The sequence below is a fragment of the Pseudarthrobacter sp. YAF2 genome (genome assembly GCF_052113345.1).
Classification (GTDB): domain Bacteria; phylum Actinomycetota; class Actinomycetes; order Actinomycetales; family Micrococcaceae; genus Arthrobacter.
Genome location: NZ_JBFRDA010000002.1, coordinates 57,672 through 115,342 on the forward strand (window position 1 = coordinate 57,672; position 57,671 = coordinate 115,342).

The 57,671-nt window shown below is 66.7% G+C and carries 48 protein-coding genes and 2 tRNA genes (2 of these 50 cut by a window edge); 17 read left to right on the top strand and 33 right to left on the bottom strand.

What is annotated here, in order from left to right; all coding sequences use genetic code 11:
• The 3 genes in view from AB4Y79_RS02205 to AB4Y79_RS02215 are tightly spaced (at most 41 nt apart) and all read left to right on the top strand, a layout consistent with a single transcriptional unit that may run on beyond the window.
• Positions 1-79 carry the final stretch of an AAA family ATPase gene (locus AB4Y79_RS02205; RefSeq protein ID WP_441858388.1) on the top strand. The gene continues 935 nt to the left of window position 1, outside the view, so only the last 79 of its 1,014 coding nucleotides appear in the window; its start codon lies beyond the left edge, outside the window; it ends in the stop codon at positions 77-79.
• Positions 79-1,371: a DUF58 domain-containing protein gene (locus tag AB4Y79_RS02210; protein ID WP_441858390.1), complete on the top strand. Its 1,293-nt coding sequence runs from the start codon at positions 79-81 to the stop codon at positions 1,369-1,371. The genes AB4Y79_RS02205 and AB4Y79_RS02210 overlap by 1 nt, the downstream gene beginning before the upstream one ends.
• A 41-nt stretch (positions 1,372-1,412) precedes the next feature.
• Complete coding sequence (locus tag AB4Y79_RS02215; RefSeq protein ID WP_441858392.1) at positions 1,413-2,126, top strand: DUF4166 domain-containing protein; 714 nt, start codon at positions 1,413-1,415, stop codon at positions 2,124-2,126.
• A gap of 3 nt (positions 2,127-2,129) precedes the next feature.
• Here the strand turns inward: AB4Y79_RS02215 and AB4Y79_RS02220 are convergent, their stop codons facing one another.
• The 9 genes from AB4Y79_RS02220 to AB4Y79_RS02260 all read right to left on the bottom strand — a co-directional run bounded on the left by AB4Y79_RS02220 (position 2,130) and on the right by AB4Y79_RS02260 (position 12,794).
• Positions 2,130-3,197 (bottom strand): hypothetical protein, encoded by a 1,068-nt coding sequence (locus AB4Y79_RS02220; protein WP_441858394.1) that lies wholly within the window; start codon positions 3,195-3,197, stop codon positions 2,130-2,132.
• Positions 3,194-3,601 carry a chorismate mutase gene (locus tag AB4Y79_RS02225; RefSeq protein ID WP_308930477.1) on the bottom strand — a complete coding sequence of 136 codons (408 nt, stop codon included), beginning with the start codon at positions 3,599-3,601 and terminating at the stop codon, positions 3,194-3,196. The genes AB4Y79_RS02220 and AB4Y79_RS02225 overlap by 4 nt, the downstream gene beginning before the upstream one ends.
• Before the next feature lie 109 nt (positions 3,602-3,710).
• Positions 3,711-5,426, bottom strand: coding sequence for an ABC transporter ATP-binding protein (locus tag AB4Y79_RS02230; protein WP_441858396.1), 1,716 nt, complete (start codon positions 5,424-5,426; stop codon positions 3,711-3,713).
• Positions 5,423-6,436, bottom strand: a complete 1,014-nt coding sequence (locus AB4Y79_RS02235) for an ABC transporter permease (protein WP_441858398.1) — start codon at positions 6,434-6,436, stop codon at positions 5,423-5,425. The genes AB4Y79_RS02230 and AB4Y79_RS02235 overlap by 4 nt, the downstream gene beginning before the upstream one ends.
• 1 nt (position 6,437) lies before the next feature.
• Positions 6,438-7,529 carry an ABC transporter permease gene (locus AB4Y79_RS02240; RefSeq protein ID WP_441858399.1) on the bottom strand — a complete coding sequence of 364 codons (1,092 nt, stop codon included), beginning with the start codon at positions 7,527-7,529 and terminating at the stop codon, positions 6,438-6,440.
• Positions 7,530-7,656: 127 nt separating this feature from the next.
• Entirely contained in the window at positions 7,657-9,291 is a 1,635-nt protein-coding gene (locus tag AB4Y79_RS02245) for an ABC transporter substrate-binding protein (RefSeq protein ID WP_441858401.1), read from the bottom strand.
• Positions 9,292-9,543: 252 nt separating this feature from the next.
• A complete protein-coding gene (gene mnmA / locus AB4Y79_RS02250; RefSeq protein WP_441858403.1) occupies positions 9,544-10,677 on the bottom strand; it encodes a tRNA 2-thiouridine(34) synthase MnmA in 1,134 nt (377 codons plus the stop codon).
• A 158-nt stretch (positions 10,678-10,835) separates the two neighbouring features.
• Positions 10,836-12,065, bottom strand: coding sequence for a cysteine desulfurase family protein (locus AB4Y79_RS02255; RefSeq protein ID WP_441858405.1), 1,230 nt, complete (start codon positions 12,063-12,065; stop codon positions 10,836-10,838).
• Positions 12,066-12,128: 63 nt separating this feature from the next.
• A complete protein-coding gene (locus tag AB4Y79_RS02260; RefSeq protein ID WP_441858407.1) occupies positions 12,129-12,794 on the bottom strand; it encodes a helix-turn-helix transcriptional regulator in 666 nt (221 codons plus the stop codon).
• Between the two features lie 87 nt (positions 12,795-12,881).
• On the opposite strand from AB4Y79_RS02260, the gene AB4Y79_RS02265 reads away from it, so the two are divergent.
• A complete protein-coding gene (locus AB4Y79_RS02265; protein WP_441858408.1) occupies positions 12,882-13,340 on the top strand; it encodes a hypothetical protein in 459 nt (152 codons plus the stop codon).
• Here AB4Y79_RS02265 and AB4Y79_RS02270 read toward each other — a convergent pair.
• A complete protein-coding gene (locus AB4Y79_RS02270; protein WP_441858410.1) occupies positions 13,310-14,005 on the bottom strand; it encodes a hypothetical protein in 696 nt (231 codons plus the stop codon). The two genes, AB4Y79_RS02265 and AB4Y79_RS02270, sit on opposite strands and share 31 nt — an antisense overlap.
• Before the next feature lie 180 nt (positions 14,006-14,185).
• Here AB4Y79_RS02270 and AB4Y79_RS02275 point away from each other — a divergent pair, with 180 nt between their 5' ends.
• From AB4Y79_RS02275 to AB4Y79_RS02290, 4 genes are all read left to right on the top strand, one after another.
• Positions 14,186-15,130, top strand: coding sequence for a J domain-containing protein (locus tag AB4Y79_RS02275; RefSeq protein WP_441858412.1), 945 nt, complete (start codon positions 14,186-14,188; stop codon positions 15,128-15,130).
• Between the two features lie 23 nt (positions 15,131-15,153).
• Entirely contained in the window at positions 15,154-15,621 is a 468-nt protein-coding gene (locus AB4Y79_RS02280) for a tRNA (cytidine(34)-2'-O)-methyltransferase (RefSeq protein WP_308930466.1), read from the top strand.
• Positions 15,622-15,830: 209 nt separating this feature from the next.
• On the top strand, positions 15,831-16,439 hold the full coding sequence (locus AB4Y79_RS02285; protein ID WP_441858413.1) for a sigma-70 family RNA polymerase sigma factor: 609 nt from the start codon (positions 15,831-15,833) through the stop codon (positions 16,437-16,439).
• Between the two features lie 10 nt (positions 16,440-16,449).
• A complete protein-coding gene (locus tag AB4Y79_RS02290) occupies positions 16,450-17,289 on the top strand; it encodes an anti-sigma factor (protein WP_441858887.1) in 840 nt (279 codons plus the stop codon).
• A 78-nt stretch (positions 17,290-17,367) separates the two neighbouring features.
• Here AB4Y79_RS02290 and AB4Y79_RS02295 read toward each other — a convergent pair whose 3' ends face one another.
• The 4 genes from AB4Y79_RS02295 to AB4Y79_RS02310 all read right to left on the bottom strand — a co-directional run bounded on the left by AB4Y79_RS02295 (position 17,368) and on the right by AB4Y79_RS02310 (position 21,753).
• The gene (locus AB4Y79_RS02295; RefSeq protein WP_441858414.1) at positions 17,368-18,147 is read right to left on the bottom strand and encodes a PIG-L deacetylase family protein; all 780 of its coding nucleotides are present in this window, start codon (positions 18,145-18,147) and stop codon (positions 17,368-17,370) included.
• Positions 18,148-18,151: 4 nt separating this feature from the next.
• Positions 18,152-19,099 carry an electron transfer flavoprotein subunit alpha/FixB family protein gene (locus AB4Y79_RS02300; protein WP_441858416.1) on the bottom strand — a complete coding sequence of 316 codons (948 nt, stop codon included), beginning with the start codon at positions 19,097-19,099 and terminating at the stop codon, positions 18,152-18,154.
• A 14-nt stretch (positions 19,100-19,113) separates the two neighbouring features.
• Positions 19,114-19,905: an electron transfer flavoprotein subunit beta/FixA family protein gene (locus AB4Y79_RS02305; RefSeq protein WP_441858418.1), complete on the bottom strand. Its 792-nt coding sequence runs from the start codon at positions 19,903-19,905 to the stop codon at positions 19,114-19,116.
• A 228-nt stretch (positions 19,906-20,133) separates the two neighbouring features.
• A complete protein-coding gene (locus tag AB4Y79_RS02310) occupies positions 20,134-21,753 on the bottom strand; it encodes a S1C family serine protease (protein WP_441858420.1) in 1,620 nt (539 codons plus the stop codon).
• A 280-nt stretch (positions 21,754-22,033) separates the two neighbouring features.
• On the opposite strand from AB4Y79_RS02310, the gene AB4Y79_RS02315 reads away from it, so the two are divergent.
• From AB4Y79_RS02315 to AB4Y79_RS02325, 3 genes are all read left to right on the top strand, one after another.
• The gene (locus tag AB4Y79_RS02315; protein WP_441858422.1) at positions 22,034-24,085 is read left to right on the top strand and encodes a TPM domain-containing protein; all 2,052 of its coding nucleotides are present in this window, start codon (positions 22,034-22,036) and stop codon (positions 24,083-24,085) included.
• Positions 24,086-24,193: 108 nt separating this feature from the next.
• Positions 24,194-24,979, top strand: a complete 786-nt coding sequence (locus AB4Y79_RS02320) for a PspA/IM30 family protein (protein WP_441858424.1) — start codon at positions 24,194-24,196, stop codon at positions 24,977-24,979.
• 88 nt (positions 24,980-25,067) lie between these two features.
• Positions 25,068-26,507, top strand: a complete 1,440-nt coding sequence (locus AB4Y79_RS02325) for a cryptochrome/photolyase family protein (protein WP_441858426.1) — start codon at positions 25,068-25,070, stop codon at positions 26,505-26,507.
• On the opposite strand, the gene AB4Y79_RS02330 is transcribed toward AB4Y79_RS02325, so the two are convergent.
• The 5 genes from AB4Y79_RS02330 to AB4Y79_RS02350 form a co-directional block, all read right to left on the bottom strand.
• Positions 26,497-27,429 (bottom strand): cytochrome b/b6 domain-containing protein, encoded by a 933-nt coding sequence (locus AB4Y79_RS02330; protein ID WP_441858427.1) that lies wholly within the window; start codon positions 27,427-27,429, stop codon positions 26,497-26,499. The two genes, AB4Y79_RS02325 and AB4Y79_RS02330, sit on opposite strands and share 11 nt — an antisense overlap.
• 138 nt (positions 27,430-27,567) lie before the next feature.
• Positions 27,568-27,641: transfer RNA gene (locus tag AB4Y79_RS02335), tRNA-Met, on the bottom strand.
• Positions 27,642-27,786: 145 nt separating this feature from the next.
• Positions 27,787-27,860 (bottom strand) — tRNA-Met (locus tag AB4Y79_RS02340).
• A 120-nt stretch (positions 27,861-27,980) separates the two neighbouring features.
• Entirely contained in the window at positions 27,981-30,959 is a 2,979-nt protein-coding gene (locus AB4Y79_RS02345) for a UPF0182 family membrane protein (RefSeq protein ID WP_441858429.1), read from the bottom strand.
• 163 nt (positions 30,960-31,122) lie between these two features.
• The gene (locus tag AB4Y79_RS02350; protein WP_441858431.1) at positions 31,123-32,334 is read right to left on the bottom strand and encodes a YlbL family protein; all 1,212 of its coding nucleotides are present in this window, start codon (positions 32,332-32,334) and stop codon (positions 31,123-31,125) included.
• A 136-nt stretch (positions 32,335-32,470) separates the two neighbouring features.
• Between AB4Y79_RS02350 and AB4Y79_RS02355 the strand changes: the two genes are divergently transcribed.
• Complete coding sequence (locus AB4Y79_RS02355) at positions 32,471-33,925, top strand: zinc-dependent metalloprotease (protein ID WP_441858433.1); 1,455 nt, start codon at positions 32,471-32,473, stop codon at positions 33,923-33,925.
• Between the two features lie 73 nt (positions 33,926-33,998).
• Here the strand turns inward: AB4Y79_RS02355 and AB4Y79_RS02360 are convergent, their stop codons facing one another.
• Genes AB4Y79_RS02360 through nudC form a run of 3 tightly spaced genes read right to left on the bottom strand, consistent with a single transcriptional unit; the run spans position 33,999 to position 37,864 of the window.
• Positions 33,999-34,655 (bottom strand): YgjP-like metallopeptidase domain-containing protein, encoded by a 657-nt coding sequence (locus AB4Y79_RS02360; RefSeq protein ID WP_441858435.1) that lies wholly within the window; start codon positions 34,653-34,655, stop codon positions 33,999-34,001.
• Complete coding sequence (locus AB4Y79_RS02365) at positions 34,652-36,787, bottom strand: UvrD-helicase domain-containing protein (protein WP_441858437.1); 2,136 nt, start codon at positions 36,785-36,787, stop codon at positions 34,652-34,654. The genes AB4Y79_RS02360 and AB4Y79_RS02365 overlap by 4 nt, the downstream gene beginning before the upstream one ends.
• A gap of 54 nt (positions 36,788-36,841) precedes the next feature.
• On the bottom strand, positions 36,842-37,864 hold the full coding sequence (gene nudC / locus AB4Y79_RS02370) for an NAD(+) diphosphatase (protein ID WP_441858439.1): 1,023 nt from the start codon (positions 37,862-37,864) through the stop codon (positions 36,842-36,844).
• Positions 37,865-38,007: 143 nt separating this feature from the next.
• Between nudC and AB4Y79_RS02375 the strand changes: the two genes are divergently transcribed.
• Positions 38,008-39,243, top strand: a complete 1,236-nt coding sequence (locus AB4Y79_RS02375; RefSeq protein WP_441858441.1) for a phosphotransferase — start codon at positions 38,008-38,010, stop codon at positions 39,241-39,243.
• A gap of 38 nt (positions 39,244-39,281) precedes the next feature.
• Here the strand turns inward: AB4Y79_RS02375 and AB4Y79_RS02380 are convergent, their stop codons facing one another.
• The 3 genes from AB4Y79_RS02380 to AB4Y79_RS02390 are packed head-to-tail and all read right to left on the bottom strand — an operon-like array spanning position 39,282 to position 46,521.
• Positions 39,282-42,794: a UvrD-helicase domain-containing protein gene (locus AB4Y79_RS02380; RefSeq protein ID WP_441858443.1), complete on the bottom strand. Its 3,513-nt coding sequence runs from the start codon at positions 42,792-42,794 to the stop codon at positions 39,282-39,284.
• The gene (locus tag AB4Y79_RS02385) at positions 42,791-46,078 is read right to left on the bottom strand and encodes an ATP-dependent helicase (protein WP_441858445.1); all 3,288 of its coding nucleotides are present in this window, start codon (positions 46,076-46,078) and stop codon (positions 42,791-42,793) included. The genes AB4Y79_RS02380 and AB4Y79_RS02385 overlap by 4 nt, the downstream gene beginning before the upstream one ends.
• Positions 46,079-46,104: 26 nt before the next feature.
• Positions 46,105-46,521, bottom strand: a complete 417-nt coding sequence (locus tag AB4Y79_RS02390) for an MGMT family protein (protein WP_441858447.1) — start codon at positions 46,519-46,521, stop codon at positions 46,105-46,107.
• Positions 46,522-46,584: 63 nt separating this feature from the next.
• Between AB4Y79_RS02390 and AB4Y79_RS02395 the strand changes: the two genes are divergently transcribed.
• From AB4Y79_RS02395 to AB4Y79_RS02410, 4 genes are all read left to right on the top strand, one after another.
• On the top strand, positions 46,585-47,295 hold the full coding sequence (locus AB4Y79_RS02395) for a 3'-5' exonuclease (protein WP_441858449.1): 711 nt from the start codon (positions 46,585-46,587) through the stop codon (positions 47,293-47,295).
• A 332-nt stretch (positions 47,296-47,627) separates the two neighbouring features.
• Positions 47,628-48,578, top strand: a complete 951-nt coding sequence (locus AB4Y79_RS02400) for an ABC transporter substrate-binding protein (protein WP_441858451.1) — start codon at positions 47,628-47,630, stop codon at positions 48,576-48,578.
• A 12-nt stretch (positions 48,579-48,590) separates the two neighbouring features.
• Positions 48,591-49,355: an amino acid ABC transporter permease gene (locus tag AB4Y79_RS02405; RefSeq protein WP_308930445.1), complete on the top strand. Its 765-nt coding sequence runs from the start codon at positions 48,591-48,593 to the stop codon at positions 49,353-49,355.
• A complete protein-coding gene (locus tag AB4Y79_RS02410; RefSeq protein ID WP_441858453.1) occupies positions 49,352-50,089 on the top strand; it encodes an amino acid ABC transporter ATP-binding protein in 738 nt (245 codons plus the stop codon). The genes AB4Y79_RS02405 and AB4Y79_RS02410 overlap by 4 nt, the downstream gene beginning before the upstream one ends.
• Before the next feature lie 109 nt (positions 50,090-50,198).
• Here the strand turns inward: AB4Y79_RS02410 and hemL are convergent, their stop codons facing one another.
• The 8 genes from hemL to AB4Y79_RS02450 all read right to left on the bottom strand — a co-directional run.
• Complete coding sequence (hemL, locus tag AB4Y79_RS02415; RefSeq protein WP_441858455.1) at positions 50,199-51,530, bottom strand: glutamate-1-semialdehyde 2,1-aminomutase; 1,332 nt, start codon at positions 51,528-51,530, stop codon at positions 50,199-50,201.
• Between the two features lie 17 nt (positions 51,531-51,547).
• The gene (locus tag AB4Y79_RS02420) at positions 51,548-52,624 is read right to left on the bottom strand and encodes an LLM class flavin-dependent oxidoreductase (protein WP_441858457.1); all 1,077 of its coding nucleotides are present in this window, start codon (positions 52,622-52,624) and stop codon (positions 51,548-51,550) included.
• A complete protein-coding gene (gene hemB, locus AB4Y79_RS02425; protein ID WP_441858459.1) occupies positions 52,621-53,604 on the bottom strand; it encodes a porphobilinogen synthase in 984 nt (327 codons plus the stop codon). Before hemB ends, AB4Y79_RS02420 begins: the two co-directional genes overlap by 4 nt.
• 60 nt (positions 53,605-53,664) lie before the next feature.
• Positions 53,665-54,561: a uroporphyrinogen-III synthase gene (locus AB4Y79_RS02430; protein WP_441858461.1), complete on the bottom strand. Its 897-nt coding sequence runs from the start codon at positions 54,559-54,561 to the stop codon at positions 53,665-53,667.
• A gap of 7 nt (positions 54,562-54,568) precedes the next feature.
• Positions 54,569-55,567 carry a hydroxymethylbilane synthase gene (gene hemC / locus AB4Y79_RS02435; RefSeq protein WP_441858463.1) on the bottom strand — a complete coding sequence of 333 codons (999 nt, stop codon included), beginning with the start codon at positions 55,565-55,567 and terminating at the stop codon, positions 54,569-54,571.
• Positions 55,564-56,805 carry a ferrochelatase gene (locus AB4Y79_RS02440; RefSeq protein ID WP_441858465.1) on the bottom strand — a complete coding sequence of 414 codons (1,242 nt, stop codon included), beginning with the start codon at positions 56,803-56,805 and terminating at the stop codon, positions 55,564-55,566. The genes hemC and AB4Y79_RS02440 overlap by 4 nt, the downstream gene beginning before the upstream one ends.
• Entirely contained in the window at positions 56,802-57,503 is a 702-nt protein-coding gene (hemQ, locus tag AB4Y79_RS02445) for a hydrogen peroxide-dependent heme synthase (protein WP_441858467.1), read from the bottom strand. Before hemQ ends, AB4Y79_RS02440 begins: the two co-directional genes overlap by 4 nt.
• A gap of 111 nt (positions 57,504-57,614) precedes the next feature.
• On the bottom strand, positions 57,615-57,671 hold the end of the coding sequence (locus AB4Y79_RS02450; RefSeq protein ID WP_441858469.1) for a hypothetical protein. It continues 723 nt past the right edge of the window; the window shows 57 of its 780 coding nt (coding positions 724-780); the start codon falls outside the window, past its right edge; the stop codon is at positions 57,615-57,617.

A 57,671-nucleotide genomic window follows, 5' to 3' on the forward strand; every position in this document is an offset into this window, starting at 1 on the left:
ACCTGAGGCGCAGATGGACGGGGTCCGGGTGGATGATGTCCTGGGCAGCATCCTGGCGTCGGTTCCCGTTCCCCGCTGATGGCCATCTCGGGGCGCTTCGTAGCGGTGGTGCTGCTTGGCCTTGTCCCGGTCCTGCTGGTTCCGGGCTGGTTGACCGTCCTGGCCACCCTCGCCGTGCTGGCGGCACTGCTATGTACCGACCTGTTGTTCGCCGGGTCGTTGCGGCGGGTCAGTCTGGTGCGCCCGGCGCCTGGGAACGTGACGCTCAACAACCAGGTGGAGGCGGTGTTCACGGTAAGCAATGACGGCAGCCGGCCGCTGCGGGGATCGGCCAGGGACGGTTGGCAACCGTCCGCCGGCGCCCGGAACCCGGTCCAGGAGATCGACGTGCCTGCAGGCGAAAGCCGGCGGTACACGTTCCGGCTTCGACCCGTCCGGCGCGGGGACCTCACAACGCGGCACGTAACCATCCGTTCCTTTGGCCCGCTCCGCCTCGCAGCCCGCCAGCGCACCATCGAGTGCCCCGGCTCGCTGCGGGTCCTGCCGCCCTTCCATTCCCGGCGGCACTTGCCCTCGAAACTGAGGAAGCTGCGCGAACTCGACGGCAAGGCCGCCGTCCAGATCCGCGGCGCCGGCACCGAGTTCGACTCCCTGCGCGATTACGTCCGGGGCGACGACGTCCGCTCGATCGACTGGCGCGCCACCGCCCGCCGCTCCGCGGTGGTGGTCCGCACCTGGCGCCCAGAACGGGACAGACGGGTGGTCATGGTCCTTGATACCTCCCGGACGTCCGCCGCGAGGATCGGCGATGAAACCCGCCTGGACACCGGAATGGAGGCTGGGCTGCTGTTGGGCGTCCTGGCCGAACGGGGCGGCGACCGGGTGGACTTTGTCGCGTTCGACCGGCGGACCAGGGCACGCGCCGCGTCCGCCGGGCAGGGAAACATCCTGGGCAGGCTGGTGCAGGCCATGGCCCCGCTGGAAGCCGAGCTGATCGAGATGGACTGGCCGGCGGTCCCGGCGCAGGTCCGGGCCCTCTCGGCGCATCGGTCCCTCGTGGTCCTGCTGACTTCACTGGACGGCGGTGCGCCGGAGGAGGGCCTGCTCCCGGCCGCCGAACGGCTGGCAAGCCAGCACGTCGTGGTGGTGGCCGCCGTCCGCGACCCGCAGCTGGGCACAATGCTCCGCGAGCGCAACGATGCCACCGGCGTGTTCCGGGCGGCTGCCGCGGAGCGCGCCCTCCTGCAGCGCGCAGCCCTGACCGCCGAGCTGCGGCGTTACGGAGTGGAAGTGGTGGACGCTGAACCCCATGAACTGCCGCCCCGGCTCGCGGACATGTACATCCGGCTCAAAGCTGCCGGTAGATTGTGAAACCGGCGGCAGCCGTCCGCCATATGCAACAGGAGGTCACCATGAGCGTCCCGATCTACCAGCAGGCCCTGGGCGCAGAGTTCTCCCGCCTGCAGCCCGAACTGCAGGAGTATTTCTCGCTGGCCCCGGGATCAGGCCAGTACGGCGTGGGCGAAGGAACGTTCGACGTCGTGGGCTGCCGCCAGCGGTGGCTGCGCCCTTTGCTGCGGCTCACCAGCGGGGAAGAGGCTTTCTTTCCCGAATACGGTGAAAACGTACCGTTCCGGATCGAGAACCATGCGCACCAGGATCCGTTTGGCCGTTCCAGCCTGACTGCACGCCGCGAAATCCGCTTCCCGCGGAGTACCCGGCTCTTCCAGGACACCACGAGCGTCACCACACGCGGCGGCGGCGCCCAGCTGGTGGATTACGTTGGCCGGTACCGGCGGCTCGTGACGGACCTGAACTTGAGCGTCACCCCGGAAGGAAGGTTGCGCGGCGTATCGGAGGCTTCGCGGCTCTTCCTCGGGCCGCTCCGGGTGCCCCTCCCCCGGGCCCTGGACGCGAAAGCCTACGCGGAACAATGGTGGGACCCGGCCGAAGGCCCCGATGGGAGGCACCGGATCCAGGTGAAAGTGATCCAGCCGCAGATCGGTCTGGTCCTGGTGTATGCGGGGGCTTTCGACTACCGGCTCCGTCCCTACTCCGGCGGCAGCTCCGCCCAGAGCTTCCTCCCCCGCTACGCCCAGCCGGACCGCTGGGAGAACAGGGTCTGAAATTTACCCCAGCACCCGCTGGTTGAGCCCGTCCGCCACCTGGGTTAGCCTGCCCAGGACTGCAGTTGCCTGCGCCGGGGTGTGTCCTGCCAGTCCCGCGGAGGGCGTGACCCGGACAGTGCTGAGCAGCTGGGCCGGGAGGCCCAGCTGGCGCCAGGGACGCCATATCGATTCCACGCAATCTTCCACCCGCGGGAGCGTGCCGCCGGATACCTCCAGTGCGCCGGCCCAGAATTGCTTACCGGCTTCAACGGCCCCGGCGAGCTGTTCCCATTGCCTGTTGGTCAGGGCCTTCAAAGGCAAGGCAATCCCGTCGGCCCCCGCGGAGAGGGCCAGCTCGATCGGTGCTTCGATTTCGGGTACGGACACCACGACGTCGGCGGCTCCGGCTGCGCGGAGGGCGTCCAGGACCAGGCGCCAGGCCTCGCGTGCTTCGGAGGCGGCGACGGCCCGGAGGGTCCGGTACCCGCTGGCGGTGGGAATTGTCCCGGCCAGCACGGCCGCAATCGCCGGCTCATCGACCTGGACCACCAGGCGGGCCCCCGGTACTGCAGCGGCAACCCGGCCAAGGTAGCCGCCCACCCCGGCGGCCAAGGAGGCAGCGACGTCCCGGCGGGCACCATGGTCCAGCAAGGCGCGTTCCCCGTTGTGCAGGTATAAACCGGCGGCGAGGGTGAGCGGCCCCACCAGCTGGATCTTCAGTTCCCGGGCCGATACGTCTTCGGCCCCGGCCACGTCGGCCAGGACGTTCAGGTCGGTGGACAGTGCCGAGGCTGCCCGCCGCATGTCCTTGCCGGGACGGTCAACCAGCCGCCATCCGTGAGGCTGGACGTCCACCGCCAGTTCCTCGAGGAGCGATGCAGTGCGGCCCAGGGCGTCGGATCCAACGCCGCGGTCCGGCAGTTCGGCCAGGAAAGGCAGGTGGGGGCTGCCAAGCTCGCCCCGGATGATCCGGGCGGCTTCGACCGGATCATCGCCGGGCCACGGCCCCAGGCCGGTGGCCGTGACTTCCTGCGGCGGAGCAACGGCCGCCTGCGGGCCCGGTCCTGGTTGGTGCTGCTCCCGGCTCACGCCAGTGCTGAGGTGTGGGGGTTGGCCTCCGCCGAAGCCTGGTGGTCCTCGGCGATGGCCTCGTGGTGGCGGATGACCTCGCCGATGATGAAGTTAAGGAACTTTTCCGCGAAGGCCGGATCGAGGTGGGCGTCCTCGGCGAGGCGCCGCAGCCGTGCGATCTGGGCGGCTTCACGTCCGGGGTCGCCTGCGGGCAACCGGTGTGCGGCCTTCAGGAAGCCCACCTTTTGCGTGGCTTTGAAACGTTCGGCCAGCAGGTACACCAAGGTGGCATCGATGTTGTCGATGCTGGAACGGATGGACAGCAGTTCAGCCATCACCGAATTATCCACGTGGCCTGCCAGCGAACTGGCGGATGGATCAAAATCGTCGGAGCCGGGAGAGCTGGGGTTGTGCTGCGTCATGGTCCCAGTCTAGGGGAGCCGATGGAATCGACGCGGGTGTGAAGCGCCGGTGCCGGCTGACTGCCGGCACCGGCGCCTCCAGTTCCGCCCGTAACTGCGCGGGGCAGGTTCAGATGCCCAGCAGTGCCCGGTGTTCCTCCCGGCGCTTGGCCTGTTCCGCCGGGTCCGGCACCGGCAGGGAGGCAATCAAGCGGCGTGTGTAGTCATGTTGGGGGTTGCCCATGACCTGGCTGCCGATCCCCTGCTCCACCAGCTTGCCCTTGTACAGCACGCCCACCCAGGAGGACAGGATGTCCACCACGGCAAGGTCGTGGCTGATGAACAGGCAGCCGAAGCCAAACTCCTCCTGGATATCCTTGAACAGTTCCAGGACCTTCGCCTGTACTGAAACGTCCAGGGCCGACGTCGGCTCATCCGCAATCAGCAGCCGCGGGTTCAGGCTCAGGGCCCGGGCCAGTGACGCCCGCTGCCGCTGACCGCCGGAGAGTTCGTGCGGGTACCTGCCCGCGTACGACGCCGGCAGCTGCACCGATTCCAGCAGCTCGCTGACGCGCTTGCGGGCCTGGGCCTCGCTTGGCCGGGTGTGGATCAGCATGGGCTCCGCGATGCACTCACCGATGGTCAGTTGCGGGTTGAAGGAAGCGGCCGGATCCTGGAAGACGAACCCGATGTCCTTGCGGAGCGGTTTGAACGTGCGTTCGCGAAGGTTCAGCATTTCGTAGCCCAGAACCTTCAGGCTGCCGCCGGTGGTTCGGTTCAGCCCGGCGATGGCGCGCCCGATGGTTGTCTTGCCGGATCCTGATTCTCCTACGAGGCCGAACACCTCGCCCCTGGACAGGGTGAAGCTGACGCCGTCCACCGCCTTGAAGGCGGGGGTTCCCAGCCGTCCCGGGTACTCGATCACCAGGTTGTCGGCGGACACCAGCACTTCCCCGTCCTGGTGCGGACGTATGGTGAGGCCGGCCGACGCCGAGTTGCGGCCCAGGTGCGGCACGGCAGCGAGGAGGTTGCGGGTGTAGTCCTGGCGGGGTTCAGCGAACAACGTCTTTGCCGTGGCTTCTTCAACGATGTCGCCCCGGTACATCACCACCACCCTGTCGGCGAGATCGGCAACCACGCCCATGTTGTGGGTGATCAGGACAATCGAGGTGCCGTACTTGTCCCGCAGGTCCCGGAGCAGTTCGAGGATTTCCGCCTGGACTGTTACATCCAGGGCCGTGGTGGGTTCGTCAGCAACGATGAGGCCGGGATTCAGCGCCAGGGCTGCTGCGATCACCACACGCTGCTTTTGCCCGCCGGAGAATTGGTGCGGGTAGTAGTTGACGCGGCGTTCCGGGTCCGGGATCCCCACCTTGCGCAGGGCTTCGATGGCCCGTTCCTTGGCTTCCTTCTTTGACACGCGCCCGCTGCCGTCTGCCCCGGCGTGGGCCCGGATGCCTTCGGCGATCTGCCATCCCACGGTGAACACAGGGTTCAAGGCGGTGGAGGGTTCCTGGAAGACCATGGCCACATCGCGGCCGCGGATCTGGCGGAGCCGCCCGGGGCTGAGGCTGATGACATTGGTGCCGTTGATCAGCACCGCGCCGGAACTCACAGCCGTTTCCGGAAGCAGGCCCAGGATGGTTTTGGCGGTGACAGTCTTGCCGGAGCCGGATTCACCCACGATGGCCAGTACCTCGCCGGCCCGGACTTCCAGGTTCACATCCTTGACGGCATGGACGTCGCCGCCGTCCGTCGCGAAGGTGACCTGCAGGTGGTCGATCTCCAGGACCGTTTTGCGGCCCTGTTCCGTGTGGTCCGAAACGGACCCTATGTTTTCGGTCACGGGTTGCTCAATTCTGTTTCGGTGCCGGGTCCAACTGAAGCCGCCGCTGCTTTCCGGTTGATCCGCTTCCGCCCGCGGAGGCGCGGATCGTTGAGGTCGTTGATGCTTTCGCCCACGAGCGTCAGCCCCAGCACGGTCCAGACGATGGCCAGGCCTGGGAACAGACCCGTCCACCAGATGCCGGACGTGGTGTCGGCGAGCGCCTTGTTCAGGTCAAAGCCCCATTCCGCCGCTGAGCTCGGCTCGATGCCGAAACCCAGGAAGCCCAGCCCGGCAAGCGTCAGGATGGATTCGGACGCGTTGAGCGTGAAGATCAGCGGCAGCGTGCGGGTGGCGTTGCGGTAGATGTGCCGGGTCATGATCCGGATGTTGGAGGCGCCCACCACCTTGGCCGATTCGACGAAGGGTTCTGCCTTCAGCCGGATGGTTTCGGCCCGGATCACCCTGAAGTACTGCGGGATGAACACGACGGTGATGGAGATGGCGGCAGCCAGGATCCCGCCCAGCAGGCTGGACTGGCCGCCGCTGATGACGATGGCCATGACGATTGCGACCAGCAGGGACGGAAAGGCGTAAATCGCATCGGCGACCACCACCAGGATGCGGTCCAGCCAGCCGCCGATGTAGCCGCTCACCAGGCCAAGGATGACGCCGGCGAAGATGGAGAGGATCACGGCAACGATGATGACCAGCAGCGCCGTCTGGGTGCCCCAGATGACCCGCGAGAGGACGTCATAACCGCCGACGGTGGTGCCCAAAAGGTGCTTGCCGCCGGGGGCCTGCTGGGTGGGGAAGCTGCCGTCGGCATCCGAGAGCTGGGCGAAGCCGTACGGGGCCAGCAGCGGAGCGGTCAGCGCGGTCAGCAGGAAGACGCCGGTGAGGACCATGCCTACGACCAGCATGAAGCGCTGCAGTCCGACGCTCTTGTTGAAATGGGAAACAACCGGCAGCCGCCGGAAGAAGGGTGCCCGCGGGTTGGCCACGGGTTCCAGGGTGGTCTCGGCAGTCATGTCAGTACCTCACGCGTGGGTCGATCAACGCGGCGACGATGTCCACGATGAAGTTGGTGACGGCGACGATGACGGCCAGCAGCACCACGATGCCCTGGACGGCGACGAAGTCGCGCGCCGTGAGGTAGTTGGCCAGCTGGAATCCGAGGCCTTTCCACTCAAAGGTTGTTTCGGTGAGCACGGCGCCGCCGAGCATCACGGCGATCTGCAGTCCCATGACCGTGATGATCGGGATCAGGGCAGGCTTGTACGCATGCTTGGTGACCAGCCGGAACTCACTGACGCCGCGTGAACGGCCGGCCTCGACGTAGTCCTTCCCGAGGGTGCCGATCACGTTGGTGCGGACCAGCCGCAGGAAGATTCCTGCTGTCAGGAGGCCCAAGGCCAGCGCCGGGAGGACCGCATGGGACATCACGTCGCTGAAGGCTGCCGAGTTTCCACTGCGCAGGGCGTCGAGCCAGTAGATGCCGGTGGGCGCTCCCAGGGCAGTGAGCGACAGTTCCGTCCGCGTCCCGGCGCGGCCGGCGACCGGGAGCCAGTGCAGCCAGACCGAAAACACCAGCTTGAGCAGCATGCCTGCAAAGAACACCGGGGTGGCGTAGAAGAGGATCGCCAGGATCCGCAGCACGGCGTCCGGCAGATGGTCGCGCCGGTGGGCCGCAATCATGCCCAGCGGGATACCCACCAGCAGCGCGACGATGATGGCGTTGATGGCAAGTTCCAGGGTGGCGGAGCCGTAGGTGGTCAGCATCTCGCTGACCTTGCGGTTGTCCGAGAGCGTGGTGCCGAAGTTACCCGTGACGAGCTGCCCCAGGTACTCGAAATACTGCACGAACAGCGGCCGGTCGTAGCCGGCGGCGTGGATGCGTTCCTGCAACTGTTCCGGAGGCAGGCGGCCGCCCATGGCGGCGGTGATGGGGTCGCCGGTGATCCGCATGAGGAAAAACACCAAGGTGACGAGGATGAGGATGGTAGGGAAGATCAGCAGGAAGCGGACCAGGATGTACTGGCCCAGCCCTCCCCCTGCAGATTTTTTCGTGGACGGAAGGAGCGCGTCGGCATCACTGGGCGGCGCGTCAATCAAAGTTGTCATCGGTACCTGGATTCGTGGTGACCGGGAGCCAGCATTCCCCTCGTTGCTGACTGATGACCGGCAAAAGGCGGGACACCATTGCGGCGTCCCGCCTCCGGCCCGTCAGAGCCCGATGGGGGTGGACTGCTTACTTGGACAGCACGCCAAGGCGTGTCTTGAAGGAGGGGTCAAGGGTCTTCTCAACACCCTTAACGTCAGCCCCCGCCACCAGGAGCTGCGAACCCTGCAGGAGCGGCAGGGTGGAGAGATCCTTCGCCACTGCCGTCTGGGCATCGCCGATCAGCTTCTGGCGTTCGGTCTTGTCCGGTGTGGTCAGCTGCTTCTGGATCAGGTCCGTGACAGTCGGGTTCTCATAGTGGTTCTTGAGGAAGTTGCCGGGAATGAAGAATGGCGTGAGGTAGTTGTCCGCATCCGAGTAGTCCGGGAACCAGCCGAGCTGGTAAACGGGGTACGCGTCAGAGGTGCGCGCCTTGGAGTACGTCACCCATTCGGTGGACTGCAGGTCCACGGTGAACAGGCCGGACTTCTCCAGCTGTTCCTTGACCATGGCGTATTCGTCGCCCGAGGACTTGCCGTAGTGGTCCGGGTTGTACTGCAGCTTCACGGTGACCGGACCGGTGATCCCGGCGTCGCTGAGGACCTTCTTTGCCTTATCCAGGCTCGGCTTGCCGCTGCCGTCCCCGTACAGGTCCTTCATGGGCTGGATTGCGCCGGGCAGTCCGTCCGCCACCACCGAGTAGGCGGGAACATAGGTTCCCTTGTACACCTGGTCCGAGATGGCCTGCCGGTCAACTATGTCCGCCATGGCCTGGCGAACGGCCAGGGCCTTGGCGGGATTGGCTTCGGGAGTCTTGGCGCCGAACGGCATGGTGTCGAAGTTGAAGACGATGTAGCGCAGCTCGCCACCCGGGCCCTTGTAGACCTTGACCTTGGAGTCCTTTCCAAGGTCTGCGGCGTCCGTGGCGGTGAGGCTGCGGCCGGCAACGTCGATGTTGCCGCCCTGGACGTCCAACTTCAGGTTGTTGGAGTCCGCGTAGTACTTGATCACGGCGTTGTCGTTGGAAGGCTTGCCCAGCAGCCCGCTGTAGTCAGGATTGCTCTTGAGGCTGACGAGTTCATTCTTTTTGTAGGAATCGATGGTGTAGGGACCAGCGAAGGGCTTGGCCGCAACGATGTCCTCATCGCTCATCACCTTGTCGGCCGGGAACACTTCCTCATCCACGATCGGACCGGTGTTGGTGCCCAGGACGCTGGGGAAGACCTGGTCGTTGCCGGCCTTGAGGGTGAACACCACGGTGGTGTCGTCCTTCGCTTCAACCGACTTGAGGTTGGACAGCAGCGATGCGGGACCGTTGGGGTCATTGATCTTGATGACGCGGTCGTAGGAGAACTTCACGTCCGAGGCAGTCAGCGCGTGGCCGTTGGCGAACTTCAGGTTGGGCTTGAGCTTCACAGTGAACTCGGTGGGCGAGGTGAAGGACGCGGACTCAGCGATGTCCGGGCTGACCTCGGCCGAACCGGGCTTGGAGTTCATCAGGAAGGGGTAGACCTGGTTCATCACCAGGAAGGAGCCTGCGTCGTAGGACCCGGCGGGGTCGAGGGTTACGACCTTGTCCGTGGTTCCGAAGGTAATGGCACCGCCGCCGGCACTGCCGGTGGACGTTCCCCCGCCGCCGGAGGGCCCTGTGCAGGCTGTCAGGGCCAGGGCGGAGATGCCTGCCAGCGCGATGGCGCGGTGCAGGGCCGTTGTGCTCTTGATCATCTGTGAACTTCTTTCCGATGAGTACGCGCACGCCCGCGGTCACAGGTTGATAGCCCCAAACGCCGGCGTGCAGTGCTGATCCCTAGATTCAATCAGAGAGTCAGCCCTCAAGACGGCCTTTTCTGTGAGTTGCAACACAATATTTTCCCAATAGTTACCGGGCGGTGCGCAGCGGAAACGTGTACGGCAGGCACCCCGGGTACAGCAAAGTACCGCCACGGCGAAACCGTGGCGGTACTGGGAACGGCTTGGTTAGAGCGCGGCCCGCTGGAGGGACCGTGCGGCGTCGATGGTGGCCTGGCCCAGCACGCGGCTGCCCTGGTACAGCACCACGGTCTGGCCCGGGGCCACACCGCGCAGCGGAGCCTCCAGCCGAACCACCAGCTGGCTGCCGGCAGCCCCGTCCAAGGCCGGCTCCGTCCATGCCTTGGCGGGCACGGGATCCCCGTGCGCGCGGACCTGGGCGTGGCAGTTGAACTCCGCGCCCGTTTCCACCTCGGAAATGGGAAGGCCTGCCCAGGAGACCTTGATGCCGCGGATCTCGTCGATGGCGAGCAGTGCTTCAGGACCCACCACGACCTTGTTTTCCTTGGGCCGGATTTCCAGGACGAAGCGGGGCTTGCCGTCGGCCGCCGGGGTGCCCAGCTTGAGTCCGCGCCGCTGGCCCACCGTGAAGGCATTGGCTCCCGGGTGCTCCCCCACCTTGGCGCCGGACTCGTCCACGATGTCACCGGTGGTCATCTCGATTTTTTCGGCGAGCCAGCCGGCGGTGTCACCGTCGGGAATGAAACAGATATCGTGGCTGTCCGGCTTGTTGGCGACGGAGAGGCCACGGCGCTCCGCTTCGGCACGGACCTCGGCCTTGGACGGGGTGTCGGCCAGGGGGAACATGGAGTGCTTGAGTTGTTCGTGCGTCAGGACACCAAGGACATAGCTCTGGTCCTTCGCCCAGTCGGCTGCCCGGTGGAGTTCCCTGTTGCCGTCGGCGTCCTCGATCACCTTGGCGTAATGGCCGGTGCAGACGGCGTCGAAGCCCAGGGCAATGGCCTTCTCCAGCAGGGCGGCGAACTTGATGCGTTCGTTGCAGCGCATGCAGGGGTTGGGAGTCCGGCCGGCAGCGTATTCGTCGATGAAGTCCTGGACGACGTCTTCCTTGAAGCGCTCGGAGAAATCCCAGACGTAGTACGGGATGCCGAGTACATCGCAGGCACGCCATGCGTCCCGGGAGTCTTCGATGGTGCAACAGCCGCGGCTGCCGGTGCGCAGGGTTCCCGGCATGCGGGACAGGGCAAGGTGGACGCCGACGACGTCGTGCCCGGCCTCGACCGCGCGGGCGGCGGCAACGGCGGAGTCAACTCCGCCGCTCATGGCTGCTAGTACTCGCATGCTGGCTTTCTGTTGGGGACGCTGGCTTACCGGGGGCCGGCCGGCAATGCCGGGCGGCGGAAACGATCTTCGCCTATCCATTCTACGGCCCCGCGCAAATCGCACCGGGGCGCCGGGATCTTCGCCGGCAAGCTCGTCCAGGCCACCGGGGTGCCGGGTCAGGTGCCGTGCAGCGCCTGCCGTGCCACGGTTCCTGCGGTTTGAATGCTGGACTCATGCCCGGCCATCCCCGCCTGGCGCGCCCTCGAATACGCCTCGGGCAGCGCTGCAAGCAAGGCATCGACGTCGGCCTTGGTGGACGTGTGTCCCAGGCTGAACCGCTGGGCACCCCGCGCGGCTTCCTCGTCCAGGCCCATGGCCAGCAGCACGTGGGAGGGTCGCGGTACGCCGGCCGTGCAGGCAGAACCGGTGGACGATTCGACGCCGGCCAGGTCCAGGAGGAACAGCAGCGAGTCCCCTTCGCAGCCAGGAAATGTGAAATGGGCGTTGCCGGGCAGCCGGCCGTCGCCTGGCGCCCCACGGAGTACGGCCTCGGGAACGCGTTCGCGGACGCCGTCCACCAGGACGTTGCGCAGCGAGGAAATTCGTGCCGCTTCCTCGGGGCGCGCGGCGATGGCGGCTTCCGCGGCGGCGGCGAAGGCCGCTATGGATGCCGTGTCCAGCGTTCCGGAACGGACGTCGCGTTCCTGCCCGCCGCCGTGCTGCACGGGTGTCAGTTTGACCGAGCGGCCCAGCAGGAGCGCGCCAACCCCGACAGGGCCACCGATCTTGTGCCCGGAAATGGACATCGCATCGAGGCCGGATTCCTTGAAGTCCACGGGCAGGGAGCCGAATGCCTGGACGGCGTCGGAGTGGACCGGAACGCCGGCCGCGTGGGCCAGCTCCACGATGCGGCGGACCGGCTGGATGGTACCTACCTCGTTGTTGGCCCACATCACGGTCACCAGCGCCACACTGCCGGGGTCCCGAGCGAGCTCCGCCGCCAGGACGCCGGGATCCACCGCGCCCTCGCTGTCCACGGGCAGCCAGGTAACGGCCGCGCCCTCATGGCGCTCAAGCCATTCAACGGTGTCCAGCACGGCGTGATGTTCGACGGCGGAGCAGAGGATGCGGCGACGCCTTGGGTCCTCCGCCACACGGGACCAGTACAAGCCCTTCACGGCGAGGTTGTCCGACTCGGTGCCGCCGGAGGTGAAGATCACTTCTGAAGGGTGCGCTCCTGCCGCCGCGGCAATGGTTTCGCGCGCGTCTTCCACGGCGCGGCGGGCGCGGCGGCCGGACCCGTGGAGTGACGAAGGGTTTCCGGTGCGTGCCAGTTCACGCGTCAGGGCGGTGAGGGCCGCGCCGGTCAGCGGCGTGGTGGCTGCGTGGTCGAGGTAGGCGGGCACCGTTCAATTCTAGCGCTGACTGCCGCGGCAGCCCGGGCCCAGGAAAGCAGCCGGGGCCGCCACTCATGAGGCGCCCGTGATCCTCGCGCAGCAATGACCGGGAAGGTCGACCGGAGCTACCCGGTCCTCGGGATCGCCGCACCCGGCCACCGCTCCCCGCAGGAATGCGCCGTTCATGTCGCACACTACTGACGCGTGCTGGCTGGAAAGCCTGTGAAAGGGGCAGTTGGGCAGCAGGTAGCCGCCGTCGCCGTCGTCCTGGGGCCGGTAGCCCGCCTGGGCCAGGAACTCCCCCATGCTCCCGGCCGCTGCCGCCAGCTCGCGGCCCTTCCGGAAGGCGGCTGCGCGAAGCGCCTCGCCGACCGGCCCGCTCCCGGCCTGGGACGCCTCGATGGCGGCCGCCATCAGCTCGCCGGCCAGGTCATAGTTGCGGTCCGGTACAGACGCCCCCACTTCGCCTCCCGCCCGCCGGTACATTTTGGCAGGCCGTCCGGAACCCGGGCCAGCCTTTCCGGGAGGCTTGTGGAACTCCACGGCCAGCAGCCCGTCCTGGACCAGCCTGTCCAGATGGAACGAGGCCGTGCTCCGCGCCATGCCTGCGGACTCGGCCACCTCGTCCCGGCCCACCGGCCGCGGTGCCGCTGCAACCAGTTCGAAAAGCTGCAGCCGTTTAGCGTCGGTGAGGGAGGCGACGGCTGCAATCCTGTCCGCCCAGGGAAGTCGATACACGGGTCCGCCAATCCATAGTCAAGATCTCTTGATTATAGAACACGAAATTTCTAAAATTGGCATACCTACTTTTAGAAGGAGCGCATCATGAAATCGGCATCGGCACTGAACACCCTCCATGCACCGGCCACGGAGTCGGCCACCCGGCAGGCCTTCCTGCTGCTGCGGACTGTCTTTACGGTCGCCCCGATCCTGTTTGGCCTGGACAAGTTCACGAACATCCTTACCGACTGGACCGTTTACCTGGCGCCCCAGGCCACCGCGCTGGTACCACTGGCCCCGAAGACTTTCATGTACGTGGTGGGCGTCGTGGAGATCATCGCCGGCATCGCCGTGGCGGTCCGCCCCCGCTTCGGCTCACTCCTTGTGGCCGCCTGGCTGGCCGGGATCATCGTCAACCTGCTGGTCCTGGGAAGCTTCTACGATGTAGCCCTGCGTGACTTCGGCCTGCTGGTGGGCGCATTGGCCCTCAACCGGCTGTCGGCAGGCAACCGGGCCGCGCCGGATGGCCTGGCTCAGGCCGACGGCGGCACCAACGGCAAGTAGCGCGCCACATCATTGCGCGCAGCGGCAAGCGAGCCCGGATCCGGGCAGGACACGGAAATGTAGGCCGACGAACCCGCGGTGCCGAAGACCCTCGCCAGGACCGCGGTCGATTTTCCGCCGTGTGCTGCCGGCTCCAGCGCGAGCACCTCGACACTCTTGCCGGGCTCGTCCGGGCTGCCGCCCCACTGCAACGTTTCCGTTTTCAAGTACGAGGGCTGGATGGTGGCGTCCAGGTACTGGAACAGGGCCACTGTGGACTCCCGGTCGTCCCCGCGGACCAGCGACCCCTGTCCCGTACTGACCCGGGCCTCTACAACGCAGCCGTCCGCCTTGGCGTATTGGCTTGCGCCGGACACGTCCTCCTTGACCGGCTTCCACCCGGGGGCACGCTTCAGCTCATCGGAGATACCTACCGGGACGCCCGGGGCCAAGGTGCCCCCGGCCCCGAAAGGCAGGTCCCGGGCTGCCACTGCCGCCGCGTCGTGGCCTGGGGTGATCGTCGGGGTGGACAGGGCCGGCGTACTTGGCGGCGCTTGGGTGTCTGCAGGGTCACGGACATCCACGCTGCAGCCGGCCAGCAGTACAGCCCCCAGCCCGGCTATCGCCAGCGGCACCCCCAGGCACCTTCCCCGGCCCGCCGGCCGGGCCGTCGTCGGAACATCCATTTCCACCCCGTTGCATCCCCTCCAGCCGGTGTCCGGCCGTGCATCCACGAGTCTAAACGCCGGCCGCGGGGAACCCGCGCACCCGGGACGCTCGTTGTCAGTGCAGGTCAGCCATCCGCGCTGGCTAGACTGGGCGGGCACTTTGCTTTCCCCGTGGCGCATGAAGAAGAGGAAGATTGCTTGACCGAGAGCAGCAGCTCCCACTACCAGGTCCTCCGCGTGGCTGTCACGGCCACCGAGAAAGAGATCAAAGTGGCGTACCGGCGTGCTGCCAGGACCGCCCACCCGGACCACGGGGGTGACGCCGCAACGTTCCGCCGGGTCACCGCCGCCTACGAGACCCTGATCGATCCGCAGCGCCGCAAGGCCTACGACCGGTCTTACGCGGCGGGTACCTTTCGTGACGCTCCACCGGAGGCCGGCGCCCATTTTGATGCACCGGCAGCAGGCAGCCGGGCGTCCGCCACAGTCCGCAGGCCAGGCGGCGGCAGGAACACCGCCGGGGACCCACCGGTTTACGTTCCGTCCTACGAAGAGAGCGGTGGCGTTCCGCTGATTCCCCTCGCGCAGGCCCGCCAACAGGTGCATGGGATGCCCCGGAAGAGGGGAATTTTCGGCGCCGAGGCCCGCATCCAGCGGGAAATGCGCACCGTGCAGCTCCTGTCACGCCAGGTGCTGCCGGCCATCCCCGCGGCCCGGCTCATCAACGGCCTGCAGTCGCCGGCGGACAACAGCCACATAGACCACGCCGTACTGTCCGGTTACCGCCTCGCCCTGGTCAACTCGATGCTCCTGCCCAAGGGAGCCTATGCCTGGGACGGCCGCACGCTCAATCATGGGGGACGCGCCGTGGCGCCGCCCCAGCTTGCCCAGGTGGTGTGGGCCATGCAGGACATCTTCCCGGAGCTGAACGTCACCGGATGGACCGTGGTTTTCAGTCCGGACGGCAACCTCCATGAGCCAGTCATCGACCACCACCGCCGCCCGGCGGGGGCCTTGGAAACGGTCCAGATCGTCAACGCGGCGGGCCTGGTACGCGGCCTGAAGGAGTTCCTGGCTGCCGGACCTGCCCCCAACACCGTGAATGTCCCGGTCCTGGCCAGGCTGCTGCGCGGCATGCTTTGACAGCGGTTGGCTAGGATGGGGAGGTGTTCCGCATCCTCTTCCATGCCCCTGAAATTCCCGGCAATACCGGCAACGCCATCCGGCTGGCCGCCATCACCGGGGCTGAACTGCATCTCGTGGAACCCTTGGGCTTCGACTTCTCAGATGCCAAACTGCGCCGGGCCGGCCTCGACTACCATGACCTCGCCGTCGTGACGGTCCACCGGAGCATCGAAGACGCCTGGGAGCACCTCAAGCCGGAGCGCGTCTACGCCTTCACCTCGGACGGTACAACCAGCTACACGGACATCCCGTACCAGCCTGGCGACGTCCTGATGTTCGGCCGCGAATCCGTCGGACTGCCGGAAGAACTGAAGACCGACCCCCACGTGAGCGCCACGGTGCGCCTGCCCATGCTGCCGGCGCTGCGGTCCCTCAACCTCGCCAACGCCGCGTCCATTGCCGTGTACGAGGCCTGGCGCCAGCAGGGCTTCGCCGGCGCCAGGCTCTAGCACCCCGCCAGACTGGACCGCCCGGGCGCCGCAACATGTTTGGCGTCCACCCCATCCGTTTACTGCACGGCTCCGAATGACTTTTGAACACATTCGAGCGGAGCAAGGAGCGGCAGGTGACTTTACTGGAGGCGCATTCCAGGCGCGGGCACCGCAACGGGACCGGCACTGCCCGGGAAGTCCCCGCCGGAGACTTATGCTTGGATGTGATGGAAACTCCCAACGCGCCGAATCCCGAGGGCTCCGCCGCGGTGACTGATCCCCCTGCCGATATCAGCCAGCGCCTGTCAGCCCTGTTGGCCGCTGTCGCCCGAGGGGACCAAGCCGCGTTTGCCGAGTTCTACCAGCTCACGTCCCGCCGGGTTTTTGGCATGGCACGGCGGGTCCTGATCGATCCCGAACTCAGCGAAGACACCACGCAGGAAGTCTTCCTGCAGGTCTGGCAGAACGCGGCCAAGTTCGATCCCCAGGCCGGAAGCCCGCTGTCCTGGCTCATGACCATCTCGCACCGGCGTGCGGTGGACAAGGTCCGTTCCTCGCAGTCCGCCACGGACAGGGAAGCGAAATACGGAGCCAGCACGCAGGACATTGACCATGACAGCGTCTCTGACGAAGTCGGAAGCCGGCTCGAGGCTGAGGCGGTAGTCCGCTGTTTGGAGACGCTGACCGAAACACAACAGGAGTCCGTGCGCCTGGCCTACTACGGCGGCCTGACGTACCGGGAAGTCGCAGAACGGCTGAATGCGGCTGTTCCCACCATAAAGTCCCGCATCCGCGATGGACTGATCCGATTGAAAACCTGTCTGGGGGTGAGTTGAGATGAGCGAAATGGACAGCAGCCGCAACGAGCGTTCGCGTGCTTTCGGCGACACCGTCGCCATGGACCTTGCAGCAGGCCGGGCCGTCGACCTCGCCGAACTCTACGCCCTTGACGCGGTTACGGAGCAGGAACGCGACGCCATTGACCACTACATGTCCACCGCGCCGGAGACGGAGCGCCTGGTCTTCCTTGAGCGCGTCCGCCAGTCCCGGGAGACGCTGGCCCGTACCTTCCGCGTGGAGGAGGAGCCGCCGTCGGACCTGTTCGATCGGATTGTGGCCCAGCTTCCCGCGGCCGGCGACCGTGCCGACGCAGAGCCGGCGACGCCGGCCATCGGCACGGCGCAACCTGCAGAGCCAACGGACGAGCTTGCCCAGGCCCGCAAACGCCGGGCAGAGCGCCGCCCGTCAGGCACGAGGCGCTGGCTGGTGGGAGTTGCAGCCGCGGCAGCCATTGCACTGGGGGGCGTCGGGGTGGGCGCCTACCTGGCTGACCAGAATGATCCCGTCAACCAGGTTGTCCGCGCCGGTGACCTGCGCGAAGCTTCCGTCAACGTTCAGGGCGGCGGCAAGGCCACGGTGCTGATCTCCGCGTCGGAGGATGCCGCCGTGGTGAAAATGAGCGGCGTACCCGCTCCACCTGCAGGCAAGGTCTACCAGATGTGGCTCATTCCCAAGGACGGATCCGCCCCGGTATCGCAGGGCCTGATGGACGAACAGGCACTCTCGAAGCCTGCCGTGGTCCAGGGTATCCATTCGGCTGCATCGCTGGGGATCACCGTTGAACCTGCCGGCGGTTCCAAATCGCCCACGCTGCCCACCGTTGCGGCGGCACCGCTCGGGGCCTGACCCGCACTCCGGGGCCTGCAACGGCCTACCACGTAAAGCGCCCCGTTCCCTTCCAGGGAGCGGGGCGCTTCTTTCGTCCTAGAAGCCTGCGATGGTGCCGGGTCCGTTGACCGCCACCACGTGGAAGGCCTCGGCACTGCAGCCTTGGGGCATGCCTGCGCGTACGGCGTTGGTGCGCATGCCCTGGCGCACGGTGGCTTCCATGGCCTCCACATCGGGGTGCTGGCTGACGTGGACGTGGATGGCGGCGAGTTTCGCATCCACGTGGGCTGTGACATCGACGAAATGGTTTTCCCGCTCCTCCGGTCCCGCGTACAGCCAGAGCCACGGCAGCTTGTAGGCTTCCAGGCCCGCTTCCGCCAGTTCCGGGTAGGCGAACGGGTTCTCCAGCGCCGGGTACACGGCCCGGGTCACCGCCTCCCCCACCGCCAGGTGGTCCGGGTGGCTCTTTTGGATCCGCTGCCAGTTCCGTTCCGGATGCATGGACAGTACGACGTCGGGGCGGACTTCGCGGATCAGCCGCACCACGCCTTTCATCACCTCGTGCGAGGCCTCGAGGTAGCCGTCGCGCTGGTGGAGGTAGTGGATGTCGGTGACCCCCACCAGCTCCGCTGCCCGGCGCTGCTCGGCGTCGCGCATGGCGATGATGTCCGCGCGGTGGGCCGGGTCGAAGCCGCCGGCATCGCCGTCGGTCATGATGCAGTAGCTCACCTCGACCCCTGCCGCCGTCCACGCGGCGATGGTGCCTGCTGCACCGAAGTCGATGTCGTCAGGGTGGGCCGCAAAACAGAGCACCCGCCCAACCCGGTGCATGTCCGGGTTGAACGGGCTCCCTGCCTGCTCGCTGGAAGCAGTCAACTAATCAACCTTTTCGCTTCTTGATCTCGGCCGCGGCCTGCGGCAGGACATCAAAGACGTCGCCGATGATGCCAAAGTCCGCGATTTCGAAGACGGGTGATTCGGCGTCCTTGTTGACAGCGACGATCACCTTGGACGTCTGCATGCCGGCCTTCTGCTGGATGGCGCCCGAGATACCGGCCGAGATGTACAGCTGCGGGGAAACCGTCTTGCCGGTCTGCCCCACCTGCGCGTCGTGGCTGATCCATCCCGCATCCGTGGCTGCCCGGGAAGCACCCACGGCAGCACCGAGGGCATCGGCGAGCTCCTCGACGGGACCGAAGTCGCCGTCCATGCCGCGGCCGCCTGCCACGACGATCCGCGCGTCCGTGAGGTCCGGGCGGCCGCTGGCCACCTTCTGCTCGCGGGCAGTGATACGGGCAGCGTTTGCGACGGCGGGCACCTCCACCGTTGCCATTTCAGGCGTGGTGGGTGAGGGCGCGGGTTCCGGTACCACGTTGTTGGCCTTGAGCGTCAGCACGGAAACGGCCGTCGTGGCCTTGCAGGAGGTGTTGTACGAGCCGGCCAGGACGGACTTGTGCGCAGTACCGTCCGGGTCTACGGCGACGACGTCGGTGATGACGCCGGCGTTGAGCCTGATGCCCAGCCGCGCTGCGATTTCCTTGCCTTCCGGTGAGTTGTCCAGCAGCACCATGCCGGCGCCGGTGGTTTCCGCCGCGGCGGCCAGGTAGGCGGCCTTGGGGGCTACCAGGAAGTCGCCCAGGTCCTGGGCCGAAGGGTGCAGGACGGTGCCCACACCGTATTCGGCGAAGGTGGCTGCGACGTCGTCGGAAAGGTCTCCGTTGAACGCCACGGTGCTCTCCCCCAGGGAACGTGCCAGGGTCAGCAGCTCAAGGCTGCTTTTCTTGAGCGAGGCTCCGGGGTTGTCGATGAATACGAGTACTTTTGCCATGTCGAACGTCCCTCTTAGAGCAGCTTCTGGGCGGCCAGGAAATCAACCAGCTTGATGCCGGCGTCGCCCTCGTCGGTAATGATGGTGCCGGCAGTCCTCGGCGGCCGCTCTTCGGCGCTGGTGACGGTGGTCCAGGACCCGGCAAAGCCAACCCGGGCAGGGTCCACGCCGATGTCGGCCAGGGACAGCGTGGTGATGCTCTTGCGCTTGGCCGCGATAATGCCCTTGAAGTTGGGGTACCGCGGCTCGTTGATCTGGTCCGTGACGGAGACCACCGCCGGCAGCGGTGCTTCCACGGTTTCCGATGATGTGTCAGCATCGCGGCGCGCGGTCAACCGGCCGCCGTCGACCTCCAGCGAGGAAGCGAAGGTCACCTGCGGCAGTCCGAGCCGCTCTGCCAGCTGGGCCGGGACAAGCGAGGTCTCGCCGTCGGTGGACGCCATCCCGGTGAGGACCAGGTCCACGCTGCCCAGGTGCCGTACCGCGGCCGCGAGCGCCAGCGAGGTGGCAGCCGCATCCGAGCCGGCGAGCGCGTCGTCCGTGAGGTGGACGCCTTCGGTGGCGCCCATCTGCAGCGATTTCTTCACGGCGTTGACGGCCCCGGCAGGACCCATGCTCAGGGCGATGACCTGATTGCCCGCCTTGCTTCCGCCCCTCGCCTCGGCAAGCTGCAGCGCAGCTTCCAGGGCGTATTCGTCGAGCTCGGACAGGATGCTCTCGTCGCGGTCCGCGGTATTGCCCTCGCCATTGAGGTGGCGGTCGAATTGGGCGTCCGGTACATGTTTGACCAGGACTACGATCTTCAATGTCTCTTCCACTGTGTTTACAGCAGCCTTCCATGCTTGTGGACAGCCAGCCGGGTGGGTCATGGCCGCGGAATGCCCGGCAGGCGGGTAGCTCCTAGCTAACCATATCGGCGCGTCCGGGCGCCCTCTTCCGTTAACGCCTGTGTCAGGCTTTCCGTTGCGCCGCGCATGCCGACGGCGGCGCCCCCGTTAGGTGGGGACGCCGCCGTCGTGATGGCTTCGGGCGTGTCAGCTGGCTGCCGCGCCGAGCGTGACGTCGAACGTCTGCTCCTTGCCGCCGCGCTGAACGGTGATCTTGACCGTGGAACCTGCGGGCTGTTCGCGGACCGCCGCGGTCAGCTGGTTCGGTTCGCCGATGCTGAGGTCGTTGAACTTGGTGATGACGTCGCCGACCTTGATCCCGGCCTTCCCTGCCGGCGAACTGGCGTCAACCGTGGCCACGTCGGCGCCTACCGAGAATTCCGAGGATGCACCGGAGGTACTCTTCGCCTTGACGCTGACACCGAGCTGGCCATGGGAGGCCTTGCCGCTGTCGATGATCTCCTGGGCCACGCGCTTGGCGTTGTTGATCGGGATGCTGAACCCGACGCCGATGTTGCCGCTCTGGGACGTCGAGGTGCCGGAGCCTGCGGAGGCGATGGCCACATTCACGCCGATGATCTCACCCTTGCTGTTGACCAGCGCGCCGCCGGAGTTGCCGGGGTTGATGGCGGCATCGGTCTGGATGACATTGATGGCGATGGATCCCTGGCTCGAGCTTTGCTGGCTTTGTCCGCCGCCTGGAGGCGCGAACTGGAATCCCTGGTCACCGCCCTGGCTGTTGTCACCGCCCTGCGGGGCTGCCGACGATGCCACGCTGATGGTCCGGTTCAGTGTGGACACGATGCCATCCGTCACCGTCCCGGTCAGCCCAAGCGGTGAACCGATGGCGATTGCGGTGTCACCCACGTTGAGCTTGGAGGAATCCCCCAGGGTGGCAGGGGTGAGGCTTGAGGTGTCGTCCACCTTGATCACCGCGAGGTCGGACAGGGGGTCCGTGCCCACCAGCTTCGCGGGAAGGACCTTGCCGTCGCTGGTGCGGATTTCAAGGGTGGCGTTGGCGCTCTGGCCGTCCAGCGTGACCACGTGGGTGTTGGTCAGGATGTGTCCCTGGTCGTCAAGGACAATGCCCGAACCGGTGCCGCCGGAGCTGCCGCTCGTGGCACTGATGGTAACCACACTGGGGGAAGCCTTCACCGCGGCGGCAGTAATGGCGTTGACGTCGTCCTTGTTGTTCACGATGACGGTTCCCGGCTGGTTGCTGCCGCCAACCGTCGAGGTGCTGGAGCCGGCGTTTCCAAACAGTTCACCTGCGCCCACCGTTGCCACGCCGCCGCCCACAAGGCCAGCGGCGAGGATGCTGGCGATGAGGGTGCCGATGCCGAAGGTCGCCTTCCGGCGGGGGGCATCCTTGGGATTGGGCGCCAGGCCGACACTCCCGTGCTGCATTCCGGGTCCGGTGCCCTGGGTGGGCTGGCTGCTGGCTTGCATCGGCTGCCCGTGCTGCTGCTGGCCGTAGTATCCGGACTGGCCGTAGAAAGGCTGGCGCTGCGGGTACACGGGCCGCGGAGCGCCTGGCAGTTCCTGGGTGTGGTCCTGGCGCGCCTGCGGCTGGTCCAGCTGCTCCGTGGGGTTGTGCTGCTGGTCCGCGGCGCCATAGTGGCCCTGTTCGTGGCCGGCTTTGCCGCCGTCCCCGGACTGAGTGGCCGTCGGGCGGTCTCCGGGCTGCTGCGGTTCCTGCTGCTGCCAGGGGTTCCGGCTGCCCGCACTTCCCTCCGGGACCGGTCCTGGCGTTTGATTCTCAGTCATGGGACTTCCTTTCACTTGTCTGCCATTAACTATGACCCGTCCCGCTGGAACAAGCTCGGATGTTTGCTGAGAGCTTCCTGAACGCCGGGGGCTGGACCGGAGGAGCGCCAATACGTTTCGCTGGCGGCATATTCGGGCGCATGGACTGGCTGTGGGGTGCACCATAGAATCAAGATGAATTGCCACAGCGACCTGCGGCTTCACACCAAGCGTGGGGGCGCTGCTGGATTCGACGACTGATTCGTCCCGAGTCGGTGTCAGGCGTGCTGAAGGGTTGCACATGCGGTCAAAGTTCAAACGTTTCCTCGCCGTGATCGGCCTTGCCGGGCTGCTCGCGGTACCCACCGGCGCGGCCTGGGCCGAAGACCCGGTGACCATCCCTACCGGGACCAACATCGTTGACGATGCCAACGTCCTGGGCAGCCGGAAGGGCGAAGTCCAGGATGCCATCCAGAAGCTGCTGAAGGACCACAAGTACAACCTGTACGTGGTCACGGTGAAGACCTTCACCAACCCGACCGACCCCGCTCAGTGGACTCAGAAAGTAGCTGAGTTGAGGACCATGGGCAGGGCCGATGCCGTCCTGGCAATTGCTGTCGATGACGGCAAGTTCAACTTCGTCACGAATTCGAGCAGCCCCATACGGTCAAAACAGGCGAACATCAGCCAAAACGCAGTCACCGCCAACTTGGCTGGGGGCAAGAAGAATTACGCGCAGGCTGCCATCGACACTGCATCAGCGATCGGTGATGCAGCCAATGGCGGCAGCGGCAGCGTGTCCTCCGGTGACGGCGCGGGCGCCGCGGTCCTGGTTGGAGCCGGTGTCGTGGTGGCCGGCGGCGGCGCCTACCTGTACTACCGGAACCGCCGGAAGAAGGCTGCCGGCCAGGCATCCACGGGCAGTTACGGCCCCCAGGGTGCCGAGCTGGACCCGCTGGCCTCGCTGAGCGTGGAGGAACTCCGCCGCAAGAGCGGCTCCCTCCTGATCGAGGCAGATGATGCCATCAAGTCCAGCGAACAGGAACTCGGCTTCGCCCAGGCGCAGTACGGCGACTCCGCGGTCGGCAACTTCACCAAAGCGCTGGAGGAAGCCAAAGCCCACATGGGCGAGTCCTTCAAATTGCAGCAGCAGCTTGATGACCACATTCCTGATACCGAGGAGCAGCAACGGACCTGGCTGGGCGAGATCATTCGCCGGTCCGAGGCCGCCCTGGCATCCCTGCAGGAGCAGAAGGCAGACTTCGACTCCCTGCGTGAGCTTGAAAAGAACGCACCCCAGGCCCTGGCCGCCGTCAACGACGGGGCCCGCGAAGCGGATGCCAAGATTGCCAGTGCCGAGCAGTCTCTGGCAACCATGCGCTCCAAGTACGCTGACAGCGCCCTGACACAGGTTTCGGACAACATCGTCCAGGCCAAGGAGCGGCTGGCCTTCGTGCAGAACGCCTCGGAGACGGCGCAGCAAAAGCTGGACGGCGGCGAGCAAAGCCTGGCTGCCGTGGCCGTGCGAGCGGCCGAAGAGAGCCTGCACCAGACCAACGTCCTCCTGGACGCCATCTCCAAACTGTCGGCCAATCTCGACGACGCCCGCAACAGCGTCGACACGGCCGTCGTGGACACCGCCCAGGACCTGGCCCAGGCCAAGGCCATGATCCAGTCCGGAACCCACGCCGAACTGGCAGGGCCCGTGGCCGCGGTGGAAGCAGCTCTTGCCCAGGTCAAGACCGAAATCCAGGGTGGAAAAATCGATCCTGTCGCCACCCTGCAACGGGTCGAAAGCGCGCACCAGACCCTGGACCAGGCCCTGACGGGCATCCGGGACCAGCAGGACCAGGCCCGGCGGGCGCAGGCATCCCTGCAGCAAACCATCATGTCCGCACAGGCGCAGATCAGCGCGACCTCCGACTACATCACCGCGCGGCGCGGCGGTGTCGGCACCGAGGCACGGACCCGGCTGGCGGAATCCCAGCGGAACCTCGACTACGCCCTCTCCATCTCACGCACCGATCCGGTCACGGCGCTCACCTACGCGCAGCAGGCCCACGCCCTGGCGGCGCAGGCGGCACAACTGGCCCAGGCCGACGTCGACCATTTCGACGGCTACGCCAACCAAGGCTTCGGGCGGGGCGGCATGTTCGGCGGCGGCGGAGGCGGCGGCCTAGGCGGCGCCATCCTGGGCGGCATCCTGATCAACTCCATCCTGAACGGCGGTCACGGCGGTTGGGGTGGCGGTGGCGGCTGGGGCGGAGACTCCGGCGGCGGTGGCAGCTGGGGCGGAGACTCCGGCGGCTTCGGCGGCGGAGACTTTGGCGGCGGCGACTCCGGCAGTTTCTAGACCTTCCGCCGGAACACCTCGGAAGAATCCGGCCGGCGGACAGCAGCAGTACACCACTGTGCACCGGTTCCAGTGGGTCAACACAGAGCAGGACGAAAGGCAAACACCATGGTTAAGCAGTCCATTTTCGGCCGGATCGCGCAGTTGGCAAAGGCGAACATCAACACTTTGCTGGACAACGCGGAGGATCCGCAGAAGATGCTGGACCAGATGGTCCGCGACTACACGAACAACATCGCAGAGGCAGAATCCGCCGTGGCCCAGACCATCGGCAACCTCCGGATGCTCGAGGACGACTACAACGAGGACATCAAGAACGCCCAGGACTGGGGTAACAAGGCTCTTGCCGCTTCCCGCAAGGCTGACGAATTCCGTGCCGCCGGCGATGTCACCGACGCCGAAAAGTTCGACAACCTGGCCAAGGTGGCCCTGCAGCGCCAAATGGCCGCCGAGAGTGAAGCCAAGGGCGCCGAGCCGAGCATCGCCTCCCAACGCGAGGTCGTGGACAAGCTCAAGGTGGGCCTGGACCAGATGAAGAACAAGCTCAACCAGCTGACCAGCAAGCGCAACGAACTTGTTGCCCGGTCCAAGACTGCCGCTGCGCAATCCCAGGTCCACGATGCCATCAAGAGCATCGACATCATGGACCCCACCAGCGAAGTGGGCCGCTTCGAGGAGAAGATCCGCCGCGAAGAGGCGAAGGTCCGCGGGCAGGAGGAGCTTGCGGCGTCCAGCCTGGATGCCCAATTCAACCAGCTGGAGGACCTGGGAGAGCAGACGGAGATCGAAGCCAGGCTGGCAGCGCTGAAGGCCGGCGGCAAGCCTGCCCTCGGCGCCGGGAGCCAGGAAACGTCCGGATCAACCGTGGACGAAGCCGACTTCGACAAGCTCTGACCCGCGGCGTATCCGCCGTTTGGACCAAGGCAATGGCCGGGACCGGTGTCCCGGCCATTGCCTTGCCTCCAGTGTGTAGCGTGGTCGTATGGCATCCACTGAAGAAACCTCCCTGGTATGGCTGCGCGACGACCTCCGCCTGGACGACAACCCCGCGCTTGACGCCGCCGCCCGCCTGGGCCGTCCCATGACGGTGGTGTACATCCTCGACGAGGAGTCCGACGGGGTACGCCCGCTCGGTGGTGCCAGCCGCTGGTGGCTTCACCATTCCCTGGCGGCCCTGGCTGATGACCTGGAAAGCCAGGGTTCCCGGCTGGTCCTGCGCCGCGGCCCCGCGACCGGCATTATCCAGGAACTGGCAACCCGGACGAACGCCTCCCACATCTTTTGGAACCGCCGCTACGGGCTGCCCGAGCGCACCATTGACGCCGGGCTCAAGGAATGGGCGGGCGAGAACGGGATCGAGGCCGCCAGCTTCCAGGCGAACCTCCTTTTCGAGCCCTGGACCATCCGTACCGGCGCGGGCGGCCCCTACAAGGTCTACTCGCCCTTCTGGCGGGCCTGCCTGGCGGCACAGGACATCCGCGATGCCTTGGAGGCGCCCGGGACGCTGCCCGGACCTGCCTCGTCCGGACACGGACTGCCAGGCAGTGACACGCTCAGCAGCTGGGAACTCCTGCCCACCTCCCCTGACTGGAGCGGCGGCCTGGCAATGGCCTGGGAGCCCGGCGAAAAGGGCGCTGCGCACCGCCTGGAGGACTTCCTGGACGGCCCCATCGAGGACTACGGCACGGGCAGGAACCTGCCCGGCACTGACGGAACCAGCAGGTTGTCACCGTATTTGCGTTTCGGTGAGGTCAGCCCGTTCCGCGTGTGGCGCGAGATCCGCCGCCGACACCCCCGCAAAGTCCCTGCCGACGTCGGAATATTCCGTTCGGAACTGGGCTGGCGCGAATTCAACTGGCATTTGCTGTACCACAATCCGGACCTGGCCAGCCAAAACTTCCGGCCGGCGTTCGACAAGTTCCAATGGCAGCCGCCGGGCAAGCGAGAACTCGCGGCGTGGCAGCAAGGAAATACCGGATATCCCTTGGTGGACGCCGGCATGAGGCAGTTATGGCAGACCGGCTGGATGCACAACCGCGTCCGGATGGCGGCCGCATCGTTCCTGGTCAAGAACCTCCTCACCGACTGGCGGATCGGGGAGGAATGGTTCTGGGACACCCTGGTGGACGCCGACGCCGCCAACAACCCCGCCAACTGGCAGTGGGTGGCCGGTTCGGGCGCCGATGCCTCACCGTATTACCGGATCTTCAACCCGGTGACGCAAAGCAAGAAATTCGACGCCGCCGGGCGGTACCTCCGCGAGTTCATCCCGGAACTTTCGGACCTCGACAGCAAGGCCATCCACGAGCCGTGGAAATTCGGGGTTGAAGGCTACCCGGAACCGCTCGTGGACCTGCCTGAATCGAGGGAGCGGGCGCTGAACGCCTACCAGGAGCTCAAGGACGCTGAGCCTAGCGGCTGACCTTCCCCATGAGGGACGCAATGGGCCGCAGGAAGATCGGGCGGGCCAGGAACCAGGCGGCCACCATGACCGCAACGGAGGCAAGGAAAACCCAGAAGCCGAACCAGCCGTCGTCGTCGCGGACGCCGTACATGTGGTTCAGGTTCCGCAGCACGCCGGTAGTGAGTACCAGGAAAACGTGGACCACAATGAAGGCCACGAAGTAGATCATCACCGGGAAGTGGACGGCACGCGCCCATTCGATCGGGTAGGCCTTGTTGAGCCCGGCTGCCTTCTTGGGCCATGCGGAGGACATCCGGAGGCCGGTGATGAACGCCAGCGGCGCGGCAATGAAGACGGTCACGAAGTAGGCCAGGAGCTGCAGCGCGTTGTAGTTGATCCAGCCGTCTTCCACAGGCCAGTCCAGCGAGGCGTACTGCAGGGCGGCCGAGAGGGCATTGGGGACGACATCCCAGCTCGTGGGGACGATGCGGGTCCATTGGCCGGTGGCGAACAGCAGGACGGCGAAGACCAGCCCGTTGAGTATCCACAGTGCATCGAGCGTCAGGTGGAACCAGAGCTCCAGGCTGATCTTGGTTGGCGCGTTCCTGGTGCGGATCAGGCCCTTGTTGTTCCTGGTCCAGTGCCCGCTGGGACGCGTCGTGGTCCGCACCTGCCATCCGGTGCGGATGATCAGGAGCAGGAAGAACCCGTTCAGGAAGTGTTGCCAGGCGAGCCACGCCGGGAACCCCACGGGAGCGTTGGCAGGCAGTTCGGAGTGGCCCGGATAATCGGCAACGAAGGAGGCAACGGCGGGCAGCCCCATCAGCAGCCTGGCGATCAGCACTGCCAGGACCAGTCCCACGAGGACGGCGGGAACCGCCCAGTAGAGCCGGGACCGCTTACCCGTCGCGGCGCCGGGCTTCTTCGTGGGTGTGGCCATCGAACAACATACCTCTCAAGAATGGCTTGTGGCTGCCCACGGATCGTGGGGCCCTGCGAAAGAGAATACTAGGAACTGTGCGCATCCAAAGAAAAAAGAAGGCCCCGGCCGGCTAACTGCCGGCGGGGCCTTCATAAGTTGCGGGGACAGGATTTGAACCTGTGACCTCTGGGTTATGAGCCCAGCGAGCTACCGAACTGCTCCACCCCGCGTCGCTTGATCAACACTACCCTACTTTTGCGGCCGTCCGGACCACAGCCATCGCCCACCCGGACAGTTCGACCGAAGGGGCTGCCACCGCTGCCCGGGCAAAGCAAAAGGCCCGAACATCGTTTCCAATGTTCGGGCCTTCCTCAGTTGCGGGGACAGGATTTGAACCTGTGACCTCTGGGTTATGAGCCCAGCGAGCTACCGAACTGCTCCACCCCGCGTCGCAAGAACTACTTTACCGGGAGGTGAACCGGAGGCCAAATCGAGGAGGCGTGACGTCCGTTACGCCGGCCCGGCACCCGCGCCCGTGGAGGCTTGGATGCCGGACCGCCGTCGTCGGACTAGCGGCTCGCTGACGGAGACGGCGTCGCCGAAGGCGTGCCGGAAGCTGCCGGGGCCGGCGTGGCCTCCGGAGCGGTGGCCGGCAGCTTGGCCTCTGCATCCATCGCCTTCTGCAGTGCGGCCGCCACCTTCTTCTGCGCCTCGCCATAGGCAGCGAAGTCGCCGGCCGCAAGCGCCGCCTGGCCCGTCTGGATAGCCGCGTTGGCGTCATCGAGGGCCGCCTTCAGCTGGGCCTTGACATCGGCCTCCGCGGGCGTCGAAGGCGCTGCGGGCCCCGCGGGTGTTTGCCCGTTATTGGCCGAGTCACCGGCAGCAGCCCCCGAATCGCCGCCGAAGAGCTGTTTCAAGGCGGCGTCAAGGGTTGGCGCGAATCCCACCTTGTCACCGAACGCCACCAGCACGCGCTGCAGTGTTGGGTAGGACGTCTCGCCTGTGGATTTGAGGTAGACCGGTTGGACGTACAGGATGCCGCCGCCGACGGGCAGGGTGAGCAGGTTGCCGTTCAGGACATCCGATGCGCCCTGCCGCAACAGGTTGAGGGCCTGCGAAACCGTGGGGTCCGAGTTGAACTTGTTCTGCGCCTGCCCGGGACCGGGCACCTGCGTCTCCGGCGGAATCTGCAGCAGCCGCAGCTTGCCATAGCCGTCCGCCTTCACACCCGCCTGATTGCCGGCGTCCGAATCGGCGGCCAGGAACCCATACAGCACGTTCCGTGCGTTTCCGTTGACGATTTGCGGGATGAACGACGACGTCAGCTGGAACGCCGGCTTCTGCTGGTCAGGCATCTGCAGCGACATGTAGAACGGCGGCTGCTTGACATCTGTACTCACAGTCGGATCGGCCGGGGTGCTCCACGCATCGTTGTTCTTGTAGAAGCTGGTGGGATCCGTCACGTGGTACTGCCCCAGGAGTTCACGCTGGACCTTGAAGAGGTCCTCCGGGTAACGGACGTGGCTCATCAGGGCACCCGACATCTCGGAGTATGGCTTCAGCGAAGACGGGAACACCTTCTGCCAAGCCTTGAGGACGGGGTCGGTGTCATCCCAGGCGTACAGGGTGACCGAGCCGTCATAAGCGTCAACGGTGGCCTTGACTGAGTTCCGGATGTAGTTCACCGTGCTGTTGGGCAGTGCCACGGCACGGCCGGAGCTGGTCTGGGAATCAGCCGTCGCATCGGACAGCTGCTTCTGCTGCGAGTAGGGGAAGTACTGGCTGGTGGTGTAGGCGTCCACGATCCACTTGACCCGGCCGTCCACCAGCGCCGGGTATGAGCCGCCGTCCACCGTCAGGTACGGAGCCACCTTCTGGACTCGGTCGCGGGGGTTCCGGTCGTAAAGGATTTGCGAGTCGGAGTTCACACCATCCGAGAGCAGCAGGTCTGATGACTGGAACTTGATGGCGTACAGGATCTTGTTGAAGAACGAGCCGACGTTCGGGCCGCCGTTGCCCTTGAAGGTGTACTGGGTTTCGCCCTCCCCTTCCTTCCCCGAGGGGCGGTCCTGTTCGCGCGGGGTGGCACCGTCCGGAGCCCCCACGATCGAGTATTCCGGCGAGGACTCGCCGAAGTAGATCCGCGGCTCGTAGGTGGAATCACTGCCAAGGACGCCGGTGGACGGAATGCCGGACTGAAGGAAGTCAGGCTTGCCGTCGACCGTGAACTTGTTGCCTTTGGCGGCCACAACGCCGTAGCCGTGCGTGTACACCACGTGCTGGTTCAGCCAGCCCTGCTGGTTGGTGGCAACGTTGGTGGGGTTCAGCTCGCGCACCGCGATCACGGTGTCCTGGACCTTGCCGTCCACCTCGTAGCGGTCCACGTTGAGGGCCTTCGGGAACTGGTAGTACGGACGGTACTGTTCCAGCTGGGCGAAGGCGTCCGAGATCAGGTTCGGATCCAGGAGCCGGATGTTCGCAGTGGTCTGGGCGTCCGGCGCCAGCGCACCGGTGCTGGCCGTGTTCGTGGCGTCATAGCGGGTTTCCTGGATGCCGTCCAGGCCGTAGGCCTTGCGGGTGTTTTCGATGTTGCGCTGGATGTACTGGCTTTCAAGCGTCTGCTCCGACGGACGCACCTGGAACTGCTGGATCACCCACGGGTAGACACCTCCGGCCAGGATGGAGGTGATGATCAGCATCGCGGTGCCGATCACCGGCAGGCGCCAGCGGCCGATCACCGCGGCAACGATGAACAGGACCGCCACCAGGGCGGCCGCGACGGCGAGGATGGACTTGGTGGGGATGACGGCGTTGACGTCGGTGTAGAGGGCACCGGCCCAGCGGCCGCCGTTGCTCTGCACGGACGAGAAGCGGTCCAGCCAGAAGTTGACGCCCAGGAGAAGCAGGAAGGCCGCACCCGTGACGGCGATGTGGATCTGTGCTGCGCGGCTGGTGAACACACCGCGCTCCATGAGCCGGATGCTGCCGTAAAGGTAGTGGGTGAGGATCCCCGCAATGCCGGCAATGACCACCACACTGATGAGGAACCCGGTCACAAATCCCAGGAACGGCAAGGTCATCAGGTAGAAGCTGATGTCCATGCCGAACTGCGGATCGTTTTGGCCGAAGCCCACCTGGTTGAAGAAGAGCAGCACCTTCTGCCACTGGCTCGCGGCGGCGCTGCCCGCAAACAGGCCAAACAGGACCGGAAGCCCCACCATGACAATCCGGCGGACCGGCTCAAGCTGGGCCTGGTACCTGTTCAGGTTGTCCCGCACCTCCGAGTCCGGCGCGTAGACCGGCCGGGCGTTGTAGGCGATCCGGATAGCGAAGAAGACGGCCGCGAACATCAGGACGAAACCAGCCACGAACGTGGCGATCTTGGCCAGGTTCTCCGTGATGAAGACTTCGATGAAGCCCAGCTGCCGGTACCAGAGGACGTCGGTCCAGACGTTTGCGAAGAATATGAAGCCCACTGCCACCAGGGCGACAACTATCAGGGTGGGCGTCAGGGCGCCGCGTCGTGAAGGGGGTCTGCCTGTGGGCATGGTGCTGGCTGGACGGGACAAACTGGGTACCTCATAGCTGGTCGTCAGAATATTCGAAGCGTGCGAGCGACGTACGCTACCGGCCAAAACGGCTGGTTTGTCCGTCATCTGTGCCACGAGTGGCGGTGGAGCTTAGTTCCTGTCGGTTCTAGTTGCGCCCAGTCTAGTTGTTTGCGCAGGTCGGCAGGCCGGACGTGTCCTGGCCGCTGCCCGCTGACTCCACCGCGTGCCGGGCCTGGGACAGGTTTTCCACCCGCACCACCTGGAGGCCGTCCGGAACGTGGCCGGCAACCTCGTCGCAGTTGCCGGCCGGCGCGAGGAAGAGTGTGGCGCCGGTTGAGCGCGCACCGCGCATCTTCTGCGCGATGCCGCCAATGGGCCCCACTGTCCCGTCCGGGGAGATGGTGCCTGTGCCCGCAATGTGCTTACCGCCCGTGAGGTCACCCGGCGTAACGGTGTCGATAATGCCCAGCGAGAACATGAGCCCGGCGCTCGGTCCGCCCACCTTGTCCAGGGAAATCTGCACCTGGAAGGGGAAATTGAACAGGTACTTCAGCATGACGCCAAGAATGTACCGGCCCTGTCCGTTGTCCTTGGGCGTGATGTCCAGGGTGACCGGCTGGCCTGCCCGCTCCACAGTCACCGTTGCCGGAGCACCCTTGCCCGCGGCCAGTTCATCCTGGATAACGGAAAGGGAGGTGATGTCCTTGCCGTTGATGGTCTTCAGGACGTCGCCCTGCTGGATCTTCCCGGCGGACGCCGAATCCTTTGACAGGTCCGCGGCCTGGAGCTGCTGGCTGAAAGGAATCTTGAGTTCATTCAGGGCCGAGGCAACGGCGTTCTCCTGGGACGTGGTCATGGCCACGGCGCTTTGTTCCTGGGCCTCTTGCTTGGTGGTACCCGTGGGGTAGATCAATTCCTCCGGGTAGACGGCTTTGGAACTGTCCAGCCAGGCGGAGAAGGCGGTGAGGATGCTGACGGATCCCGTCGGACCGCCGTCGACGTACACCGTGGTCAGGTCCAGGCTTCCAGCCGCAGGGTAGGTTTCGTGGCCGCTGACATTGATGACCGGATGCCCCTGGCTCTCCCCCAGTGTGTTGTATGTGGGCCCGGGTGACTCGATGACGTATGGCACCGGAAGGGTGCCAACAGCGATGCCCAGCCCCAGCGCCGCCAGCCCGGCAACCATCATGGTCGACAGGCGCCTGCCCGGCCGTCCGCCGTCGTCCGCAACTGTGCCTCCTGCGGCACCTGCCGAACCGCTGCCGTCCCGGCCCTCAAGGGAGCCGCCGGTGTCCGCTGGTTCCAGATCGGAGTAGGGGCGAAGCTCTGGAACGTGGTCCTCGGAGGAATGGCCGCCACGGGTTGTAGTCACCCCACCAACAGTACGCGGTGAAGGTGTACCGGGGCGCTTTGCCTAGAGCGAACGACGGCGGCGCGCGGCAGACAGCCGTGCCCCACCGAGGTACCGTGAAGATTGATCAACAGTCACACCATCGATCGGCGGGACCATGACCTCCAACCCACTCAATCCGTCCAACGGCGACGACAATCCCAAGGATCCGTTGGCCGAGATGCTGCAGAACCTGATGGGCGGCAAGGGGATGGAAAACTTCGACCCCGCCGAGCTCGCCAAGGCTGCCGGCCTGCCCGATGACCCCAATCTGCTGGCCCAGATGTTTTCGCAGGTGCAGGCGATGATGAGTGCGCCGTCCGAAGGCCCCGTCAACTGGACCCTGGCCCATGACAACGCCCGGCGCGTGGCCGCCGGCAGTTCGGACCCCTCGGTCACCGGCCAGCAGTCACGGGAGGTCGACGAAGCACTCCGACTGGCGGAACTCTGGCTGGATCCCGTCACGGACCTGCCTGCCACGGGGCTGATCGGCAAAGCCTGGTCCCGTGCGGAATGGGTGGAAGCAACCCTGGGCACGTGGAAGCGGCTGACCGAACCGGTGGCCAACAGCATCGCCAACGCCCTTTCCTCCGCCATGACCGAGCAGATGCCCGAGGAAATGAAGTCCATGATGGGCGGCGCCTCCTCGATGCTGCAGAACATGGGCGGCGCCATCTTCGGCATGCAACTCGGGCAGGCCATCGGCGCCCTGTCCAAGGACGTGGTCAGCTCCACCGACATCGGGGTCCCGCTCGCAGACCTCGAAATGGCGCTCCTGCCCGCGAATGTCGCCGCATTCGGTGCGGGCCTGTCGCTGCCCGAGAACGACATCCGGCTGTTCCTTGCCGTGCGGGAAGCCGCGCACGCGCGCCTCTTCGTTCAGGTGCCATGGCTGCGCGGCCACCTGCTGGGTGCCATCGAGGCCTACGCCCGAGGTATCCACATCGACACCTCCCGCATCGAAGAACTCGCCCGCGACCTCGACCCGAGCAACCCGGAAGGCATCCAGGAGGCCCTGTCCCAAGGCGTGTTCATGCCGCAGCGGACCCCCGCCCAGGAGCAGGCGCTGGAGAAGCTCGAGACGGCACTGGCCCTGGTGGAAGGCTGGGTGGACGAGCTCACTGCTGCCGCCACCGAAAAGCTGTTGCCCTCCGCCGGCGCCCTCCGGGAAACGGTGCGGCGCCGCAGGGCCACCGGCGGTCCGGCCGAACACGCATTTGCCTCCCTGGTGGGACTGGAGCTGCGGCCGCGCCGCCTGCGCGACGCCGCCACCCTGTGGGCCACGCTGAAGGATGAGCGCGGCATCGAGGGCCGGGACGCCATCTGGCACCACCCCGACCTGCTGCCCACCGCCGAAGACCTCGACGACCCGAAGGGTTTCAGCTCCCGCCGGAAGCTCGCCGAGGCCAGCGACAGCGAAGTGGATGATGCGCTGCAGAAATTGCTCAGCGGCGGTTTTGACGATGCCCCTGCCGCTGACGGAGGCACCGCCGCCGGCACGGACGGGGACACCGACGGCCAGGACACGGACCGCAAGGACGACGACGGCGGTACGGACCAGCCGAAGAGCTGACACTATATGGCGCGGCCGGGTTTCCCGGCCGCGCCGCGGTTTGGGGCGGACGCTGCGCGTCGAGTGGCGGACCCTAGTCGGCGTCGCCCGGCCAGGTGTTCCCGGCAGTACCGGGCATGCCTTCCGAGGGGGCGGGGTTTTTATCCAGGCCCCGTGACGTGGCAAACGAAACACCTTCGAGGAACGCCTTCGCGCGTTGTGTTTCCGGATAGGCCTCGAGGAGTTGCCAGAACGCTGCGCTATGCGAGGCCACCAGCAGGTGCGCCAGTTCGTGCAGCAGGACGTAATCGATGACCCATTGCGGCATGGGGCGCAGCTTGTCCGACAGGCGGATGGTTCCCTCGGCCGGGGTCGCGGAACCCCAGCGGGAGTTCTGGTTGCTGACCCAGCGAACGGATGTGGGCGTTGCCCGGCCGCCAAGGTACTTGATGGACAGGTGGGCGGCGTGGGCCGCGAGGGCCTCGTCGGTGGCGGGGCGCCGCCGGCCGGCAGCCGCGGGGCGCTCCCCCTGTTTGTGCAGCTTTGCCAGCATCCGGTGGACCCACTCGCGTTCCTGGGCCGCAGTGAAGCGTGCCGGAATGGCAACCACCGCTGTCCCGTGTTCCCAGAATGCCGCCACGGTCCGGGTGCGGCGTGCGGACCGCCGTACCTCCACGGGGGCTCCGCCGGCGGTGGTCAGGACGGCAGCCGGCTGCTGGCTAGTGTTGCCTGGCGGGCTGCCGCGCCTCACAGGACGCTGCTTTCGGCAAGGACCTTCAGGACGTCTTCCCCATAGCGTTCAAGCTTGGACGGACCGATGCCGGCAAGCCCGGCAAGTTCTTCCAGGGACGCCGGGCGCGCCTCCGCAATCGCCGTGAGGGTGGCATCGGTGAAGACGACGAAAGCGGGGACGTCAGCGGACTGGGCGACGTCGCGCCGCCAGTTCCGGAGGGCATCAAAGGTCTGTTCCTCGTAGCTGGGGGGACACGAGTTGCACCGGCCCACCTTGCGCTCCGCCCCGGTGGACAGCATGCTGCCACAGACCCGGCAGACTGCCGGAGCGGCGGCCTTGCGGCGCGGAACCGTACCCTTGCTGCGGACATTGGAGCTTGCGACGGAATCGGGCCGCAGCCCGTCGAGGAAACGGGACGGCTTGCGGTTGGCCCGGCCGCCGGGAGTCCGCGCCGTGCTCCAGGAAAGTGAGAGGTGTTCACGGGCACGGGTGATGCCGACGTACAGCAGCCGGCGCTCCTCATCCACTGACTCGGGCGAGTCCGCGAAGGAAATGGGCATAAGGCCTTCGCTGAGCCCCACCAGGAACACGGCATCCCATTCCAGGCCCTTCGCTGCGTGCAGGGACGCGAGCGTCACGCCCTGCACGGTAGGCGCGTGCTGGGCGAGCGAACGCTCCTGGAGCTCGTTGACGAAGTCACCGAGCCCGAATTCCGGACCGCGGTTCTGCGCCAGTTCGTCGGCCAGTGCCACCAGCGCCGCCAATGACTCCCACCGTTCGCGGAGGGCACCGCCGCTGTGGGGTGCGGAATCCGTGTAGCCGAGGGACGAAACAATGTCCCGGACCAGCTGGCCCAGCGGTTCCGGGGAATCCGTTTCACTCACGGCCCTGGTGGCGGCGCGGAGCTGGAGGATGGCGTCCCGGACCTCCTTGCGCGCGAAGAAGCGTTCGCCGCCGCGCAGCTGGTAGCCGATTCCCGCCGCTGCCAGCGCCTGTTCGTATGCCTCGGACTGGCCGTTGGTGCGGAAAAGGACAGCGACCTCGCTGGCTGGTGTCCCGGCGTCGAGCAGCGCCTTGATCTTTTGCGCCACGGTGGCGGCCTCGGCTTCGTCGTCCGTGCATTCGGTGAACTGGGGCACGGGGCCGGCGGGTCGCTGGGCCACCAGCTGCAGGGGCGTGGCCCAGGCGGCGTCCGCGGCGGGGCCGCCGCTGCGCCGGCCGGCCAGCAGGTCATTGGCCAGCTTCACCACCTGGGGCGTGGAGCGATAGTCCCGGATGAGCTTGACCACATTGGCCTGCGGGTAGCGGGTCTTGAAGTCCAGCAGGTGCCGGGGCGATGCTCCGGTGAAGGAGTAAATGGTCTGGCTGGCGTCGCCCACCACGCAGAGTTCGTCGCGGCCACCGAGCCAAAGCTCCAGGAGGCGTTGCTGCAGCGGGGAAACGTCCTGGTATTCGTCCACCACGAAGTGCCGGTACTGCTCCCGTACCGTGGCAGCCACCTTCTCGTCCTCCTGCAGGATGCCCACCGTAATCAGCAGGACATCCTCGAAGTCGATCACGTTGCGGTCCGTCTTGACATCCTCGTAGGACTGGAAGACGCGGGCGACGGCGGTGGGGTCGAATCCGCCAGGTGCGCCCCGCCCCTGTGCGTTCTCCAGGTAGTTGGCAGGGGTCAGCATGGACACCTTGGCCCACTCAATTTCCGAGGCGAGATCGCGGATGGACGCGCGGTCGGTGCTGAGCCTCAGCCGCCTTGCGGCCTCGGCGAGGATCTGCGCCTTATGGTCCAGCAGGTTCGGCAAGGTGCCGCCCACCGCCTGCGGCCAAAAGAACTGCAGTTGGCGCAGCGCGGCGGCATGGAACGTTCTGGCCTGGACATTGCCGGCGCCCAGGTCGCGCAGACGGCTGCGCATCTCCGCCGCGGCCCGGGCGGTAAAAGTTACTGCGAGCAGCCGCTGTGGGGTGTAGACCCCCGAGTGGACGCCGTAGGCGATGCGGTGGGTAATGGCGCGGGTTTTGCCCGTGCCCGCTCCCGCCAGCACGCACAGCGGACCGTTGAGGGTGCTGGCCACTTCACGCTGTTCGGCGTCCAGGCCGCCGAGGATCCGGTCCTCAAGGGAGGCTGCGCCGTCAAAATTCTCTGTAGTCACTTCTGCTGCTTTGTTTCTCGACTACCGCGTGCTGGAGTCTGGTGGATGGATAACTTAGGCTCCGGTCAGGTCCCGGATCCGGCCGCCGTACCAGTGCTCAATCAGTGAACGGGCAATGGAAAGCCTGCTTGAAATAGTGATTTCGCCACTGAGCACGGCTTCCTGGAGTTCCTCGCGGCTGAACCAGCGCGCCCTGGTGACCTCCACGCCGTCGGGCGTTGCCTGGGTGTCCTCGGTGACGGCCGTAAATCCAAGCATAAGGGAGGCAGGGAACGGCCACGACTGGGAGCCGAGATACTGGCAGGCGGCGACGCGGACTCCCACTTCCTCCTGGATCTCGCGCACAACGGCCTGTTCCAGTGACTCGCCGGGCTCAACGAACCCGGCCAGGGTGGAGTAGTTCCGGGCATCCAGGGGACCCCCACCACCCAGCAGCAGCCGACCATCCGGGCCAACGACCGTGACGATGATCGCGGGATCGGTCCGCGGATAGTGTTCCGAATTATCAGCCGGGCAACGGCGGACCCAGCCGCCGGCTTCCACGTCCGTGGGCGAGCCGCAGCGGGGGCAGTGCGTGTGGCCTGCATGCCAGTTGGCGATGGCGCTGGATTCCACGAACAACGCCGTGGAGGTGGCAGTCAGGCCAGCGGCAACGTCCCTGAAACCCGCCCAGGCCGCATCCGCAGGGATGCCGGCGGTACCCGGCTCGGGCGGATGGGGCAGGACGAAGAGCAACAGTTGCGTGCCCTCGGGGAGGTCCGACCCGGGCAGGGCGGATCCGAGGTACACGACGAGTTCAGGAGAGAATCCGGCCCCTTCGAGATCCGCCAGGAGATCCCTCGCGGAGGCGAGGACCATGCTGCTGTCCTGCACCAGGCCCTGCCGGCCCGACAGGACGACGGCCAGGGCATCCGGACCGGTCAGCAGGTCATCGATCATGCCGGGCCTGATGCGTGCGGCAGAGCCCCGGTCCACCAGGGCAGGCCGCACCGGGAGCAGGGTGTCCGCCAGGTGGTTCGCGGGCAACCGTGCCGGCGCAGCCTGGTGAACGGGTAGGACAGACTCCGTATGGCTCATAAGTCCACCGTACTGACTGCCACGGACATTTCACATTTCACAATGCCCGATAACTGCGCGGGATGCCCCCGGAATTCAAGCTATCTCAAGACTCGCCGCCGGCGGATCTCGGTCTGGGACAGCTGGCAATCTACCGTGGAACGGTGAGAAGAAAACCGATTGAGCTGGCGGCCATTGCAACCGCGGCAGTCCCCGGGCTGACGCCGACGGCCGTTAGCTCTGCACCGGATGATCCCGCGGACTTCGACTCGGCCCTGCTCCTGGATTCAGAAGGCAAGCGCTGGCGGGTCAGGTCGCCGCGGCACGCCGAGGCCAGCGCCCGGCTGGAAACGGAGTTCCTGGTGCTCCGGGCCTTCGCTCCGGCCGTGCGGGCCGAGCTGCCTTTCCTCATGCCCACAGTGGCCGGCAGCGTACGGCTGGGAACCCTGAGCACCTTCGTGTACTCGCACCTGTCGGGCACCACGCGCAGCGTCGAGGAATTGACCACGAGTCCGGGCAGCGTCGCCCGCGAGATCGGCACCGCCTTGGCTGCCATTCACGACCTGCCCCGATCCCTGGTGAGCAACGCCGATCTCCCCAGCTACACGCCCAACGAATTCCGCCAACGGAGGCTGAACGAACTGGACCAGGCTGCCACCACAGGAAAGATTCCGGCCGCATTGCTGCGCCGCTGGGAACATGCCATGGAGGACGTGTCCCTGTGGCGCTTCAACCCCTCCGTCGTCCACGGCGACCTGCACGAGGACAACCTGCTCATCGAATCCGGACGGGTCACGGCAGTAACCGGCTGGACGGACCTGCGGATCGGTGACCCCGCGGACGACTTCGCCTGGCTGGTGGCCTCCAACGAACAGGACTTCATTGATGCAGTGCTGAAGGCCTATACCGCCGGGCGCCGTGATGCCCCGGACCAGCACCTCCTGCGTCGGGCTGCCCTGTCAGCGGAGTTCGCACTTGCGCAGTACCTGGTCAAGGGACTCGCCGCCGGTGATGAGGCCATGGTCAGCGAGGCTGAAGGCATGCTGGAGAGCCTGGCCAGTGACATCGCCGAGTTCGGTGGCCAGCCCATCAGCGTCGAACCGCTTCCGGACCCTTCAACCCCGGACAACTCCGAAGCGGCTGCACAGGTGTCAGCGGAAGACTCCGCGTCTGAAGCCGCCTCAGGGCCGGAACGTTTGGGGTCCTCCCCCGCCGTCACGGTGGTCCGGGTCCCGGTGGAACCGGCAGCGCCCGTACATCCCGCGGTGCACGTGACTCGCATCCCGGTGGACCCGCCAGCTGAAGAGGCACCTTACGCCGAGGATACGGCCCCGACGGCCAAAGGCCCGGATGACACCTCCACCGCCGCCATCTCGGTCATCAACATCAAGCAGGGCTGATCGGCCGCAGGCCCGTGAGGCAGCAAGAAGCCGCGGCCTCACGGGCGTGTGAGAGCGCGCGCCACGATTCCTTCCAGCTCGGCGGCCGTCCCAAGGTCGTGCGGCCGGACCACGGCGTTGTCCGCCACATAAAAGAACGCAGCCCGCACGTCCTCCAGCGGAACGCCCTTCAGGCGCGCCCAGGCAAGCCGGTACACGGCCAGCTGGATTGAACGGGTCTTCAGCTGCCCGGCTGACGGGCGCCGGCCGGTCTTCCAGTCCACCAGGTCCCAGCGGCCGTCGGCGTCCTGGAAGACGGCGTCGACCCGTCCCCGGACAACAACTTCACCAACCCTCGTTTCAACCGGAACCTCCACGAACGCCGGGGCCCTGTCGGCCCACGGGGAGGCCTTGAACGTTGCCACCATGTCCTCGAGGTCGTAGGCAGCGTCAATGTGGTCATCCGAACCCGGCGCCTCGCCGAGGTCAAGCATCCCGGCGGTTCCGAAGTATTCTTCCACCCAGGCGTGGAAAGCCGTGCCCTTCCGCGCCGACATGCCCGGTTCGCGCGGCACCGGCCTGCGCAACCGCCCCACCACCGCCACAGGGTCCTCCCCGAGTTCCACGAGGGTGGAGGCGGAGATATGGGTGGGCAGGTGCACCTCCTGGCCACCCGACCTTCTTGCCCGGCGTTCAAGCAACAGCGCAGCTTCCCTCGCCCAACCGGCCGCCGCTCCCGTGAGTGGAGTCCGCTCACCGTTCCGGGAAATGCCTGTTCCACCGGGCGTCCCGGACGCATCGGGCAGGACCACACCGGTCTTTAGCAGGTCAACCACCCGCTCCGCCGCAGCTTCCATGGCCGCCCTGCGCCCACGGGACATGCGGAGCCGCTCACCGGTCCGCGCGTCCGTTGAACCCTCCAGCGGGTCATAGGGCCACATTGCTTCTTCGGTCTCAAGGGTCAACGGACTCTCGTCGGGAAGGGCAGCCTCTTCCAGCGACAACGGATGGACCAGGGCAGCGGCCTGAGGCTCGTCGTCGGCCGCTTGGGTCAACGTTTCAAGCTCCGCCAGGAAGGGGGACATCTCTGCCCGGCCGGCGCGTGAACCCACCCATGCGGCGCTGGATACCCACAGCACATACTTGGCCCGGGTGTAGGCCACGTAGGCGAGCCGCCGTTCTTCCTCTTCACCGTGGGCCTGCACCGCCGCCTTGAAATCCTTCTCGGCGTCCAGCCAGCCCTTCTGGTCCGGTTGTTCCACGTCCCACTGGGGAAGGTCGGCCCGGTCTCCGCGCAAGGGCCAGGGAAGTGCTGCCGCACCGCTGCTCCAGCGGGAATCCCTGTCGCTCGGGAAGGCTCCCGCGTTCAGCCCGGGAACGAAGACCACATCCCATTCCAGGCCCTTGGACGCATGGACGGTCAGCAATTGAACTGCTTCCCGGTTCACGTCGCTGGCAGGCGCTTCCAGGCCGTTCTCCTCAGCCGAGGCAGCCTCCAGCCATGACAGGAAGGCGAGGATATCCACCCTTTGGGAGGTTCGGAGGAATCCGGCGGCCGCATCCTGGAAGGCGTCGAGGTTGCGCCGCGCCTGGTGGATGCTGATCCCCGGCCGTGCCGCCACCTCGATATCCAGGAGCATCGCCCGTTCCACTTCACCCAGGAGCGTGGTGAGGTCATCTCCGAGGTAGCCGCGCAATTGCCGCAGTTCCGCTGACAACCGGGCAAGCCGGGCACGGGCCGCCGCCCCAAGGGTACGGCCGTTCGACGACGTCCAACCGTCGCGCGGCAGGAAGTCCAGGGCTTCCACCAGGCTGGCACCGTCGGTCAGGTCGCCTTCCAGGACCGGCCCGTCCACGGCGTCGTCTTCGGCGTCGGGGACGTCGGCGTCGAACCCGGCCGGGACTTTGCCGCGGTTTCGCGCCAACTGGCTGGACCAGTCCCGCAGGGCCATCAAGTCCGCGGGACCAATGCGCCACCGTGCACCGGCCAGGAGCCGCATGAGGGCATCGGAACGGCCGGGGTCTGCAAGGACACGGAGGGTGGCAACGAGGTCGACGATCTCGGGGGTGTCCAGGAGTCCGCCCAGGCCCACGATTTCGTAGGCGATGCCGCGGGCTTCGAACTGCCGGCGGACGGTCTCCATCTGGGCCCGCCTGCGGCACAGCACGGCCAGGGCAGGGGGAACGGCCGATCCATCGGTTTTGGATTCGAAGTCCGTCACTTTGTACCTCAGGACGTCCTCGGCGAGCGCGGCGGCCTCCTCGACGTCGCTGGCGAAACGTCCCAGCACCACGGTTCCGTCAACGGCGTAGGGACTGGGCTGCAGCGGAGGGACTTCGGCAGCGGCCGCCTTGCCTCCTGCCGGGCCCCGCCTGGCCGCCGACCGGCCCAGAGACTGGGACATGACATTTGCGGCTGCGAGGATGGAGCGGCCGTTCCGCCAGGCTGTGGTCAAGTAGGACGTTGGCGCGGGCGCCCAGCCCGAATCGCCTTCCGCTTTGCCGGTCCGGACGGGAAATTCGCGGACGAAGTGGAACAACTGGCCGGCGGAAGCACCGCGGAACCCATAAATTGACTGGTTGGGGTCGCCGACTGCCGTGACCGCATGGCCGCCGCCGAACAGGCGGGAGAAAAGTACCAGTTGCGCGTACGACGTGTCCTGGAATTCGTCGAGCAGGACAACCTTGTACCGCTGCCTCTCCATCGTGGCCGCCAGCGGAACCTCCTGTGCCACCTTCGCTGCGAGGGCCACGAGGTCCCCGAAATCGAGGGCGCCGCGGGCTCGTTTCGCCGCAGAGTAGCGGCCCACCATGTCAGCGACGCTTGCCCTGGTGCGCAGCATTCCGGCAAGCTCCGCGACTGCCTGCGGCGGGTTCTTCTTCTTGTCCGCCAGGTACGGCAGGGACTCAAACTCCGAGAGGCGCGCCATCAACCAGGCTTCGACATCCTCGGGCTCCTGGAGGTGTTCGGCACACTCCCCCGCCAACTGGATGACAGCCTTCACCAGGGTGGATTTCGCGGCACGGAAGTGGGCGTATTCGCCGTCGTAGGCCTCAACCACCTCACTGGCAAGTTGCCAAGCCTGCGCTCCACCCAGCAGCACCACATCGCGTTCCACGCCCAGCCGGAGACCATAGTCGGACACGATGCCGCTGGCGAAGGAATGGTAGGTGGACACCTTGGGTTCCAGTGCGTCGCTGCTGCGCAGGCCCTCCGGAAACATCCCCTCGCCGGTGTCCTTCGCAGCAAGTCGCTGCAGGGCCACGAGTTTGGACCGGATCCGGGTGGCGAGTTCGCCGGCGGCCTTCCGGGTGAAGGTCACCCCCAGGACTTCCTCGGGCGTGACCCATCCGTTGGCCACGAGCCACACCACCCTGTCAGCCATGGTGGCGGTCTTCCCCGAGCCCGCCCCCGCGATCACCAGCCGGGGCGCAAGGGGCGAAGAGATGATGGCGGACTGTTCCGGCGTCGGGATGTTCTTTTCGCCGAGCAGAACGGACAGTTCTTCCGGACTGAAGCGGGGCGTGGCGGTGGCCTCCCCCGCAGGCAGGACCTCCATTGGGTGGCTCATTCGGTCACCTGCCGTCCACGCGCGCACAGCGGACAGATCTCGGGAAGCCTGCAGCCATGGCCTCCATGGCTGCCCTTGGCCGGATCATGCCGCGCCATAAATTCGCTGCCGCCCATCACGGCGGCCGCATCCTTGACCATGTCCAACGCCCAATTCTCCTGCGGGCCCAAAGCTTCCTGCTGCTGAATGGAGGGGTTCTTGGCCGCTGTCCCGAGCTGCGCCAGCACGGCACCTCCGGACAGGCCGCTGCCGTTCGAGCCGGCCTCGAACCCGCCGGCGACCACTGCCGCCTGGTACGCCCCAAGCTGGGGATGGCGCGAGAGCTCGCCCTTGCCGGGCTGCCGTTTTCCGGTCTTGAGGTCCACCACCACCAGGCGGCCCGCGTCGTCGACCTCCAGCCGGTCCACCTGCCCGCGGAGTACCGCATCACGCGGCGCGGCGGCGTCCACCACCACTTCCCCGAGGGCAACGTCAAAGTCCTTTTCCACGCCCAACAGGCTGCGGCCTTCAGCCCTCATGGTCACCACGTAGTGCGCCAACTTCCGCACCATGGACTCGGCGCGCTGGAAATCCAGCCTGCCTTCCCAGTTGTCCTTCATCCCCAGCGCCGGCCAGCGCCGCACCAGCTCTGCCAGGTACTCGGAGCCGGACGCGTCCGGCATGTCCTGGGCAATGGCGTGCACGAGGGTGCCAAGGCTGCGGGCGAAGTCGGTGGCTGCTTCCCCGCCTGCCGCCTGGACGAACCAGTCCAACGGCGACTTCTGCACGGTCTCCACCTTGGACGGGGACACAAACACGGTTGCCCCCGGCGGAACCACCGCTTCGGAGGAAGTGAGCGGGGCCAGCCCCCACCAGCTGTCCGGGTGAGCGCCGGCGACCGCAGGCTCCGCCGCGGCAAGATGTGCCAGCACCTTGGCGGCCTCTTCCCTGTGGGCGGGATCGGCCGCATCGGATTGGGCATGTTGGCGAAGTTCGGCGACCAGGGCACGCAGGGTCATTGGCCGTTCAACCTGGGTGAAAAGCCGCCCCTCCTGTCCGGGTTCCAGGGGTGCGACGAAGTCCAGGAAGGATGATGGTTGGTCGTCTTCCGATGAGACGGCGGTGCACACCAGGAGTTCGCGTGCCCGGGATACCGCAGTGGAGAAACTGCGCAGTTCGTCATAGCGGATATCCCGCAACCGGCTCAACGGGTCGCGCTGGAGCGCATACTCCGGCCCATGCTCTACGGCGTCGGCGTACAGGGTGCTGCCGAGCAGTTCGCCGCGGAGCCTGGTGTTGGGCCACACCCCCTCCTGCAAGCCGGCGATGATAACGACGGGCCATTCGCGGCCTGCGGCGCTGGCCGGCGTCATCAGTTCAACAGCGTCATCCAGCTGGGCGCGGGCCGCGAGGGTGTCCATGGGGAGCTCCTGGTTCAGGAGGTATTCCAGGAACTGCTCAGGACCCGCACCGGGCATCTGGTCCACGTAGCGTTCAGCGGTATGGAAGAGGGCCATCATCGCATCAAGGTCGCGGTCGGCCCGGGCCCCGTGCGGACCGCCGGACAAGGCAATTGCAGTCCATGCTGAGGCAAGGCCGGTGGAATTCCACAGAGCCCACAACACGGATTCCGCGTTGGCGCCGGGCAGGGCGGATGCCTCTCGTCCCGCCTGAATCATCCGGGCCGTGCGCCGCGCTGCCCGTCCTTCAATGCCCAGGGCACCCAGCGCACCCGGTTCGAGCAGTGCCTCGACCAGGAGCACATCGCTGGCCCGCCCGCCGCCACCCAGGAGCTCCTCCCGGCGCAGCGATTGCCGGAGCCGCCGCAGCTCGATGGACGTGGCTCCCCCAATGCGGGACGTCAGGAGGGACACCGCGGCTTCCGGCGTCAGGAGCGCCGGATCCAAGGCAATGGCGAAGGCGTCCAGGAGCGGCCGCACCGCTACCTCGTCCCGGACCGCCGATTCAGCCACGGGAACCCGCACCGGGATGCCCTGCCCGGACAAGTACCGTTGCAGCTCGCTGACCTGGCCGCCGTTGCGAACGATCACCGCCATGTCCCCGAGGCCGCGGTTGTGGTTGATGTGCTGGTCCAGGATTCGCTGTGCAACATAACGCAGTTCATGGACAGGCGTGGGGACCAAGTGGGCCTCGACCCGGCCGGCCCGGACGTCGTTTTCGGGCCGGCCTGGCCCGTCCTCCCCGGCCGCCCCGTTGGGCCGCTCGAGGCGCCGCGCCAACTGGCCGCCGGCCCGCTGGGAAATGCGGCCGGCAACATTCAGCCATGACTCGGCTACCGCCGGGGCAAGGCCGTGAGCGTAGCGGAGCGGACGTTCAAGGACAGGCGCCTGGGCCGCCAGCAGCCGGGGCAGTTCAGCCACGAGATCCGGCCTGGCGCCGCGGAATCCCTGGACTACGGTGTCCGGGGAGGAGGTCACGTAGCAGTCGCTGCCGGCCGCGATATCGGCCAGCAGCTCGAAGATGGCGGGGTTGGCCTCCTGAATATCGTCCACCAGGACAACCTGCAGGCGGTCGCGCTCGGCCGCGAGGAAATCGGGCGCATCCTGGAAGATCTGGCGGGCGGCCGTGATGATTCCGGCGGGGTCGAAAGCTTCGGGCATCCTCAGGTCCAGGACGTCCCGGTACTCGGCGTAGAGGGCTGCTGCCGCTTTCCAGTCCGGACGGCCGCACTGGTCTGCCAACTGCGAGAGGTCCTCGGCCGTGCGGCCGGATTCAATGACGCGGTCAAAGAGCTGCCGCACCTCCTGGCGGAAGCCGCGGGTCTCCAGTGCACCGTCGAGATCGGCCGGCCACGGCAGTTCCAGCCCCGGGATCCTGTGTCCTTCCAGGAGTTCCTTGATGATCAGGTCCTGCTCCGGACCCGACAGCAAGCGGGGTGGCCTCGAGAGCTGGATGACGCCCTCGGCCTTGGCCCGCCGGATGAGGTCGAATGCATACGATGCCCATGTCCTGGCGGGAGTGGTGCTGAGGCTCCGGTCCAAACGCGCGGTGAAGCGGTCCCTCAGGAAGTCCGCGGCAAGACGGGTGGGCGCCAGGATCAGCATGCGCTCCGGATCCACCCCGTCACGGAAGACCCGTTGGACTGCGGCCTCGACCAGGACGGTGGTCTTTCCCGTGCCTGGTGCGCCCGGTACGAGCACGGGCCCGGAGCCCTGGGTAACATCCACCGCTGCCTGCTGGTCAGGGGACAGCTGGATTGCCTCGGCATGCACCTGGCGCGGCGGGAGCAGCCGGAGGGCAGGGGCACCGCGGAATGCGTCCTCCGGCTCTTGCCGTGGGGCCAAGGGGCCAGTCAAAGGGATTGCTACTGTCACAAAGTCATTCCATCATCAGGCACCGACAAACTGTGGAGCCGGCGCTCCAGCTCCCCGGCGGCGGCGTCGATACGGTCGAAATCACCATCCGTGGGGGACCAGCGTGCCGCGGCTAAATCCACGCGCCACCGGCCTTCCCCTGTCCGCAGGTACGCGGCATGGTCCCCCCGGAGCGGCGTACCCTCTTCGAGGTAGTGGTACAAGGCCTCGGCTTCATGACCTTCGGGGGCATGCCCGCTCGCTTTCAGGACACGCCACCAGGGCACACCGCTTCCGTAGTGGCTCATCACCGCCCCCACCTGCCGGGGTCCACCGGAGCCCAGGAGCTCGGCGATGTCCCCGTAGGACACTGCGGATCCCGGAGAGACCAGCCTGACGACTGCAAGGACCGCCTGGACATACTCATTCCGCATTGATCCAATGTAGCCGCAGTGGCGTTCCCCTAAATTGTCGGCGGGTCCCCTTAGCGTTGAACCATGAGTTCCTGGCATACCCTCCCCCGCGCAGCATTCGACCTCGAAACCACCGGCCGCAATTCGCGTGCGGCCAGGATTGTCACGGCGTCGATCACCGTGGTGGACCATGAAGGCGGGGTCATCAAGGAGCACGAGTGGCTGGCGGACCCTGGCGTGGAAATTCCCACGGAGGCCAGTGATATCCACGGCGTAACCACCGAGCAGGCCAGGCGGGACGGCAGGCCTGCCCACGAGGTAACGCGGGAGGTCGCCGCCGTCCTGCAGGAACTGTTCGACGCCGAAATCCCGGTCATCGCATTCAACGCCAGCTACGACTTCACCGTCCTCGCAGCCGAATCCGCACGCTACGGGGTACCGCAACTCCACCGCTTCCCCATCCTGGACCCATACATCATGAACAAGCAGGTGGACCGGTACCGCAAGGGCAAACGCACGCTCACGGCCCTCTGCGAGGAATACGGCGTGAACCTGGACAATGCGCACACCTCCGCCGCCGATGCTCTCGCCACCCTGCGTGTCCTCGATGCGATGGCCGGGAAGTTCCCCAAACTGCAGATGCCGGCGGGCAACCTGCACCGGCTGCAGATCGAATGGGCCACGGCCCAGGCCGCCGACTTCCAGGACTACCTCAGGAAAACCAAGCCCGCGGCCGTGATCGAGGGAGACTGGCCGGTACTGCCGCCACAGGACGCCACCGCGGGAGGCTTCTAGGGTTTCCTTTACCGCATGCCGGATTGGGAGGCATGTCACAGTCACGTTGCTTAATGAAAGTTCCCCCTCAGGTTGGCGAATCATTCGATATCGGGGCTCCCCGGCGCTTCGGATCACCTGAGACAACGTCTGATCACTGATCATTATTCGGCCAAGACCTCCGAGAACGGCACTTTCTTCAGCTCACAGCCGGTATTCGCGCTGGTGAGACAATAAAGTTTTGCGGTCACCGCCTGTCCAGCCCGCTGGAGCAGCGCCGGGAGCAGGTGCCAGACGCCACAGCGCAGCCTTGCGGCCCGGTCGACTTAGGACTCAATGAAAGTGACAACCTGATGAAAATCAAAGCGATGAAGTGGCTCACAGCCGCTCCTGTTGCCCTCGCCCTTGCGGTTTCCCTCGCGGCGTGCGGCGGCGGCTCTTCCCAGCCGAGCGGCTCCCCCACCGACGCCCTGAAGGGCAGCGACCAGCAGACGCTGGACAAGTACACCACTGCGGACGTCACCCCGATCGACAAGATCGACAAGACCAAGCTCGGCCTCATCACCGAGGGCACCCTGCGCGTCGGTACCCTCTCCGATGCCCCGCCCAACATCTTCATTGATCCTTCCGGCAAGTTCACCGGCTACGACAACGAACTGCTGCGCGCCATCGGCGACAAGCTGGGCCTGAAGGTTGAGTTCGCCTCTACCGATTTCTCGGCCCTGTTGTCCCAGGTGGCCAACAAGCAGTTCGACGTCGGATCGTCCTCGATTTCCACCACGGACAAGCGGCGTGAGACGGTCGGCTTCACCAACGGCTACGACTTCGGCTACATGGCTGTCGTCACCAAGGACGGCTCCAAGGTCAACGGCTTCGCCGACCTCAAGGACGGCGTGCGCATCGGCGTGGTACAGGGCACCGTGCAGGACGACTACGTCACGAACACCCTGGGCCTCGAGCCGGTCCGGTTCCCGGACTACAACACCGTTTACGCCAACGTGAAGTCGGGCCAGGTCGACGCCTGGGTTGCGCCTTCACAGCAGGCCACCGGACAGGTCAAGGACGGCGACAACACCAAGATCGCCGAGAAGGTGGTTAACACCCAGAACTTCACCGCTTACGCAGTGAACAAGGACAACAAGCCACTGATTGACGCCCTCAACGCAGGCCTCGACGCCGTCATTGCTGACGGAACCTGGACCAAGCTCACGGCCCAGTGGTACACCGACCGTCCCACGGCCGCCGAGCAGACCCCGCAGGGCTGGAAGCCGGGCAGCAAAGCCGTCCAGGTTCCCGCGAAGTAGCCCGGGCGTTCCATGGACATCCTCAAACTACTCTCCGATACCTTCCTTGACTGGAATGCCATCGGCGCCGTCCTGCCCAAAATGTTCGCCGTCGGGCTTCCGAATACGCTCGTTTTGGCCGTCTCGTCAGGCGTCATCGGAACAGTGCTTGGCATGCTGCTTGCCCTGATGGGGATTTCCCGGAACGCCGGGGCCCGGTGGGTCGCGCGAATCTACACGGACGTGCTCCGCGGGTTGCCGCCGATCCTCACCATCCTGGTGATCGGGCTGGGGTTCGGGCCGATCGTCCGGCAAATGACGGGCTCCACCAGCCCGTACCCGATGGCGATCGCCGCGCTGTCCCTGATGTCGGCCGCCTACATCGGCGAAATCTTCCGCTCCGGCATCCAGAGCGTGGACAAGGGCCAGCTCGAAGCCACCCGGGCCCTGGGGTTCGGATACGGCCCGGCCATGCGCCTGGTGGTCGTGCCGCAGGGCGTCCGGCGGGTGCTTCCCGCCCTGGTCAACCAGTTCATCGCCCTGATCAAGGAATCCTCCCTGGTCTTCATGCTCGGGCTGCTGGCCAGCGAACGGGAGATCTTCCAGATCGGCAAGGACGCGGCGTCCACCAGCGGCAACCTCTCGCCCTACGTGGCGGCTGCAGCGTTCTACCTGGTGCTCACCGTTCCATTGACGCACTTCGTGAACTGGATCGACCGGCGCCTCCGCACCGGCAGGCCGGAAAAGAAAGAACCGGATGACGCAGCAGCCGTCGTCGGGAAGGGAGCCCAGGCATGAGCGAGTTCACGTCCGGAACACTGAGCGCGAAGAACATCCACCTTTCCTTCGGCAGCAACCACGTGCTGCGGGGCATCGACCTGCACGTCCCCCAGGGCACCACGGCCTCCGTCATTGGCCCCTCCGGGTCGGGCAAGTCCACCCTGTTGCGGGTCATGAACCGGCTGATCGAGCCGGACCAGGGCGACATCCTGCTGGACGGCCGTTCGGTCCTGAAGGACAACCCGGATGAACTCCGGCGCCGGATCGGCATGGTCTTCCAGCAGTTCAACCTGTTCCCGCATAAGACGGTGGCGGAGAACGTCTCCCTCGCCTTGCGGAAACTGCGCAAGCTCTCCAAGGAGGAAGCGCAGGCCGAAGCCCTGGAACAGTTGGACCTTGTGGGGTTGAAGCACAAGGCCGATGCCCGCCCCGCCAACCTTTCGGGCGGCCAGCAGCAGCGCGTCGCCATCGCCCGCGCGCTGGCCATGAAGCCGGAGGTGATGTTCTTCGACGAGGCGACGTCTGCTCTTGACCCTGAGCTGGTCAAAGGCGTGCTGGCGCTGATGGCTGACCTCGCCAAGGGCGGCATGACCATGGTGGTTGTCACCCACGAGATGGGTTTCTCCCGGAATGTCTCCGACGCCGTGACGTTCATGGACGCCGGCGTGGTGGTGGAGTCCGGGCCGCCCGAGCAGCTCTTCACCGAGCCCAGGACGGACCGGCTTAAGGGCTTCCTCGCCGACGTCCTCTAGGCCGACAGGCACCGACCGAAAATCCCCGCCTCCTGGACTTTTCCCCCTTGCATGCAGGGGGGATTTGTCCGGGAGGCGGGGATTTTTCGCTTACGGCACGACGGCGGTCCTAGCCCTGGGCGGCAGCGGCGGCCTTGGCAGCGGCCGGGAGGGCGTCGTAGATTCGGTTCATGGCGTCGTCGTCGTGCGCGGCCGAGAGGAACCAGGCCTCGAACACCGACGGCGGCAGGTAGACACCGGATTCCAGCATGGAGTGGAAGAACGGCGCGTAGCGGAAGGCTTCCTGCGCCTGGGCGTCGGCGTAGTTGTGGACGCCGTGGGCGGAGGTGCCGAAGGCGACCGAGAAGAGGTTCCCGGCGAACTGGATGGAGTGGTCCACCCCGGCGGCATCCAAGGCGGTGGAAACGGCTGAGGACAGTTCCAGCGAGCGGACGTCGATGAAGGAGTAGACATCCCGCGTGGCGTGGGTCAGGGTGGCTACGCCGGCCGCCATCGCCACCGGGTTTCCGGACAGCGTCCCGGCCTGGTACACCGGGCCGGTGGGTGCGAGGTAGTCCATGACGTCGGCACGGCCGCCCAGGGCCGCCGTCGGCATTCCGCCACCAATGACCTTGCCGAAGGTGAGCAGGTCCGGGGTCCAGGGCTGTTCGGCGTCAGGGGCTCCGCCGGTGAGGCCCCAGTAGCCGGAGTAGCCGGTGCGGAAGCCGGTCAGGACCTCATCGACGATGAGGAGCGCGCCGTCCTCGCGGGTGATCCTGGAGAGTCCCAGGTTGAAGCCCTCGCCCGGGGTGACCACGCCCATGTTGGCCGGCGCCGCCTCGGTGATGACGGCGGCGATGTTCTGTCCGTGCGCGGCGAACGCTTCCTCGACGGCCTGGAGGTCGTTGTAGGGCAGCACCAGGGTTTCGGCGGCGGTCGCTTCCGTGACGCCGGCGGACCCGGGCAGTGCGAGGGTTGCCACGCCGGAGCCGGCAGCGGCCAGGAGCCCATCGAGGTGGCCGTGGTAGCAGCCGGCGAATTTGATGATGAGGTTGCGGCCGGTGAAGCCGCGGGCCAGCCGGACCGCCGTCATGGTGGCTTCGGTGCCGGTGGACACCATCCGGAGGCGTTCGACGGCGGGCACGCGCTCCTTCACGATTTCGGCCAGGTTTGCCTCGTCCGGGGTGGACGCGCCGAAGGACAGGCCGCGGTCGACGGCGGCGTGGACGGCATCCAGCACGGCCGGGTGGGCGTGGCCCAGCAAGGCCGGCCCCCAGGAGCAGACCAGGTCCACGTATTCCTTACCGTCGGCGTCGGTCAGGTAGGGGCCCTTGGCGGAGACCATGAACCGCGGTGTGCCGCCCACGGAGCCGAAGGCGCGGACCGGCGAGTTGACGCCGCCGGGCATCAGCTGGCGGGCGCGGTCGAAGAGTGCCTCGTTGCGAGGATTGCTGGAAGTCATGGTTCCTATTCTCTCAGTTAGCCGGCAAGCAGCTCGGCCACCCGGGGCGCCACCGCCGTACCCATCAATTCGATCGAGCGCATCATCGCCGAATGCGGCAATGGCCCGTTGCTGTATTTCAGGTCGAAGCGGTCCACGCCCAGGTTCCGCTTAAGCCGGACGATCTTTTGGGCCACTGTTTCCGGTGAGCCGACGTAGAGGGCGCCTTCGGCCGAACAGAGGGCATCGAATTCGCCCCGGCCGGCGGGTCCCCAGCCGCGCTCGGCACCGAGCTTGTTGCGCAGCTTCAGCCAGTGCGGGAACAGCTCTTCCCGGGCCTGCTCATCGGTATCGGCCACATGGCCGGGCGAGTGCGTGGCCATCTGCTGCATCGGGTGGCCGTACTTGGCCATCGCCTCGCGGTAGAGGTCTGCGAGGGGCCGGAAGCCGCGCGGTTGGCCGCCGATGATGGCGAAGATGATGGGATAGCCGTACTGGGCGCACCGGAGGACGGATTCGGGGGTGCCGCCCACGCCGATCCAGGTGGGGAGGAGGTGGTTTTCCAGCGGCGGGTAGACGCTCAGGCCGGCGAGGGCCGGACGGGTGCGGCCTTCCCAGTGCACTGGTTTCTGTGCGCGGACCTTGTCGAAAAGCTCGAGTTTCTCCTCAAAGAGGACCTCATAGTCGGCCAGGTCCAGGCCGAACAACGGGAAGGATTCAATGAACGATCCGCGCCCGAGCATGACTTCGGCCCGGCCGTTGGAGATGGCGTCCACCGTGGAAAAGCGCTGGAAGACCCGGATGGGGTCATCCGAGCTCAGGACCGTTACGGCCGAGCCCAGCCGGATGCGGGAGGTGCGAGCCGCCGCTGCCGCGAGGAAGACTTCGGGCGCGGACACGGCGTAGTCCTTGCGGTGGTGCTCCCCCACGCCAAAAGCGTGGAGTCCGACGGCGTCCGCCAGCTCTGCCTGTTCCAGCAGTTGGCGCAGTACCCGGGCATGCGGCTGCGGGCTGCCGTCAGGAGCCTCGCCAACGTCGCCGAAGGTGTTCAGGCCGAGGAGAATGCGGTCATCCCCCACCGGCGCGGTGGGTCCCGCTGCCTCCGCGTCCGTCACCGGGATTCCTTGAGCCAGCCGGCCAGTTCGGCGGCCCAGTAGGTCAGGACCATGTGGGCGCCGGCCCGGCGGATGCCGAGCACGGACTCCGTGATGGCTGCGCGGCGGTCGATCCAGCCGTTGGCAGCGGCGGCCTCGATCATCGCGTATTCGCCGGAGATCTGGTAGGCGGACACGGGTACTGGGCTCATCGCGGCAACGTCGGCCACGATGTCCAGGTAGCTCATGGCCGGTTTGACCATGATGATGTCCGCGCCCTCGGCGAGGTCCAGTTCCACTTCGCGGATGGCTTCGGTGCGGTTGCCGGCATCCATCTGGTAGGTCCGCCGGTCTCCCTTGAGCTGCGAGTCCACGGCTTCCCGGAACGGTCCGTAGAACGCGGATGCGTACTTGGCGGCGTAGGCGATCACCGAGGTGTTCAGGTGGCCGGCCTCGTCAAGGGCTGCGCGGATGGCGGCGATCTGGCCGTCCATCATGCCGGAGGGGCCCAGCATGTGGGCGCCGGCGTCGGCCTGCGCCACAGCCATCCGGGCGTAGATTTCCACGGTGCGGTCGTTATCCACGTACCCGTCGGCGTCGAGCACTCCACAGTGGCCGTGGTCGGTGAACTCGTCCAGGCAGACGTCGCTCATGATCACCAGGTCATCGCCCACTTCGGCACGGACGTCCCTGATGGCTTTGTTCAGCACGCCATCCGGGTCAAGTGATGCCGAGCCTTCGGCGTCGCGGGTTTCGGGAATGCCGAAGAGCATGATGCCGCCCAGGCCGAGTTCCACGGCTTCCGCGGCGGCCCGCTTCAGGGTGTCGGTGGTGTGCTGGACCACGCCCGGCATGGACGTGATGGGGTTTGGTTCGGTGAGGCCTTCCCGGATGAAGGCCGGGAGGATGAGTTCGGACGGCGCCAGGCGGGTTTCGGCGGTCAAGCGGCGCATGGCGGGGGTGGTGCGCAGGCGGCGGGGGCGTTGGTTGGGGAAAGTCATGGGTCCTGTCCTTCGCGTATTTCGTCAGGCTTTTTTGGGGGCGGGAGGCGTGCCGGCCCGTCAGGGCGGGTTGAGGGCTTTCGCGACGGCGGCAACCAGCCCCTCCGGCGTCGGCTCTTCCGCCACCGCAGCAACGTCCAGGCCGAGGGCCCTGGCCTGGTCCGCCGTCGAACGGCCGATAGCCACCAGCCTGCAGCCGGCCAGCGGGCCGAGGCCGGAGATCCGGCGCACCGCGCTCGGCGAGGCTGCGATCACGGCCGCTATGCGCCCTGCGGCGAGGTCAGCGGAGGCGGCTTCGGGCGTCAGGAGGGAATACGACGGCGGTTGCGGGCCGGCGTCGCCGTCTTCCGCCTGCACGGCGAGCCTGCGCTCCGCGGCCGCCGGGTAATCCACGGTGCGGTAGGCAGTGACCGTTGTGACCTCACCCCCTGCTGCCCGCAGCCCATCGGCCAGGGTGGCAGCGGCGATATCAGCCTGCGGCAACAGGATCCTGCCGCCTCCCGGCCATGCGTCGAGCAGGCCGGCCGCGGACTGCTCGCCGTCCGGGGCCACGGCCACCGTAAGGCCCCTGGATTCCAGGAGCCTGCGCGTCGCCGGTCCGATGGCTGCGATGCGCGTCCCGGCGGGGATCAGCCGGTCCAGGCCGAGACCCCGTTCTGCGGCTTTTTCCAGCAGGACGTGCACGGTGGTTGCACTGCTGGCCACCAGCCAGTCAAAGGCGCCGGCCGCCAGGGCATCACAGGCGACGTCCAGCGCGTGCTGGTCCGGTGCCCGTTCAAAGTCGATCAGCGGCAGCAGCACCGTTGTGGCGCCGGCCCGTTCGAGGGCGTCCACCAGGGCGGCGGATCGCTCGGGGCTTCGGGTGACCAGCACCCGGGCACCGGCCAGCGGCTTGCCGCCGGACTGTTGGCCGCTCTGCGGCGTGTCCGGTCCGGAGCTGGGCGAAGGCTGCGTCATCGCCAGGTCAGGATGCCTGCAGGTCTGCGATGTCGGCGGCTCCGGCGGCGAGGAGGACTTCCGCGAGTTCAATGCCCAGCAGGGTGGCGCCGACTTCCGTCAGCCCGTCTGTGGCGCGCTTGTCCCGGACGGTGGCCGTGCCGTCCACGGCGCATACCACCGCTTCCAGGTGGAGCATGCTGCCCTTCCGGTAGGCGTAGGCCCCCACCGGGGCGGCACAGCCCGCTTCAAGCCGTGCCAGCAGGGCCCGTTCGGCGGTGACCGCCAGGCGGGTGTCCGGGTCATCCAAGGCTGCAAGCGCCTGGGCCAGCACCTCGCGGGAACCGTCGGTCGAACCCGGTTTTGGCGGGGCATCGGCCGTGCGGCACTCGATGGCCAATGATCCCTGCCCGGCTGCGGGCAGCATCACGTCCGTTTCAAGGTATTCGCTGACGGTGTCCAGCCTGCCGATGCGTTCCAGTCCGGCGGCGGCGAGGACCACCGCGTCCAGGTCGCAGGATTTTCCGGGCACCACCTGGTCAGTGGAGTTGCCGGGGAGGCCGGGCACGCGGCCCAGGCGGGTGTCCACGTTGCCGCGGATATCGATAATGTCCAGGTCGGGCCGGGCAGCACGCAGCTGCGCCGCACGCCGCGGCGAACCGGTGCCCACCCGGGCTCCGGCGGGCAGGTCGGCCAGCTTTAGTCCATTGCGGGCGCACAGGACGTCCCGCACATCCACCCGTCGTGGCGTCGCGGCCAGGCTCAGCCCCACGGCAGCACCGGTGGGCAGGTCCTTGAGAGAGTGGACGGCAACGTCGCACTCATCGCGCAGCAGGGCATCACGCAGGGCTGCGACGAAGACGCCGGTGCCGCCCATTTGCGACAACGATCCGGTGAGGACGTCGCCGTCGGTCCTGATGTGCACCAGTTCCACGGGGAAGCCACCGACGGCGGCCAACTGGTCCGCGGTCTGCTGTGTCTGGGTCAGGGCAAGCTTGCTGGCGCGGGTGCCGATCCGGACAGTCACTGCTGCGCCGTTTCCCCGGCTGTCCCGGAGGGATAGGGGTCGTGCCCGGTCCCTACGGTGGTGTCCACGGCGGCGATGGTCGGCTTTTCACCGCGGAAGTTGGCGCAGCATCCGGGCCGGCAGATGTCGTACCACGGGCCAAGGTCCGTCACGGCCGGGCGGTCGCTGATGTTGTTCGCCACGGTCCGTTCGCAGATAAGGTCCACCAGTCCTTCGACGAACTTGCGGTGCGTTCCCGGCGTGGGGACGCGGGTTGCCGACAGGCCGAGGTTGGCGCACGTTTCCATGGCTTCGGTGTCCAGGTCCCAGACGACTTCCATGTGGTCGCTGACGAAGCCCAGCGGAACGATGACGATTCCCTTGACGCCCTGGGCCGCCAGTTCCTCGATGGCGTCATTGATGTCCGGTTCCAGCCACGGAACATGCGGGGCGCCGGAACGGGACTGGTACACCAGGGACCACGGAGCGGCAAGGCCGGATTCCGCCTTGACCCGGTCCATGACGGCCGCGGCGTTGGCCAGGTGCTGGGCCACGTACGCGGAGCCTTCCTCGAACTCGCGCGGCTCACCCTCGGACCGGCCGGCAGCATCGGCATCGCGGGTGGGGATGGAGTGGGTGGCGAACAGGACATGGACGGGAGCCTCGGAGTTGCCTGCGGCAGCCAGTTTGTCCAGGACCTCTGCCAGGCCGGCGGAGGTGCCCTCCACGAACGGCTCCACGAACCCGGGGTGGTCGAAGTACTGGCGCACCTTGTCCACTTCCAGCCGGCCGTCCAGGCCGGTCTCGGTCAAGGCCATGCCGATGTCCTCGCGGTATTGGCGGCAGCTGGAGTAGCAGGAGTAGGCACTCGTGGTGAGCATCAGCACCCGGCGGTGGCCGGCGTCGTACGCCTCCTGGAGTGTCTGTGGGATGTAGGGCGCCCAGTTGCGGTTGCCCCACAGGACAGGAAGCTCGATCCCCCGTGACGCCAGCTCGGCCTCCAGGGCTGCCTTGAGCTCGCGGTTCTGCTGGTTGATGGGGCTGATGCCGCCGTTGGCGCGGTAGTGGTGCGAGACCTCTTCAAGCCGCTCATCCGGGATTCCGCGGCCGCGGGTGACGTTGCGGAGGAACGGAATGACGTCCTCCTGGCCTTCCGGTCCGCCGAACGAGGCGAGCAGGACGGCGTCGTAATTCTTCGGCGTCATGCGTCCGGCTTCCGTGACGGGGTTGACCGCTGCCTGCGGATCCACCAGGCTCATGCGAGGACCTCGGCAACTTCGTCGGCGGTGATCCGGCGACCGGTGTAGAAGGGCACTTCCTCACGGACGTGGTTGCGTGCCTCGGTGGCGCGCAGGTGCCGCATCAGGTCCACCAGGTCCACGAGTTCCGGCGCTTCCAGCCCCAGGATCCATTCCCAGTCCCCCAGCGCGAACGCGGAAACCGTGTTGGAGATGACCTGCGGGAAGTCACGGCCCAGCAGGCCGTGGTCCCGGAGCATCTTGCCGCGCTCGGCGTCAGGCAGGATGTACCACTCATAGGACCGGACGAACGGGTAAACGCACAGCCATTCAGCCGGAGCGACGCCGCGCGAGTAGGCGGGCGTGTGATTCTTGGCGAACTCGGCCTCACGGTGGACACCCATGGCGGACCAGACGATTTCGGTGCCGGCAAAGAGGGTGCTGCGGCGGATGTCCCGGATGGCCTGCTGAAGCGCTTCGGGCTTGGGTCCGTGGAGCCACACCATCACGTCGGCGTCGGCGCGCATGGCGGAGACGTCATAGCTGCCCCTGTGCGTCACCCCCGCCTTGGCGAGCCGCTCCAGCAGGGCTTCGAAGTCGGCGGCAGCATCTGCGCTGCGGACCGCGGACGCCGACCGCTTGAAGACCGTCCAGAGGGTGAAGAACTGCTCGGCTGATTCCTCGGTTTTAGTGACAGATTCGGCAGAAGTGTGGCTCATGGTTACCAGTTTGCCCCTTCACCGCCACCAAGTGGAAACCGGAGAGTTCTACAACTCGTAGAAGTGAGTAATGTCACACTTTCCGGCGCCATGGGCCGCGTTACCTGGCCTTTACAACCGGCGCATGCGCAGGAACACGAGACCGGCTGCGGCTCCCACGCCCACCAG

Coding starts and splice junctions, on each gene's coding strand:
- AB4Y79_RS02210 (WP_441858390.1), top strand. CDS start 79: ATGGCCATCTCGGGGCGCTTCGTAGCGGTGGTGCTGCTTGGCCTTGTC.
- AB4Y79_RS02215 (WP_441858392.1), top strand. CDS start 1,413: ATGAGCGTCCCGATCTACCAGCAGGCCCTGGGCGCAGAGTTCTCCCGC.
- AB4Y79_RS02225 (WP_308930477.1), bottom strand. CDS start 3,601: ATGACGCAGCACAACCCCAGCTCTCCCGGCTCCGACGATTTTGATCCA.
- AB4Y79_RS02235 (WP_441858398.1), bottom strand. CDS start 6,436: ATGACTGCCGAGACCACCCTGGAACCCGTGGCCAACCCGCGGGCACCC.
- AB4Y79_RS02240 (WP_441858399.1), bottom strand. CDS start 7,529: ATGACAACTTTGATTGACGCGCCGCCCAGTGATGCCGACGCGCTCCTT.
- AB4Y79_RS02245 (WP_441858401.1), bottom strand. CDS start 9,291: ATGATCAAGAGCACAACGGCCCTGCACCGCGCCATCGCGCTGGCAGGC.
- mnmA (WP_441858403.1), bottom strand. CDS start 10,677: ATGCGAGTACTAGCAGCCATGAGCGGCGGAGTTGACTCCGCCGTTGCC.
- AB4Y79_RS02265 (WP_441858408.1), top strand. CDS start 12,882: ATGAAATCGGCATCGGCACTGAACACCCTCCATGCACCGGCCACGGAG.
- AB4Y79_RS02270 (WP_441858410.1), bottom strand. CDS start 14,005: ATGGATGTTCCGACGACGGCCCGGCCGGCGGGCCGGGGAAGGTGCCTG.
- AB4Y79_RS02285 (WP_441858413.1), top strand. CDS start 15,831: ATGGAAACTCCCAACGCGCCGAATCCCGAGGGCTCCGCCGCGGTGACT.
- AB4Y79_RS02290 (WP_441858887.1), top strand. CDS start 16,450: ATGGACAGCAGCCGCAACGAGCGTTCGCGTGCTTTCGGCGACACCGTC.
- AB4Y79_RS02300 (WP_441858416.1), bottom strand. CDS start 19,099: ATGGCAAAAGTACTCGTATTCATCGACAACCCCGGAGCCTCGCTCAAG.
- AB4Y79_RS02310 (WP_441858420.1), bottom strand. CDS start 21,753: ATGACTGAGAATCAAACGCCAGGACCGGTCCCGGAGGGAAGTGCGGGC.
- AB4Y79_RS02315 (WP_441858422.1), top strand. CDS start 22,034: ATGCGGTCAAAGTTCAAACGTTTCCTCGCCGTGATCGGCCTTGCCGGG.
- AB4Y79_RS02320 (WP_441858424.1), top strand. CDS start 24,194: ATGGTTAAGCAGTCCATTTTCGGCCGGATCGCGCAGTTGGCAAAGGCG.
- AB4Y79_RS02325 (WP_441858426.1), top strand. CDS start 25,068: ATGGCATCCACTGAAGAAACCTCCCTGGTATGGCTGCGCGACGACCTC.
- AB4Y79_RS02330 (WP_441858427.1), bottom strand. CDS start 27,429: ATGGCCACACCCACGAAGAAGCCCGGCGCCGCGACGGGTAAGCGGTCC.
- AB4Y79_RS02345 (WP_441858429.1), bottom strand. CDS start 30,959: ATGCCCACAGGCAGACCCCCTTCACGACGCGGCGCCCTGACGCCCACC.
- AB4Y79_RS02355 (WP_441858433.1), top strand. CDS start 32,471: ATGACCTCCAACCCACTCAATCCGTCCAACGGCGACGACAATCCCAAG.
- nudC (WP_441858439.1), bottom strand. CDS start 37,864: ATGAGCCATACGGAGTCTGTCCTACCCGTTCACCAGGCTGCGCCGGCA.
- AB4Y79_RS02380 (WP_441858443.1), bottom strand. CDS start 42,794: ATGAGCCACCCAATGGAGGTCCTGCCTGCGGGGGAGGCCACCGCCACG.
- AB4Y79_RS02390 (WP_441858447.1), bottom strand. CDS start 46,521: ATGCGGAATGAGTATGTCCAGGCGGTCCTTGCAGTCGTCAGGCTGGTC.
- AB4Y79_RS02395 (WP_441858449.1), top strand. CDS start 46,585: ATGAGTTCCTGGCATACCCTCCCCCGCGCAGCATTCGACCTCGAAACC.
- AB4Y79_RS02400 (WP_441858451.1), top strand. CDS start 47,628: ATGAAAATCAAAGCGATGAAGTGGCTCACAGCCGCTCCTGTTGCCCTC.
- AB4Y79_RS02405 (WP_308930445.1), top strand. CDS start 48,591: ATGGACATCCTCAAACTACTCTCCGATACCTTCCTTGACTGGAATGCC.
- AB4Y79_RS02410 (WP_441858453.1), top strand. CDS start 49,352: ATGAGCGAGTTCACGTCCGGAACACTGAGCGCGAAGAACATCCACCTT.
- hemL (WP_441858455.1), bottom strand. CDS start 51,530: ATGACTTCCAGCAATCCTCGCAACGAGGCACTCTTCGACCGCGCCCGC.
- hemB (WP_441858459.1), bottom strand. CDS start 53,604: ATGACTTTCCCCAACCAACGCCCCCGCCGCCTGCGCACCACCCCCGCC.
- AB4Y79_RS02430 (WP_441858461.1), bottom strand. CDS start 54,561: ATGACGCAGCCTTCGCCCAGCTCCGGACCGGACACGCCGCAGAGCGGC.
- AB4Y79_RS02440 (WP_441858465.1), bottom strand. CDS start 56,805: ATGAGCCTGGTGGATCCGCAGGCAGCGGTCAACCCCGTCACGGAAGCC.
- hemQ (WP_441858467.1), bottom strand. CDS start 57,503: ATGAGCCACACTTCTGCCGAATCTGTCACTAAAACCGAGGAATCAGCC.